This window comes from Marinomonas sp. 63XJN7_9_ISO-PGPR-S23-217 (assembly GCF_056173515.1).
This window is the reverse complement of the sequence record NZ_CM149678.1, coordinates 1,147,844-1,205,514: the sequence shown is the minus strand read 5'-3', so window position 1 is coordinate 1,205,514 and position 57,671 is coordinate 1,147,844. Positions and strand designations below refer to the sequence as shown.

Sequence of the window (57,671 nt, the reverse complement as noted above, 5' to 3'; positions counted from 1 at the left end):
CTTGAGTAATTAAAAGACTATCAAAATCAATATTTGGAATTTTATAACCATTTTTTTTAGCTACTTCTAATTCATCATAATACTCTTTCATTGATTCAAGGCGTAAATTCTTGCTCAACTTTTTTTTTACATTTTCAGGAAGCATTAATCTTCTCCGTCTGCGGATAATTTATTCTGCACAACCAATAGAAAAACACATTAGCGAATGAAGTCCGGAGCACGCCATAGAGAACATAACGAATTATGTTCGTATAAAAGCGATCCGAACTCTATCGCACCATTGACACCGGCTGACTTATGGGTGACCCTATTGATCTTAGGTTTTTAAATTCCATTGAATCGCATATGGAGCTTCTTTGTCGTCATACTCTTTTTTTCTAAAAAAATAAGATGCCATTTCCGATTCAATAACTCTGTGGATAAAAGCTCCATCAGAAATAATTCGATACCCAGCATGCTCCATTACGGCTTTACACCCTAAACCTTTTAATCCCTCTAAAATTTCTCTGTAAGATTTTTTATCTGGGCTAGGTAAAATTTCTGGCGGTGGCAAAACACTAACTCCATCATCGCTTTCAATTTCATTTAGGTACATCCTTTTAGCAGCACCTTCACTACATGCCCAAAGAAACGCAGTAATAAATGGTCCGCCAGGAGCCTCCTCTAATGACATGCTATTATATGGAACCGAGAAACAGTATTGGTTTTCAGTAATTTTATAAAAATCTTCCTCTATCTCAATCAAATCTAAACCTACATCGCTCACAGATGCCCACTTCGGAATTTTAATCAATTCACTCCATTCCATACTTCCTCCAGATAACTCTGATTACTGCGGCCATTTAAATATTTGCCCTGTTACTCTTCCAGACTGTAAAGCCTTCTCAGCAGCTGTTTTTGCTGATCCTGCTGGCATGTTCTTAACAGCATTAACAACTTCTGGCATCCATTTATTAAGTTTGCCTGCTGAAAGCGATGAAGGATAAGCCCCTCCTGGGCCTCTGTATTTAGCGTCCCAAACTACTAGGCTTTTTGTCTGAGGGTTATATGTGATGAAGTCAGCTCCAGGAGTAGTTACCTTACCTGGTGCCTTAATACCAACCTGGCCAGCATCAAGCGCACTTTGCCATCCATGAGCTTCACCTAGTGCGCCGTTTATATGATTAAGATTACTGCCGGATATTGTTTCTGCTGCTGTCGTCGTCTCCTTTGCAACACCACTCCCTTTCTCAATCGTACCACTAGACGCTTTTCCTTCCAACGCCGATTGAGCAGAACCTCCTTGCATATCAGGAAGTTTTGATGGTTCTTTCGGTTTGTCTAAGGCTGCCAAGTTTCCTGTTTCTGCACTTGCCTTGGCCTCAGTTTTCGCACCATTTTTTACAGCCGATTCACCTTTACTGACAGCATTCTTAATATAGCCAACGGCTTTTGCAGCAGAGACAACACTCACTACCAGAGCATTTCCTAAGGTTTCTGCATTATCTGTGGCTTTTGCTAGACGTCCCGCCTCATCGTTCGTTGGTTCACTATACGCTTTCTCTCTTGTTTTATCCTGCTCATGAGACAAAACTGGATTGGCGTCAACGACCTTTTCATGCCCGTCGTAACTACGGTAAGCCCCATAAGCCTTGGCGCTTTCTCTACCACAATCTGCGTTTAAACCTCCTGCACAGGCGCTCGCATAATCTTGATCACGTTTTTTATCGACCTTATTTAGCTGATCAAGCTGATTTTTAATTTGACCTATTTGAGCTTGTGTACAGTTCCCACTCTCATTACAGGCTTGTAATTGCTTTGTTAAGCTGATTTGTTGGGATTTTTCACAGTGTTTTCGTGAGACACCCATATTAAATACCTAGCTACGTCATACAAAACTATCTTCTTCACAGAAAGAATTTATATGGAATTCATCTTTTATCGTTTCGTTAAGGGATAACTAACTGCTAAAAAGGCTGGTTATTGGGTTTTTATGTTTTCGTGAGACACCCATATTAAATACCTAGCTACGTCATACAAAACTATCTTCTTCACAGAAAGAATTTATATGGAATTCATCTTTTATCGTTTCGTTAAGGGATAACTAACTGCTAAAAAGGCTGGTTATTGGGTTTTTAGGCGAGTAAATTTACTAATAAATGATTAGTATATAAAGAAAGACTATTAATGCTGGAATGAAGCTAAGCGAGTAGTCGGTTATGACTGGATCTTGGTTTTCTGTTTAGTTTATTTGAATCACAATAGTGCACAATAGATTGTTCGGCACCAACCACAGCACCGGTTCTTGCACCAAATTCTGTGGCGATACAAAGCCAATTTTCTGAGGATATATTGAGTCGTTGAAGAATCGGCAACAGAGAGGCATCTATTGAACCTCGCTTATCTTCTCGGATGATTCGCCCAGTCATGTCAACCAATTCGAGGTAATCTAATAATTCAAAAGGTAGGCCATCCGGCATGTTTTCTCTGGGGTTACCGACAAAAGGATAAAGCAATTTTGGTTGCTTTTGATGTTTAGCTGCGACCACACGCTTTTTAACGCTAGTAAACTCCGAAGCTTCAGGCGTTTCACTTATCTTTGCCCTTAACGGATTAAGATCAACATAAGTCATACAAGCAGCCAGTGCAGCCTCATCAAGCAGCGCCTGAGATTTAAAACGACCCTCCCAAAACCTACCAGTGCAGTTGTCTTCAAAATTTGCCTGTCGAGCAATTGGCTCATTAAGCTCTTTCATGAACCAGCTAATGTCCATAAGGCGGCTTCTATAAGCTTCAGCAGACGCTTCTACCAAAGCCATTGCATAGTCTGGCAATGATTCCCCTCTTACATATTGCTGTGTAAACAAGGTGCCTTTATGTAACTTATGCCACCTTTGCAGAACCTCTAATGTAGACCACTTCGCCGCTTTTTCTGCATTGATATGCAACACCACATGAAGGTGGTTACTCATTACCGCATAGGCACAAACATCGATAGCAAAGACACTGGCTAAGAATAACAAACGCTCTTCAACCCAGCCACGGCGGTGCTCAAAGCTTGCACCAGAAACCGGATCTTCTCCACACAAAAACGCCCTACGGACACAACGAGAAACACAGTGATAGAAAGGCGTATCTTGTAAACTAACTTGCAAACTTCTGGCTCTTGGCATGACGAAACCTCTCTTCCATAAGAAATATACTGGTTAAATATACAGTATATAGAAAAATCGTCAAGTTACGATGGGTGTCTCTTAGGAGGGTCCCATTAAATGCTTAAGATGCGTGTCCCATTAAATAAATGCTATGGGTACTTATATTTGCCGGATTGCCATCAACTGGGGGCCGCGCGCAAGAATTGATAGAAGAATTGATAGGACACACAACCTATGAGCCTTGAAAAAAACTGGCTTCTTAAGATGCGTGTCCCATTAAATTAGATGCGTGTCCCATTAAATTCCTTTAGATTTAACAGAAGAAAATCTCTGTCTAGAGGACTATTGTTTTATCGATTACTTGAGCAATCGGTAGCAACAAAACCCCTAACCTATAAGGACATTAAAACCAGATAAACACTAAATGTAGTGTCTGGTTGCTCTAAATGGATAGCCCTTTTAAATATACAGTATGAAGAAGAATCGTCAAGTTACGATAGGTGTCTCATTGGTGGTTACACACAAAATTAGTTACAGTCTCAGTTAATATCGCAATTATCGAGATAACCAGATTTCTTTAAATCAGTAACTTTAGCTGGCACTATGCAATTACCACCTTGCCAAGCCTTCCCATCCTCAAACTGAGACCAACCACACAAGTCACACGAAAGAATAATCTGCTGATGTGTTTCATCATAAAGAACCCGAAAATCGTCGTCACCACAATTAGGACATTCAATCTCTGACTTGTATGCCACCATATCCCACAAAAGATCTCTGATAATCATGGCAACAGCATCAATGGAAGAAGGTTTTAAACTAGTTATCCGATCTATTGTATGATTTACGCTATCCTCAGAGCATTCAACTGCGTAATCGGAAGGCTCGAAACTGATATAGGTTCTAAACCGATACAAATTCCAAAGTTCATCTCCTAAGCTGTTAATATTGTTAGCAAGCCATTCACAGATGAGCTTAAAAAAAGAGTATTTAGTTAGATCATTTCCGGTCTCATCGGACAAAAACTGACAAAAATTCAACCATACTTTCTCGTGATTCTTCATACTTAAGCTCCTATCTAACTGGGTAGGTAGTAATCAAATTGCCAGCTCTATCTGTAAGAACTCTCAGCTTGCTGGTAACGCCTCCCCCTTGTTTCAGTGAAGCATGTCCAATAGTCCTGCCAACATCGACAATCCTAGAAAACTGCCCACCTCCAATATCAGTAACTGGAGAATTTACAGCGGTTTTGCTTTGCAATATTCCTTTTAATTCGTTAGGAGTAATTGAAAACACAGAACGATTATTTGCCAATGCTCTATTGAAGTGACCTTCTAGAACATGATCAAATCCTGCGGACACGGGTTCACCAGCGCTGCGCAAAGGTGTGGTTTTAGTACGTCCTTTGGCTAAATTAATTCTTGATTGCACCCTGCCAAGTATTCCCTCTGTAACTCCACCCTTACCCGTAACCCTACCACTAGAAGCTTTTCCTTCCAACGCCGATTGAGCAGAACCTCCTTGCATATCAGAAACTTTTGATGGGTCTTTCGGTTTGTCTAAGGCTGCTAAGTTTCCTGTCTCTGCACCCGCCTTGGCCTCAGCTTTCGCACCATTTTTTACAGCCGATTCACCTTTACTGACAGCATTCTTAATATAGCCTATTGCTTTCGCAGCAGTGGTGACACTCCCTGCCAAAAAATTCCCTAAGGTTTCTGCATTATCTGTGGCTTTTGCTAGACGCCCAGCCTCATCGTTCGTTACTACACTATACGCTTTCTCCCTTGTTTTATCCTGCTCATGAGACAAAACTGGATTAGCATCAACGACCTTTTCATGCCCGTCGTAACTACGGTAAGCCCCATAAGCCTTGGCGCTTTCTCTACCACAATCTGCGTTTAAACCGCCTGCACAAGCGCTCGCATAATCTTGATCACGTTTTTTATCGACCTTATTTAGCTGATCAAGCTGATTTTTAATTTGACCTATTTGAGCTTGTGTACAGTTCCCACTCTCATTACAGGCTTGTAATTGCTTTGTTAAGCTGATTTGTTGGGATTTTTCCTGATAGCTTAAATAGTTATTCGCCACGGCATTCCCACCCGCTTGCCCTGAGGCGATGGCGTTGTTGGTGTTGCCTGTGGTGGCGCCAACACCAGTGGCAGCGGCACTGATAACAGTGGTAATGGTTTGTTTTTGGTTGGCGTCCAGTTTGTTTGGATCGCTTGTGCCATACAGCCATTTTGCAACGGCAGGTGCGGCGGCTTCGGATCCGGCAGCGGCGATGCCTGTCGTTACGGCGTTGTTGCCCCCTGCCGATGCTACGGCAGCGGCGACGATGCCGTGGGCAAGGTCGTGGGCGACTTCTTGTCCATTGGTCAGTTGGCCGTCTTTATTATTGGCGGCAAGACCTTTGAAGTATTGGCCAATTTGGTTAGCAACAACGGGGGACGCCGCAGCGGCCCATTGACCTGTTGCGCTGTCGGTGGGTGCAAGCAGTCCTGCGCCAATGGAGCTGACTAAGAGTTTGTAGTTATTGAGCGTGTTGCTTTGTTTTTCGTACTCAGCGGAGCTGATTTTGCCCTTTTTGAGTTTTTCTTTTAGCGCATCTTGTTTTGCGAGAAGCGCGCCATTGACCTGCTGTACGGTGTTATCAAAGGTTTGTGTGACTGAGCGCTGGTGGTTGATATTTTTTTCAACCTCAGCTTGATCGAAGTTGTTTTTTAACGCCCCACTGTTGGCTTGTGCGGTATCGGTACTGGTCATCGTGTGGATATCAGCAACGGTTTGACTCGCACTTTGTCCGGTGAGCTGTTGCTGTTGACCGGTGTTGTTTATGGCAATATTGGCTGTATTAATGCCGCTGTGCGTCACGCTATGTTGACTGTCGCCATCCGAGCCTCGACCAATGGATTTGGATACGCCGTGGGTTGTTTTGCCGTCTTTGTCTTTACCAGAACTGATGCCCACCTCTACACCGATGCTTGAACCGCTGTAGGTAGCGTGGTTAGCGATGTCTTTATGGGTCAAGGTTCCGGTACTGAAGGCGTTTTTCCCATTGGCTTCTGCGGTATCGGTTGAGGTCACCAGTCCGCCAACGAGCTGAGTATTACCTGCAACATGAATTTGATAGCCCTGATCTCCTGAGGTAATGCCACTTTGTTGGGTGACACTGGCGTAGTCCGATTGGGTTTTAGACTGGTTGTAATTGACTGAGGCAGAACGGCTACCAGACCCAGCCCCAACACTGATACCAGCCCCTTGGTTTTTGCTATGGCTTGTCGCGCTATCTTGCAGGCTGGTCACCTTGAGGTGGTTGGTATTGATGGCAACCTGATCTCCATAGAGGTTGCCCCCTTTCACGGTGAGTTGATCACTGTTGCTCACTAACTTGCCTGCATTGAGAGCACTGTTGGTGTAGTGAGTACGGTTGCTTTCACTATGGCCTTGACTGGCATTAATACCGGCCGAGCCAGAAGTGGCACTACCATAACTGATACTGGCGCTTGCCCCTTTTGTCTGACTGCTCGTGGTTTCTGTCTCGGTGTTTTTACCCGCCTTGATGTCCACATTTTTCGCATTGGCTTCCAAAGTGCCGTTCGCAGCAATAGTCGAGCCTTCTACCGTTAGGTTGTTATCACTTTGAAGGGCGGCATTATTTCCAACATGAATATGGGCTCCTTGCCAGGTACCTTGTGTTGCCTTACTGGTATTGGTGGTCACTTGCGTACTGCTTCCCGCTGACGCGGTAAAGCCGTAGGTTAATGAGCTCATCGCAGCAGTAGCGGCCGCACTGGTTAGAGCAATTGCGGCCAGTTTTTCATTCTTTTTCGCGGAAGCCAGCTTGTGCTCGTAAAAATCCAGGTCTTCTTTGACCATGGTGCCATTTGCCACTTTTTGCTTAGCGTCACGATAAGCTTGCTGGGCATCGCTCACAGCATCTTTGGACTTTTTCAGATTTTGCGCGGCCAAGGCTGTATCCACATAGGCATTGCGAATCCCAGCCGTGAAGGTTTTGGTCTTGGTGATGTCGTCATGCTGTGTAGTGGTCGTGGCTTCTCGTCCACCCACCAATAGGTTGTTGCTTTGAATCGCCGCATTGCCGTCCACATTTACGTTACTGGCAATCACCGCCGCTTGGTCTTTGGCGTTAATAGTCAGGTTGCCCGCTTTTAGGTTGGAGCCTGACCAGGTGGTTGCTGTGGTGGTGGTTTTGTTGGTTTTATCGGTGTCAGTGAGAGTGAGCAAGCTGAGCTCGTCTTTTTTCAACGACGGGCCTGCTGTCGAAAAGGTCATGTCGGTTTTAGCATGGCTAGTAACGCTCTGTTCTTTCGCGGCATCAATGCGTACATTGGCCGCGCTGAGCGTAGCATCACCCGCAGCGGATACGTTTGACCCAATGATGTTCAGATCGTGATCCGCTTTCAGGTGTAACGTGTTGGCGGCGAGGTTAGAGGCGTGTTGTGTTGTGATGTGGGTCGTATCTTCAGAGGCATGCCCTAAGGTAACGGAGGTACTGATGCCCATAGCTCCTACGGTGGCCACGAGCCCTTTGGCGATGTCTTTAAAGATGCCTCTAAAACCGGAAGAGGATTTGTCCCAGCTATTATTGTGAAGAGTTTGAGTGGTAATGTTCACATTCCCCACTTGGGCACCATCGGCTGTCACATAATGGCCTGAAGCGTCTTTGGTGACCGCCTGTGCACCCATGGATAGGGTATGCTTGGCGACGAGGTTGGCTCCCTGTAAGGTGATGTTACCACCACTGTTTAATGCCACACTACCTTGGCTGGTTAAGCCACTGGCCACCGCCGTTTGGCGATTAAAGCCTTGGTCTTTAGCTTTTTGTCTGAAGGTGCCTTTTTTCTGCTCTTGGTGATGGTAAGCGCTTTGATCCACGGCGGAGAGCAGATCGATATTACCTTTGGCTTGTAGGCCGATATTGCCTTTCGCGTTCGCGCTCGATCCGATTAGTTGTATATTGGCCCCTGACGCTATTTGGATAGCACCGTTTGAAGACAAGGCTGTACCATGGTTGGTCAGGCTTTCAGAGGTGGTGGTTTCGGTTTTTGTTTTGCTACCAAAGAAACCGGAGTGCTTGCTTTTCTCTTCTCTGAAATGCGAGTCATGGGTGGATGCTGTGGCTAAGGTCACATTATTGCCCGCCGCTAACGCGATGCCCGTGCCGCCACTTAAGCTGGAGCCTTTGGAGAAAATATCTTGCTGGGCAGTTAGATTCAGTCCGCCTCCGGCTTTTAATGTGGTTCCAGTTAAGGATTCAGTATGATCTTTGGTTTCGACAGAATGATGTCCACCACCGACATAGCTGTAATCATCGTTGGTATTTTTCACCGCCAGTAGATCAATGTTGTTGGCCGCTAAGGCCAGATCACCTTTGGCGTTAATCTGGGCCCCTTCACTGGTAATGGTATTGGCGGCACTGAGCTGAATGTTATTACCCGATAATTGGCTGACTTGTTGAGTAGTCGAAGAGTGAGAAGCCGTCAATTGAGGTTGAGACTGTTGACTGCTCTGATGATTCTGCACGGATAGCAAATTAATATTATTTGCAGCCAGCGCTAAATCCCCTTTGGCGTTAATCTGGGTTCCTTCACTGGTTAAGCCATTCCCAGCACTAAGTTGAATATTTTGACCCGATAATTTGGTGACTTGATGAGTGGTCGATGAATTCGTTGCAGTCAGTTGAGGTTTAGACTGATATCCGCTCTGACTGTCTTGCACCGATAGCAAGTTAATGGCATTAGCGGATAAGCCAAGATCCTCTCTGGCGTTAATCTGGGCACCTTCGCTGGTAATGGTATTGGCGGCACTGAGTTGAATGTTATTACCCGATAATTGGCTGACTTGATGGGTGGTCGAAGAATGAAAAGCCGTCAATTGAGGTTGAGACTGTTGACTGCTCTGATGATTCTGCACGGATAGCAAATTAATATTATTTGCAGTCAGCACTAAATCCTCTTTAGCGTTAATCTGGGCCCCTTCACTGGTTAAGCCATTTCCAGCACTAAGTTGAATATTTTGACCCGATAATTTGGTGACTTGATGAGTGGTCGTGGATTGATGTTGGTAAGAAGAAAGGACATCATTAAATACTGGATAAGAACTCGTTAAGGCTATCGAGTTAAGCGCAATATTATTTCCTGCGGTTAAGGCGAGCCCCCCAGTACTCTTGATATCACTGCCAGTTAACCGAATATCTTTACCTGCCGCAAGCGTGACATTCCCTCCTTGAATACTCGCAGTTTGCTCAGCTGTCGTTCCTTCTACATAATACCCCAAGTCCAGTTTATCGGCTTTGGTGAGCGTTTCGCTGGTGATATTGCCGCCAGCGGTCAAATTCAAGTCGCTTGAGACGTGAATACGGTTGGTGTTGTTGATGTCATTGCTGGCGGTTAAACGTGCACTTCCCTCAGATGATAACACGCCCGCATTATCAATGTTATTGCCTTTTAGAGAGAGGTCCACCTTGGCAAGCATGGACCCGGTATTATTGATATCACCATCCGAATCAATATGAATCGTTGACGCCGACACGACCGCACCATCTGGCAGTAGGTTAAATTCAGACGCCGCAGACAGATACACTTTGGGCACCAAGACCACTTGAGGACCATTATCCGTTTGGACGGTTTCATCCACCATCCAAACTATCGGTTTTTTCAATTGCGCAACTTGGTCAGCGGTCAGCTCAACACCCGACGTCAGACCGAGATTTTTATAGACCCCGACCGCATTATCCATCAAGGTTTTATAAGCAGATTCAATATCAGTATTATCGAGAGTCTGCTGTCCAGTAAAGGCGAGGATTTGGTCTCGCACCAATTTTTGTTCTAAATAACCGTCTCCTAAGCGGGTCACCTTCTTCCCAGTACGACCAACGGGATCAGCGCTCACTTTATTCAAAAAATAATCAGACGAGACAAAGTTTTTATAATTGGTTAACAAAGGATTGGTTTCGACTAAATACGCCGGATCCGGTGTATTATTGGCCTGAAACAAAGCGCTGGACTCCAGTTTGCTCACAATGTCTTTGCTAAAAATCTTGTCTCGACGTGACTTTATAACCGAAAGATCAATCATATGAGTGGCAACGGTAACGGCTTTACTGGAAGTTGCTTTACTATCGGCATTAGCTTGCTTGACACTCAGGTTTGGACGGTTTGAAGACGACAAACTTGAGTTAACCTGCTCTTTTACCTTAGCAATTGTCGACTGAGCAGAAGAATTCATACCTTTTACAGAGACAGAAGGGGACTCTACCGTTTCTTGATTCTGATCAGAAGGGGAAGATTCATGAGCCTTGGCTATGTCGCTCTGTTCCGATAAAGCAATGTCTGAAGCGCCTTGTTTCACCGTAACGGGCTGCTGTTTTGGCTCCCCAGCTTCGCTGGTCGGTACTTTTGCTTGATTAACCGCATTCTGATCAGCTGCCTCTTTGTTACTCATTAATAATACTGGATGATCAATCGTTGCGATGTTGGGCATGGTATTACCCGTAGGCGCTGTTTCTCCCTTTCCATCAGAGTCGGTACTATTTTGAACCTTGGTGGCTACTGTCTGGCCCGACAAAGCAACCTGAGAAGCCCCTTGGTTGATCGTGGGTAATAATGGATGGTTAGCATCGGACGACTCCTTCACCTTACCGATAGCAGGCAGAGTGGAGGTATCTACCCCACTAGAGGGGATCGAAATCACTTGTGGGATGGTGCTATCTCGGCCTTTTGTCATAGCCGTTCCAGGTGACTTAGAAATATCTTGAACTTTGTTCACTACGCCTTGCCCCGACAAAGCAACCTGAGAAGCCCCTTGGTTGATCGTGGGTAATAATGGATGGTTAGCATCGGACGATTCCTTCACCTTACCGATAGCAGGCAGAGTGGAGGTATCTACCCCACTAGAGGGGATCGAAATCACTTGTGGGACGGTGTTATCTCGGCCTTTTGTCATAGCCATTCCAGATGACTTAGAAATATCTTGAACGTTGTTCACTACGCCTTGCCCCGACAAAGCAACCTGAGAAGCCCCTTGGTTGATCGTGGGTAATGGGTGGTTAGCATCAGTTGTTACACTAGGCGATTCTTTTACCTTGCTCATGGATACAGAGGGATGATTCACATCAACTGGTAAAGCCGCCTGGGTATGATTGTCTACAGCTTGATTTGACAACTTAGATTGATCTTTTTGTACCTCAATATTTACAGAATTTTTCTCTACATTAATAGTCGCTTTTTGAGCAACCTTATTGTCGTTCTTTGACAAGGTGTTTACTTGTGTATTTTGTAGGCTTTCGTCCGCAACGGTGTTAGTCGATCCGATATTATGAAAAGAACCGCCTTTTGCTGATATAGCGCTACCTGCGGAAAAAACAGCAGAAGCCAAAGTCACTTGTTCTGTTGATGTATTAGAAAAGGGAGTGTTTTCAATAGAATCATATGCGTCTCTACACACTGTATTTCCAGTGCCGCCAGCTGTATGAGAAGAATGATGAGTACAGTGTTCAGGATAATGTGTAATAATTGTTGTTTTACCATTTTTACTCGTTGTTTTTGATGCCGTTAGAGATTGATTATTCACCCCCCCATTAGCATTGATATTTTTTACACTACTAATTAAAGAAAAAAGATTATCCACATGACCCGTTATATTAATATTGCCTTTAGAAATAATAGATCCTACAGATCCAATCGAAACCAAGTAGGGAACGGTTGTTTGTTCAGTATAGTCTGACGTTTTATAACTATTACCAGAGCGCCAAATAACATCTGAGTGATTAACAGGTGCTACGCTTTTAAAACCAATCTGATAACTACTTCTTTTATTGACAATATGATTAGCCTGAATGCTCAAATCACCATTGGTTTCAATCGTCGACGAGCTATTTGTTAACGTGCCATTTGCCTGTAAATAACCACTACCAAAGCTGTAAAAAGCCCCGCCATTGGTATTATTAACATCATGAGTTGAACGAACATCCAGGTTGGTTTTTGCCATGATTAAGGCATTGGAACCGTCATTAGAGACGCTATTGGCGTTTAATTGAACATTATTGCCAGAAATGCCCCCTTGGTTGCTTAAACTGCCGACGGTCAGACCCAGTGTGCCATTCTGTGCAATGATGGTACCAGTATTAGTGTTTGTTAAATTACCGTTGTTTTGGGATCCGGTAATATTATTGAGGGCTTCTATTTTAGAACCGTTATTAACAAGACCTCCTGTCCAATTCATTAACAGTGAATTATTTGTTCTTAACGTCGAGTTGGACTCGTTGGTGATATTATGTGCCGATAAGGAGAGGTTGTTGACGGCTTCAATATCCCCAGCCGTATTCGATATGTCTGCGGCTGAATGGATGGTGAGGTTGCCATTTGAGTGTATTGCCGCCCCATTGCTATTGGTAACCATTCCCTGTGTACTTGTTAAAGTGAGGTCTTTTGTTGAGAGTATGTGACTGGAAGCAGCATTGTTATTAATAACCGAGGCGGTAGCACTTAGGCCTTGACCGGATAATGTCCCTTGGTTATTAAGGGCGTTAGTATGAATCGTCAATGTGCCTTTTTCCGCCAAGACTCGACTCGCTGACGAGTTAACTAGGTTACGACTCGTTACTGTGGCATTTGAGGCCGACTCGATACTGCTACTGGTATTGGTGAGGTCTCCGCCAGCGGTTAAGCTCAATGCTGTATCTGCATGAATTAAGGCACCATCGGTATTATTAATCGCCCCTGTCGTGTTTACATTAAGCGCATCACTCGAATACAGTTTGCTGGCACGGGTTGTGTTATTCAGTAAGCCAGTCTGGATGGTCATACCATGACCTGCCAATAACCCTTGATTATTGATGGTATTGGCATCAATCGTTAACCCATTTCCTTGGGCCAGTACGGTACCGCTGTTGGTTAAAAATTGACTGTTTACCGTCGCCTGATCGGCCGACTCAATTGTGGCGCTCGTGTTCAGCACATTCCCTTTGGTACTGGTTAACGTTAGGGCCTTATCCGCATGGATCAGAGATCCCCCCGTGTTATTGATGTCCCCCGCTATGGTTAGATTCGCAAGATCTGTTGAAAAAATCTTACCGTTCGCCGTGCTATTGTTGAGTTGAGTCGCAGTGATGGCGATGCCGTTACCCGCCAAAGTGCCTTGGCTGTCTACGTTATTGGTATGGATGGTTAACGCGCTATTTTGCGCTAACAGCGTACCAGTGTTCGTCAAGTTTTGACTCTTAACATTTGTCGCGTTAACGGCTTCTAGTGTGGCACCACTATTGGTTAAGTCGCCTGTCGCATTCAGGGTCAGATCTTTATCCGCATGGATCAGTGCCCCATTGGTATTACTCACATCCCCCGCGATGGTGAAAGCCGCTTTATCGGTTGAGACAATTTTCCCCGCTGTCGTGCTGTTAGTAAGTGCGCTAGCATTTAAGATGATGCCATGGCCTGCTAAGGTACCTTGGTTATTCGCAGTGCTGGTCTCCATGGTTAAGGCGCCATTTTGCGCAAGAATGGTGCCTGAGTTCGTGACATTTTGACTATGAATAGCAGAGGCTCCCACGGCTTCAATAGTCGAAGTGGTATTGGTTAGATCCCCTTGAGTGTTTAACGTCAGATTGTTGGCAGCATGAATCAGCGCATTCTCGGCATTCTCTATGCCTTTTTCGATGGTTAAGGTTAGATCTCCGGTTGAGAAGAGTTGTGCCGTTTTGGTGTGATTATTAAGAGAATCCGCTGTGATAGCAATGCCGTTGCCCGCTAGAGTACCTTGACTATCCACATTGCTAGTATGGATGGTTAATGCACCCTTTTGCGCTAACACGGTACCAGTGTTGGTCAAATTTTGACTCTTCGTATCAAGCCCATTGACCGCTTCGATGGTGGAAGCTGTGTTGGTTAAATCGCCTGTGGCGTTCAGTGCCAAATCTTTATCCGCATGAATCAGTGCACCATCGGTATTGATCACGTCTCCTGCGATGGTTAAATTAGCCTCATCTGTTGAGAAGAGCTTGCCACTGGCGGTGCTGTTTTTGAGCTCATTAGCGGTTAAGGTAATACCATGACCCGCTAATACGCCTTGGTTGTCAACCTGATCTGTCGACACAGTCAAGGCATTATTTTGCGCAAGAATGGTGCCGGAGTTCGTGACATTTTGACTATGAATAGCAGAGGCTCCCACGGCTTCAATAGTCGAAGCGGTATTGGTTAGATCCCCTTGAGTGTTTAACGTCAGATTGTTGGCGGAATGAATCAAGGCATTAGTCGCGTTGGTAATGCCTTTTTCGATGGTTAAGGTTAGATCTCCGGTTGAGAAGAGTTGTGCCGTTTTGGTGTGATTATTAAGAGAATCCGCTGTGATAGCAATGCCGTTGCCCGCTAGAGTACCTTGACTATCCACATTGCTAGTATGGATGGTTAATGCACCCTTTTGCGCTAACACGGTACCAGTGTTGGTCAAATTTTGACTCTTCGTATCAAGCCCATTGACCGCTTCGATGGTGGAAGCTGTGTTGGTTACATCACCTGTGGTATTTAACGTCAGGTCTTTATCCGCATGGATCAGTGCACCATCGGTATTGGTTACGTTTCCTGCGATGGTTAAATTAGCCTCATCTGTTGAGAAGAGCTTGCCACTGGCGGTGCTGTTTTTGAGCTCATTAGCGGTTAAGGTAATACCATGACCCGCTAATACGCCTTGGTTGTCAACCTGATCTGTCGACACAGTCAAGGCTTTATTTTGCGCAAGAATGGTGCCGGAGTTCGTGACATTTTGACTATGAATAGCAGAGGCTCCCACGGCTTCAATAGTCGAAGCAGTATTGGTTAGATCCCCTTGAGTTTGTAACGTCAGATTGTTGGCGGCATGAATCAAGGCATTTGTCGCGTTGGTGATGCCTTTTTCGATGGTTAAGGTCAGATCCCCTGTTGAGAAGAGTTGTGCCGTTTTCGAGTGATTATTAAGAGAATCCGCTGTGATAGCGATGCCGTTACCCGCTAAAGTGCCTTGGCTGTCCACGTTATTGGTATGGATGGTTAAGGCACCATTTTGCGCTAGGACAGTACCGCTGTTGGTCAGATTTTGGCTCTTTTCATCTAGCCCATTCACCGCTTCGATGGTGGAAGCTGTGTTGGTTAAATCACCTGTGGCGTTCAGTGCCAGATCTTTATCCACATGGATTAATGCCCCATCGCTATTGCTTACATCCCCTGAGATGGTGACGTCCGCTTTATCGGTTGAGATAATTTGACCCGCTGCCGTGCTGTTATTGAGCGTGTTGGCATTTAAAGCAATACCGTTACCAGCTAAGGTCCCTTGGTTATCGACTTTGCTGGTCTGAATTGTCAATACACCACTTTTAGCGAGTAAGGTTCCGCTATTTGTTATATTCTGGCTGGTGATTTGATTGGTGCCAGCCGCTTCAATAGTCGAAGCAGTATTGGTTAGATCCCCTTGAGTGTTTAATATCAGATTGTTGGCGGCATGAATCAAGGCATTAGTCGCGTTGGTAATGCCTTTTTCGATGGTTAATGTCAGATCTCCTGTTGAGAAGAGTTGTGCCGTTTGGGTGTGATTATTAAGCAAATCCGCTGTGATAGCAATGCCGTTGCCCGCTAGAGTACCTTGACTATCCACATTGCTAGTATGGATGGTTAATACACCCTTTTGCGCTAACACGGTACCAGTGTTGGTCAAATTTTGACTCTTCGTATCAAGCCCATTGACCGCTTCGATGGTGGAAGCTGTGTTGGTTACATCACCTGTGGCGTTCAGTGCCAGATCTTTATCCGCATGAATCAGTGCACCATCGGTATTGGTTACGTTTCCTGCGATGGTTAAATTAGCCTCATCTGTTGAGAAGAGCTTGCCACTGGCGGTGCTGTTTTTGAGCTCATTAGCGGTTAAGGTAATACCATGACCCGCTAATACGCCTTGGTTGTCAACCTGATCTGTCGACACAGTCAAGGCTTTATTTTGCGCAAGAATGGTGCCTGTATTGGTCAGGTCCTGACTTTTTACCTCTAGTCCACTTACCGCTTCGATGGTGGAAGCGCTATTGGTTAAGTCTCCTGTGGCACTTAACGTCAGGTCTTTATCCGTATGGATCAGCGCCCCATCCGTATTCGTCACGTCTCCAGCAATGGTGAAGTCCGCTTTATCCGTTGAGAAAATCTTACCCGTGGTCGTACTGTTATTCAGCTCGTCTGCCTTGATCGTGATGCCATTACCCGCTAAGGTCCCTTGGCTGTCCACTTTGCGGGTATTCACGGTCAACATGCCGTTTTGCGAGAGAATGGAGCCTGAGTTAGTGACATTTTGACTATGAATAGCAGAAACGCCAGCGGCTTCTATAGTCGAAGCGGTATTGGCTAAATCACCTTTACTGTTTAACGTCAGATTATTGGCGGCATGAATCAAGGCATTTGTCGCGTTGGTAATGCCTTTTTCGATGGTTAAGGTCAGATCCCCTGTTGAGAAGAGTTGTGCCGTTTTCGAGTGATTATTAAGCGAATCCGCTGTGATAGCGATGCCGTTACCCGCCAAAGTGCCTTGACTATCCACGTTATTGGTATGGATGGTTAACGCGCCATTTTGCGCTAGGACAGTACCGCTGTTGGTCAGGTTTTGGCTCTTAACATTTGTTGCGTTAACGGCTTCTAGTGTGGCACCGCTATTAGTTAAGTCGCCTGTCGCATTCAGAGTAAGATCTTTATCCGCATGAATCAGTGCACCATCACTATTACTCACATCCCCTGCGATGGTGACGTCCGCTTTATCCGTTGAGATAATTTGACCCGCTGCCGTGCTGTTATTGAGCGTGTTGGCATTTAAAGCAATACCGTTACCAGCTAAGGTCCCTTGGTTATCGACTTTGCTGGTCTGAATTGTCAATACACCACTTTTAGCGAGTAAGGTTCCGCTATTTGTCATATTCTGGCTGGTGATTTGATTGGTGCCAGCAGCTTCAATAGTCGAAGCGGTATTGGTTAGATCCCCTTGAGTGTTTAACGTCAGATTGTTGGCAGCATGAATCAGCGCATTCTCGGCATTCTCTATGCCTTTTTCGATGGTTAAGGTTAGATCTCCGGTTGAGAAGAGTTGTGCCGTTTTGGTGTGATTATTAAGAGAATCCGCTGTGATAGCAATGCCGTTGCCCGCTAGAGTACCTTGACTATCCACATTGCTAGTATGGATGGTTAATGCACCCTTTTGCGCTAACACGGTACCAGTGTTGGTCAAATTTTGACTCTTCGTATCAAGCCCATTGACCGCTTCGATGGTGGAAGCTGTGTTGGTTACATCACCTGTGGCGTTCAGTGCCAAATCTTTATCCGCATGAATCAGTGCACCATCGGTATTGATCACGTCTCCTGCGATGGTTAAATTAGCCTCATCTGTTGAGAAGAGCTTGCCACTGGCGGTGCTGTTTTTGAGCTCATTAGCATTTAAATCAATACCGTTACCCGCTAAGGTGCCTTGGTTATCCGCAGTGCTGGTCTCAATGGTTAAGGCGCCATTTTGCGCAAGAATGGTGCCGGAGTTCGTGACATTTTGACTATGAATAGCAGAGGCTCCCACGGCTTCAATAGTCGAAGCAGTATTGGTTAGATCCCCTTGAGTTTGTAACGTCAGATTGTTGGCGGCATGAATCAAGGCATTTGTCGCGTTGGTGATGCCTTTTTCGATGGTTAAGGTCAGATCCCCTGTTGAGAAGAGTTGTGCCGTTTTCGAGTGATTATTAAGAGAATCCGCTGTGATAGCGATGCCGTTACCCGCTAAAGTGCCTTGGCTGTCCACGTTATTGGTATGGATGGTTAAGGCACCATTTTGCGCTAGGACAGTACCGCTGTTGGTCAGATTTTGGCTCTTTTCATCTAGCCCATTCACCGCTTCGATGGTGGAAGCTGTGTTGGTTAAATCACCTGTGGCGTTCAGTGCCAGATCTTTATCCACATGGATTAAGCCCCATCGCTATTGCTTACATCCCCTGAGATGGTGACGTCCGCTTTATCGGTTGAGATAATTTGACCCGCAGAGGTGCTGTTATTGAGTGCATTGGCATTTAAATCAATACCATGACCCGCTAATACGCCTTGGTTATCGACTTTGCTGGTCTGAATTGTCAATGCACCACTGTTAGCGAGTAAGGTTCCGCTATTTGTTATATTCTGGCTGGAGATTTGATTGGTACCAGCCGCTTCAATAGTCGAAGCTGTATTGGTTAGATCCCCTTGAGTGTTTAATATCAGATTGTTGGCGGCATGAATCAAGGCATTAGTCGCGTTGGTAATGCCTTTTTCGATGGTTAACGTCAGATCTCCTGTTGAGAAGAGTTGTGCCGTTTTGGTGTGATTATTAAGCAAATCCGCTGTGATCGTAATACCTTTTCCTGCCAACACGCCTTGACTATCCACTTGGCTGGTCTTCACAGTTAAAGCACCATTTTGTGCTAACACCGTGCCGCTGTTCGTCAGGTTTTGGCTCTTTTCATCTATCCCATTGACTGCTTCGATGGTGGAAGCTGTGTTGGTTACATCACCTGTGGCGTTCAGTGCCAAATCTTTATCCGCATGAATCAGTGCACCATCGGTATTGGTTACGTTTCCTGCTATGGTTAAATTAGCCTCATCTGTTGAGAAGAGCTTGCCACTGGCGGTGCTGTTTTTGAGCTCATTAGCGGTTAAGGTAATACCATGACCCGCTAATACGCCTTGGTTGTCAACCTGACCTGTCGACACAGTCAAGGCTTTATTTTGCGCGAGAATGGAGCCGGAATTCGTGACATTTTGACTATGAATAGCAGAAGCGCCAGCGGCTTCTATAGTCGAAGCGGTATTGGTTAAATCACCTTTACTGTTTAACGTCAGATTATTGGCGGTATGAATCAGCGCATTCTCGGCATTCTCGATGCCTTTTTCGATGGTTAACGTCAGATCTCCGGTTGAGAAAAGTTGTGCCGTTTTGGTGTGATTATTAAGCGAATCCGCTGTGATCGTAATACCTTTTCCTGCCAGCACGCCTTGACTATCCACTTGGCTGGTCTTCACAGTTAAAGCACCATTTTGTGCTAACACCGTGCCGCTGTTCGTCAGGTTTTGGCTCTTTTCATCTATCCCATTGACTGCTTCGATGGTGGACGCTGTGTTGGTTAAATCGCCTGTGGCATGCAGTATCAGATCTTTATCCGCATGGATTAATGCCCCATCGCTATTGCTCACATCCCCCTCGACGGTGACGTCCGCTTTATCCGTTGAGATAATTTGACCCGCAGAGGTGCTGTTATTGAGTGCATTAGCATTTAAATCAATACCGTTACCCGCTAAGGTGCCTTGGTTATCCGCAGTGCTGGTCTCAATGGTTAAGGCGCCATTTTGCGCAAGAATGGTGCCGGAGTTCGTGACATTTTGACTATGAATAGCAGAGGCTCCCACGGCTTCAATAGTCGAAGCAGTATTGGTTAGATCCCCTTGAGTTTGTAACGTCAGATTGTTGGCGGCATGAATCAAGGCATTTGTCGCGTTGGTGATGCCTTTTTCGATGGTTAAGGTCAGATCCCCTGTTGAGAAGAGTTGTGCCGTTTTCGAGTGATTATTAAGAGAATCCGCTGTGATAGCGATGCCGTTACCCGCTAAAGTGCCTTGGCTGTCCACGTTATTGGTATGGATGGTTAAGGCACCATTTTGCGCTAGGACAGTACCGCTGTTGGTCAGATTTTGGCTCTTTTCATCTAGCCCATTCACCGCTTCGATGGTGGAAGCTGTGTTGGTTAAATCACCTGTGGCGTTCAGTGCCAGATCTTTATCCACATGGATTAATGCCCCATCGCTATTGCTTACATCCCCTGAGATGGTGACGTCCGCTTTATCGGTTGAGATAATTTGACCCGCTGCCGTGCTGTTATTGAGCGTGTTGGCATTTAAAGCAATACCGTTACCAGCTAAGGTCCCTTGGTTATCGACTTTGCTGGTCTGAATTGTCAATACACCACTTTTAGCGAGTAAGGTTCCGCTATTTGTCATATTCTGGCTGGTGATTTGATTGGTGCCAGCAGCTTCAATAGTCGAAGCGGTATTGATTAGATCCCCTTGAGTGTTTAACGTCAGATTGTTGGCAGCATGAATCAGCGCATTCTCGGCATTCTCTATGCCTTTTTCGATGGTTAAGGTTAGATCTCCGGTTGAGAAGAGTTGTGCCGTTTTGGTGTGATTATTAAGAGAATCCGCTGTGATCGTAATACCTTTTCCTGCCAGCACGCCTTGACTATCCACTTGGCTGGTCTTCACAGTTAAAGCACCATTTTGTGCTAACACCGTGCCGCTGTTCGTCAGGTTTTGGCTCTTTTCATCTATCCCATTGACTGCTTCGATGGTGGAAGCTGTGTTGGTTACATCACCTGTGGTATTTAACGTCAGGTCTTTATCCGCATGGATCAGAGCCCCCCCCGTATTATTTACATCACCCACCATGGTCAAAGTCACGTTGTTAGATGAGATAATCTTACCGTTCGTAGTCCGGTTACTCAGTCCATTCGAACCTAGAAGAATACCATTACCCGTCAATAATCCCTGGTTGTCGATAAGACCACTATTAATTGTTAAGGATCCCTTTTTAGCTGTCAGGGAGCCAGTATTAGTGACACTGCTCTGACTTTTTACCGTTAGGTTATTGGCAGCATGAATCAATGCCCCATCGGTATTGGTCACGTCTCCAGCAATGGTGAAGTCCGCTTTATCCGTTGAGATAATTTGACCGTTCGCTGTACTGTTTTTCAGCTCGTTGGCATTTAAGGTAATACCGCTGCCCGCTAAAGTACCTTGGCTATCCAGATTATTAGTATGGATGGTTAAGGCGCCATTTTGTGCTAACACCGTGCCGCTGTTCGTCAGGTTTTGGCTCTTAACATTCGTTGCATTAACGGCTTCTAGTGTCGAAGCGCTATTGGTTAAATCACCTGTGGCGTTCAATGTCAGATCTTTATCCGCATGAATCAGTGCCCCATTGGTATTGCTTACATCGCCAGCGATGGTGACGTCCGCTTTATCCGTTGAGACAATTTGACCCGCTGTCGTGCTGTTATTCAGCTCGTCTGCCTTGATCGTGATGCCATTACCCGCTAAGGTCCCTTGGCTGTCCACTTTGCGGGTGTTCACGGTCAACATGCCGTTTTGCGCGAGAATGGAGCCTGAGTTAGTGACATTTTGACTATGAATAGCAGAAGCGCCAGCGGCTTCTATAGTCGAAGCGGTATTGGCTAAATCACCTTTACTGTTTAACGTCAGATTATTGGCGGCATGAATCAAGGCATTTGTCGCGTTGGTAATGCCTTTTTCGATGGTTAAGGTCAGATCCCCTGTTGAGAAGAGTTGTGCCGTTTTCGAGTGATTATTAAGGGAATCTGCTATGATAGCGATGCCGTTACCCGCCAAAGTGCCTTGACTATCCACGTTATTGGTATGGATGGTTAACGCGCCATTTTGCGCTAGGACAGTACCGCTGTTGGTCAGATTTTGACTCTTTATATCAATCCCATTCACCGCTTCGATGGTGGAAGCGGTGTTGGTTAAATCTCCTGTGACATCAAAAGCCAGGTCTTTATCCGCATGGATTAATGCCCCATCGGTATTACTTACATCTCCCGCGATGGTGACGTCCGCTTTATCCGTTGAGATAATTTGACCCGCAGAGGTGCTGTTATTGAGTGCATTAGCATTTAAATCAATACCGTTACCCGCTAAAGTACCTTGGTTATCCACGCTACTGGTTTGAATGCTTAACGTGCCATTTTGCGCAAGGACAGTACCCGTATTCGTTAGGTTTTGGCTCTTTTCATCTAGCTCATTGACCGCTTCGATGGTGGACGTTGTGTTGATTAAATCACCTGTGGCATGCAATGTCAGGTCTTTATCCGCATGGATTAGCGCCCCATCGGTATTGCTTACATCGCCAGCGATGGTGACGTCCGCATTATCCGTTGAGACAATTTGACCCGCAGCGGTGCTGTTATTGAGTGCATTGGCATTTAAATCAATACCGTTACCCGCTAAGGTGCCTTGGTTATCCGCAGTGCTGGTCTCAATGGTTAAGGCGCCATTTTGCGCAAGAATGGAGCCTGAGTTAGTGACATTTTGACTATGAATAACAGAAGTTCCCACGGCTTCAATGGTCGAAGTCGTATTCGTTAAGTCTTCTTTGCTTTTTAAAGCGAGGTTAGCTGCTGCATGAATCAGTGCGCTCTTAGCATTCTCTATACCTTTTTCGATGGTTAAGGTCAGATCCCCTGTTGAGAAGATCTGTGCCGTTTTGGTGTGATTATTAAGCGAATCCGCAGTGATAGCGATGCCGTTACCCGCTAAAGTACCTTGGTTATCCACGCTACTGGTTTGAATGCTTAACGTGCCATTTTGCGCAAGGACAGTACCCGTATTCGTTAGGTTTTGGCTCTTTTCATCTAGCCCATTGACCGCTTCGATGGTGGAAGCAGTGTTGGTTAAATCGCCTGTGGCATGCAGTGTCAGATCTTTATCCGCATGGATTAGCGCCCCATCGGTATTGCTTACATCACCAGCGATGGTGACATCCGCATTATCCGTTGAGACAATTTGACCGTTCGCTGTGCTGTTATTGAGCGTGTTGGCATTTAAATCAATACCGTTACCCGCTAAGGTCCCTTGGTTATCGACTTTGTTGGTCTGAATCGTCAATGCACCACTTTTAGCGAGTAAGGTTCCGCTATTTGTCATATTCTGGCTGGTGATTTGATTAGTGCCAGCAGCTTCAATAGTCGCCGCAGTGTTGGTTAGATCCCCTTGAGTGTTTAATATCAGATTGTTGGCGGCATGAATCAAGGCATTAGTCGCGTTGGTAATGCCTTTTTCGATGGTTAACGTCAGATCCCCTGTTGAGAAGAGTTGTGCCGTTTTCGAATGATTATTAAGGGAATCTGCGGTAATAGAGATACCTTTTCCTGCCAGCACGCCTTGATTATCTACTTGGCTGCTCTTCACAGTCAAAGCACCATTTTGTGCTAACACCGTGCCGCTGTTCGTCAGGTTTTGGCTCTTTTCATCTAGCCCATTGACCGCTTCGATGGTGGAATCGGTATTGGTTACATCACCTGTGGTATTTAACGTCAGGTCTTTATCCGCATGGATCAGAGCCCTCCCCGTATTATTTACATCACCCGCCATGGTCAAAGTCACGTTGTTGGATGAGATAATCTTACCGTTCGTAGTGCGGTTACTCAGTCCATTCGAACCTAGAAAAATACCATTACCCGTCAATAATCCTTGGTTGTCGATAAGACCACTATTAATCGTTAAGGATCCCTTTTTAGCTGTCAGGGAGCCAGTATTAGTGACACTGCTCTGACTTTTTACCGTTAGGTTATTGGCAGCATGAATCAATGCCCCATCGTTGTTGGTCACGTCTCCAGCAATTGTGAAGTCCGCTTTATCCGTTGAGATAATTTGACCGTTCGCTGTACTGTTTTTCAGCTCGTTGGCATTTAAGGTAATACCGCTGCCCGCTAAAGTACCTTGGCTATCCAGATTATTAGTATGGATGGTTAAGGCGCCATTTTGTGCTAACACCGTGCCGCTGTTCGTCAGGTTTTGGCTCTTAACATTCGTTGCATTAACGGCTTCTAGTGTCGAAGCGCTATTGGTTAAATCACCTGTGGCGTTCAATGTCAGATCTTTATCCGCATGAATCAGTGCCCCATTGGTATTGCTTACATCGCCAGCGAGGGTGACGTCCGCATTATCCGTTGAGATAATTTGACCCGCTGCCGTGCTGTTATTGAGCGTGTTGGCATTTAAAGCAATACCGTTACCCGCTAAGGTGCCTTGGTTATCGACTTTGTTGGTCTGAATCGTCAATGCGCCACTTTTAGCGAGTAAGGTTCCGCTATTTGTCATATTCTGGCTGGTGATTTGATTGGTGCCAGCCGCTTCAATAGTCGCCGCAGTGTTGGCTAGATCCCCTTGAGTGTTTAATATCAGATTGTTGGCGGCATGAATCAAGGCATTTGTCGCGTTGGTAATGCCTTTTTCGATGGTTAAGGTCAGACCCCCTGTAGAGAAGAGTTGTGCATTTTTCGAGTGATTATTAAGAGAATCCGCTGTGATAGCGATGCCGTTACCCGCCAAAGTGCCTTGGCTGTCCACGTTATTGGTATGGATGGCTAAGGCACCATTTTGCGCTAGGACAGTACCGCTGTTGGTCAGGTTTTGGCTCTTAACATTTGTTGCGTTAACGGCTTCTAGTGTGGCACCGCTATTAGTTAAGTCGCCTGTCGCATTCAGAGTAAGATCTTTATCCGCATGGATCAGTGCCCCATTGGTATTACTCACATCCCCCGCGATGGTGAAAGCCGCTTTATCCGTTGAGATAATTTGACCCGCAGAGGTGCTGTTATTGAGTGCATTAGCATTTAAATCAATACCGTTACCTGCTAAGGTCCCTTGGTTATCCGCAGTGCTGGTCTCAATGGTTAAGGCGCCATTTTGCGCAAGAATGGTGCCGGAGTTCGTGACATTTTGACTACGAATAGCAGAGGCTCCCACGGCTTCAATAGTCGAAGCAGTATTGGTTAGATCCCCTTGAGTGTTTAACGTCAGATTGTTGGCGGCATGAATCAGGGCATTTGTCGCATTGATAATGCCTTTTTCGATGGTTAACGTCAGATCTCCGGTTGAGAAGAGTTGTGCCGTTTTAGTGTGATTATTAAGCAAATCCGCTGTGATCGTAATACCTTTTCCTGCCAGCACGCCTTGACTATCCACTTGGCTGGTCTTCACAGTTAAAGCACCATTTTGTGCTAACACCGTGCCGCTGTTCGTCAGGTTTTGGCTCTTTTCATCTAGCCCATTGACCGCTTCGATGATAGAAGCTGTGTTGGTTACATCACCTGTGGCGTTCAGTGCTAGATCTTTATCTGCATGAATCAGTGCACCATCCGTATTGATCACATCACCTTCAACGGTGACGTCTGCATTATCCGTTGAGATAATTTGACCCGCTGTCGTGCTGTTCTTGAGCGAATTAGCATTTAGGGTAATACCGTGACCGACTAAGGTCCCTTGGTTATCGATGGTGTCGGTATTAATGGTTAATCCACCATTTTGAGCGAGCAAGGCCCCAGTATTGGTAACATTTAGGCTAGTGATTTGATTAGTGCCAGCAGCCTCAATGGTAGAAGCGGTATTGGTTAACTCTCCTGCGGCATTCAGTGTCAGGTCTTTATCCGTATGGATGAGCGCTCCACCAATATTGGTCACTGCGCCCGAGATGGTTACATCCGCCTTGTCCGTTGAGAAAACCTTGCCGTTCGCCGTGCTATTGTTTAGCTCGTCCACATTGATCGTGATGCCGTTCCCCGACAAAGCTCCTTGGTTATCCACGTTACTGGTTTGAATGGTTAACGCGCCATTTTGCGCTAGAACAGTACCACTGTTGGTCAGGTTCTGACTTTGAACATCAAGCCCATTTATCGCTTCGATGGTGGAATCTATGTTGGTTAAATCTCCTGTGACGTCTAGAGTAAGATCTTTATCCGCATGGATTAATGCCCCATCGGTATTGCTTACATCCCCAGCAATGGTGACATCCGCTTTATCGGTTGAGACAATTTGCCCCGCTGCCGTGCTGTTATTCAGCATGTTAGCGTTTAGAGTAATACCGTGACCTGATAAGGTACCTTGGTTATCTAGGGTATTGGTATTAATGGTTAAGTCACCATTTTGAGAGAGTAGGGCTCCTGTATTGGTGACATTCTGGCTATGGATTTGATTGGTGCCAGCAGCTTTGATAGTCGCCGTAGTGTTGGTTAGATCTCCTTGACTTTTTAACGTCAGGTTATTGGCGGCATGAATCAGTGAGTGATACAGGTTACTCACGGTACCAGTAATCGTGAGAGCCAAGTCACCTGTTGAGATAATTTTACCGTTCTCAGAATGATTATTCAGTTGATCAGCATGGATGGTGATACCGTTACCCGCCAGCACACCTTGGTTATCCACTTGGCCAGTATTGACCGTCATGTTGCCATTTTGAGCTAAGACAGCCCCCGTGTTCGTCAGGTTTTGGCTCTTAACAACCGTTGCGTTAACAGCTTCCACTGTAGAAGCACTATTGGTTAAGTCGCCTGTCGCATTCAGCGTCAGGTCTTTATCCGCATGAATCAATGCCCCATTGGTATTGGTCACGCTCCCCTCAATGGTTAAGTCAGCATTGTCCGCCGAGACGATTTGGCCTTGCTTTGTTGTATTATTGAGCTGATTAGCGTTAAGGGTCATCCCCTTTCCGGTTAGCAAACCTCGGTTATCCACTGAGGTCGTATTCGCCGTTAATTTGCCATGTTGTGCAAGGATCTCTCCAGAGTTAGTGAGCGTGTGAGTTGTTAAGTCTGCACTTCCGATGGCTTCGATGGTAGCATTAGCATTCGTTATATTCCCTTTACCCTCTAACGTCAGATCGGTTGTGGCATGGATGATCGCTCCTTTGCTATTAACAATATCTTTATCTGTCGTTAGTAGCAGAGCGTTTTTCGAAACAATACGCCCTTTATCCGTTATATTGCTAAGGTCGTTAGCCGTTATTTTAATATCGTTTCCGGTTAATGCCCCTTGGTTGGTTAACATGGCTGAACCGATTATGAGTGCATCATTTTTTGCTTGAAGCGTCCCAGAGTTGGTGAGGTTTTGAGCGTTAAGATCAACTAATTCTTTTGCCTCTATTGTCGAAGCGGTATTCGTGATGTTTCCAGTAGTATTCAGGGTCAGATCTTTATCTGCATGGATGAGCGCCCCAATCATATTGGTCACATCGCCCGAGATAGTGAAGGTCGCTTGATCGGTTGAAGTGATTTTTCCGTTCGCCGTGCTATTGTTTAGTTGAGTCGCAGTGATAGCGATGCCGTTGCCCGCCATAGTGCCTTGGCTATCCACATTATTAGTATGAATGATTAAGGAACCATTTTGTGCTAACACCTTACCATTGTTGGCTAGGTTCTGACTTTTAACATCCGCCGCGTTAACAGCTTCTAGTGTGGAGGCTGTATTGGTTAAGTCACCTGCCGCATTCAGGATAAGATCTTTATCCGCATGAATCAGTGCACCATCGGTATTGGTCACATCCCCTGCGATGGTGACGTCCGCTTTATCCGTTGAGATAATTTGACCGTTCGCCGTACTGTTATTGAGCATGTTGGCATTTAAAGCAATACTGTTACCCGCTAAGGTCCCTTGGTTATCGACTTTGTTGGTCTGAATCGTCAATGCGCCATTTTGGGCAAGTATGGTGCCAGAGTTAGTGACATTTTGACTCTTAACATTCACAGCGTTAACGGCTTCTAGAGTGGAAGCGGTATTGGTTAAATCGCCTGCGATATTCAACGTTAGATCTTTATCCGCATGAATCAGCGCACCATCCGTATTGATTACATCGCCAGTTAGGCTAAGATCCGCTTTATCCGTTGAAAAGATCTGACCATTCGCTGTGCTGTTACGGAGTGTGTTGGCATTTAAGGTGATGCCATGGCCAGCTAAGGTACCTTGATTATCGGCTTCGTTAGTATTGAGTGTTAGGAAGCCATTTTTTGCTAACACGGTGCCACTATTGGCTAGGTTTTGACTCGTAATATCCGCAGCGTTAACGGCTTCTAGAGTGGAAGCGGTATTGGTTAAATCGCCTGCGATATTCAACGTTAGATCTTTATCCGCATGAATCAGCGCACCATCCGTATTGATTACATCGCCAGTTAGGCTAAGATCCGCTTTATCCGTTGAAAAGATCTGACCATTCGCTGTGCTGTTATGAAGCGTGTTGGCGGTCAGCGTTATCCCGTTTCCTACGACCAAGGCTTGGTTGTCTACTTGGTTTTCGTGGAGCGTTAGGGTTCCCTTTTGCGCATGAAGGGTACCGGTGTTGACTAGGTGCTGACCGTTAATAAGAGCATCGTTCACGGACTCTATGTCGGCACTATTGGTTAATACTTGGCTATGGATCGTCAGTTCGTTATCGGAGTGAAGGAGAGCCTTGTCGGTGTTTTGGGTCTGCCCAGTGACATTCAGGGTTAGGTTATCGATACCGTATAGGGCGCCGTTTTTTGTGCTGTTTTGCACGGTGTCGGCTTGAATATTGAGGCGGTTCGCAGCGATCGAACTCTGGTTGATCACATTCGCCGCTTGTACACCCACTTGACCGTTTTGGGACAAGATCTTAGCCCCATCTAGGTTATTAAGGTCACCTTGTGTTTGAATTCCAAGGGTATTGGTCGCTTGAATCGTGGCGTTGTTAGTGCGGTTATTTAAGATATTGGCTTGCAAAGTGATGGCATCACCTAACACACTACCAGTGTTGGTGAGGGTTTGAGCCGACGAGACGGTCAGTGTTTTTGCACTGAGTTTGTTTTGGTTAACCAAGTCACCCTTCGTATTGAGCACCATAGATTGAGTAGCGGACACTTCGCCCTGCAAATTCACTCCTAACCCTTTGTCTGTGCCAATCAATAAAATACGATTGGCGTACATGCCCCCAATGGCTGCCACATCAAGCGCAAAGGTTGGCGTCTTTGAAGTTTTGGTACTACTAGGTAGCGCGGAGGGAGTATTATCTTGGTAGTTAACGTGATTGGCACCAGTGACAATAGCCAGTTTTTTGGCCCATAACTTGCTGTTTAGGCTGACGCTCCGAGCAAGCAGATCCACTTCATCCATGTTGCTGGCATTCAGTCCATCTCCCGTAATGTCTATATGACCTTCGGCGACGTCAAATCCCTTTAATTTACCAGTTGAATCAAAAACAGATTTACCCGTTGTCAAGGTGCCACGGGTGGTATTAATAAAGCCACAGCCATTACACGAAATGCCGTTTTGGTTGGCAATGATTAATTCGGCGGATTTCCCCGCGATTTCCATAAAACCATTGAGATCACTTTTGTTATGACCCAAGACTTCATTGAGAATAATGTTGGCGTTTTTTCCATTGAGGTGACTGTTACCATCCACATAGCCTGCCAATTGGGTCGACACAATTTTAGTGGAGTTATTAAAGATCACCCCTTTTTTCTCAACGTTTAGCTCATTATATTCGTTACGCGAGACCCCAGCCGCAGAAGGCGCATTGATGTTCACAATGGGGACGCCATTGGCGGCGGTATCAAAGGAAGGAGCATGAGTCGTATTCGCAGCCGAGAGTCCTTGTGCCAATAGCACCCCAGGCATGGAGAGGTACGACGATATCATGATGAGAGCAATAGGCTTTCGATAACGACGGCAAGGCGAGAGTAAGGAGACGGACAAGGCGGTCGAGCGACGTGATGTCTGGCCTTTAGAAAGCCCCCTATCTTTTCGAGTCAGCCTCCATAGTGAAGCCAAAATAAACAATAAGCGTGTTATGTTGTTTAACATTTTTCCATCCATGTCGCCTAATAGGCTCATCTATCTACCAAAAATAAAAGCACCTAAACTAAAAATTCATCGACAGTGAGCCATTCACTTTATAATCGTTTGATGTGGCGTAAGGGCCGTGCGCTAAGAAAGGATTCGATATAAACGCATCGTAAGACAGATGGCCCACCTGCCCCTTCATCCCAATGCTGAGCCCCATCAGGGTTTTACTGGAAACATCGTCACTTCCTCTGCCGGATACCTGACCCACATCCAGTCCTAAGTAACCCGCGGAGGAAGAGCCTAATAAGGTGACGGGAAGTAATAATTCATTTCTTGAACGCCAACCATTTTCGGCGCTTAAGGATTCACTAGAAGAAAAACCGCGTACGGTATAGCGGCCACCGTTATTAAACCAATCCATGGAATACAGTGGCGTTGCCGCGTATTGCCACCAAAACTGGCTCGTATAATGGAGGCGTTTCTGGGCAAGCATAACGGGAACCGTCAGTGAAGCACTGAGGCTATAAAAACGATAGTCAGGTTGAGCACTCCCCGATGCTGCCCTAGGATCTACCCCGTCAGAGTGAAACCAAGTGACCCCTTGATGAACACCGAGAGTTAGATCCAGCACTGCTGCGTGAATATACTGTCGGTAAGTACTTCCGAGGGCGAGCTCCGTCAGGTTATGCCGTTGGATTTTAATCTCGGTATCATCAATAAAGCTTTTTCGTTGGCGCCTATTGACGCTACCAAACCACCCCACTTTAATGACATTGTTTCTAAATAGGACCTGATCCAAACGGAGCGAATCATTCTGCCCATTACCGCTTAAAATAAAATTTCTTACGCTACCGATGGCTTGTTGCTGATAATCAAACTGACTATGGCTTAATGAGACCGTGTCAAACCCCAATGGAATATTCCAAGACACACTTTGACTGTTTGACTCACCGAAAGAACCCTTTCTGGCGTACGAGGCGGAGTAGTTAAAAACATCTTCAACACCTAGAAAGTTATCGACTGTCACGCCTGCGGAAAGAGGGTATTTGCCCGTTGTATCACTGCCACTGTCATCAACAGAAAGATTCACCGTCCAAGGCTTGGATTGAACCACTTTTGCCACAATGACACTTGCCCCTTCGTAGCTTCCCGGTTCAATTTTGAACGTCACATTTTGCGATTGAAGACGGTTAATTTGCTCTAAGCCTTGCTCCATATCCCGCAGGTTCAAGACGCTACCAATCTTAAGAGGTAAAGCATTTTGCCAATAAAAACGGTACCCCTCAGGAAAGACAATGTTCTCTATCACCCCCTTCGTCACTTTTATATGGAGAACGCCAGTGGCAATATTTTGTTCGGGAAGAGTCGCCCTTGAGGTCACATAACCGTCATGCAACAGTTTTTGATTAATCAGACGAACGAATGACTTGATGCCCTTTTGCCCTAGACAACGTCCAATAAGCTTATGGGCTTTAGACATTGCCCATTGTGCGTAAAATCCCTCCACTTGCACTTTTTTGATGTGAAAACAGACGTGCTCTTTAGGCAAATTTCCTATAGACGGCGCATTAGGTAACTGGATAGGAGGAGAAGTGGATTGAGATTTTTGTTCAAGAGTCTTGAGCGCTTGTTGGTCGCGCAGCTTCCAATCGGTTGAATTCGTCGAGGAGGGCAGTTCTATACCTCTAACCACACCAGAGGCGAACATACCCAAGCAGCATAAAACTAGAGAAGTAAAACAGCCTTTGCGGCTCTCGCTACACCAACGATCCATCAGCTTATGAACGTCCATTTACAGAAAACAACAATGAAAAGATTTTGTTTAAAATATACACTTTATTACAAAAAATGCAAACAAAAATAAAACTATGTAAATATATGTCAACATTCTAAAAAACATCATTTTAAAATTATTTTTTTATTTATTTTTCAATGATATACATTTATTTAGCACTTAAAGAACTCTACTTTTTATCTTTAATTAAAGAGAAAAATCATATTTTTTACTCGATCAAAAGCCATTCAGTTCATGTTAAGCAACAAACTATGAGGCCTCATCGACTATAAATATGAACAAACCTATATAATCTTTACATAAATCATGTAAATAGAATGAGATTCAGAATAGTTAACTCATGTTGTATGGACACAATCTTTGATGATCGGTTTTATTACTAACCAAGTGGAGAAACTGTGGTTGCTGATTCTTTCAGAACAAAAGAGCAAATATTTGGGCATAAAATACTTACAAACTCATGCAATACATGAAGAGCACAAAACTCACACCAATTAATTGGTTCGTGGATTACACTCCCCTTTTTAGTGATGCAGCCCTGTATGGGCGCAGGTATTGCCGCATCAAAAACACCAAGACCAACGATGACTCGTATACATAGCCTTGCCATTCATACGGTGTTTGGTCTTGGTCTTTATGGTTCAGGTTGGTTCTCTCATTTATTGCAGAATTAATGAGAAACAACATAGGTAAAGAGCCCCGTTTATCTTGCTAAGCAGGGCTCTCATAATAAATATCAAACTCCTCTTCATGTGTTTTTATAAAGCCATTATTGATATAAAAATCATTGGAGCGGCTGCCTTTAAGCGCACCTAACCGAACAGGCAACCCTTTTTTATGAGCCATTGAAACAATCTTTTGAAGCGCCAATTTACCAAGTGCTCTACCTTGATGTTCTGGCTTGATATACAGATGATCCAAGTAATGATGGTCTGCTTTGACGCGTACTACAAAGAAGCCCAATAACGTCTCATCATCCACTATTTTGAAGGTATCACTCGGCGTGAAGGTCTCTAGAAAACGGCTTCTCACTCGCTTTTCATCAAAACGACCTAATGCTTCGAGGCTTGGCCGCATCGCTAAAGCCCGAACTTCAGCTAATTCATAACCATCTTCTTGAACCGCTTGTGTGTATTCCATATAACGTCCTTCAATGTATTAACAGACTTGCCACTTACCTCGTAAGCCAATGAGGTTACCAAAAGGATCCGCTACCTGGCACATGCCAAAGCCACTCTCTATTGCCATTGGACCACGGTATAAACTCGCCCCTATGGATTCAAAATGCCTCAAGGATGTTTCAAGGGAGTCAACAGACCAATACAGAACGGTTCCCGACTTTCCCGCTCCAACCTTTTCATCGGCCTGAACAATTTCTAGCGAAAACCCATTAATGTCCAAAACGGTAAAATCGAAATCAGCCAAGTATCTGGGTAACGCTGATGGAAACGCCTTTTGATACCAAGCTAACCCTAATGAGTCGTCCCTGAATAATTTTCAACCTATTGAAATGCAATGTATTTTGTATAATGCTAAGGACTAAAATCTCGCCAATAATGGCGCTTTAGCCCTAAAAAGTTGCAGAATCAGTGAGTTTTTATGAAGCCTCGTCAAACAAAGCAAGATCCGCAGAAGGATTTATTCCGGCCTCAGCTAATCGATATTATTAACCCCAACCATGCACTCGTTCGGTTGGCTAAAGTGCTGGATTGGGATCGGTTGGATACCGAATTGGGGACGCATTTCGCGACGGTTGGCGCAGCGGCTCTGCCGACTCGCTTGATGGTAGGGCTACTGTATTTACAGCATTTGTATAATTTGTCTGATGAAATGGTCTTAGAGCAATGGCTTGAATCGCCTTACTACCAATACTTTTGCGGCGAAACCTTTTTTCAACATGACTTCCCGTGCCATCCAACCAGTCTTGTTAAATGGCGAAAACGGTTAGGAGAAGAAGGATGTGAATGGCTGCTTACTCAGACAATACAAGCGGGGCTAAAGCTAAAAGTGATCAAGTCTGCGAGTCTAAAGCGTGTGATTGTTGATACCACGGTACAAGAAAAAAACATCACCTTCCCAACCGATGCCAAACTCTACAACAAGGCACGACAGCAACTCACTCAAGTGGCAAAAGACCTCGCTATCACACTAAGACAAACCTATGACAAAGCCTGCCATGAGTTAATGCCAAAGATTGGACGCTATGGGCATGCCAAACAATACAAACGAATGAGAAAGGCGATTAAGCAAGTCAAAGGCTTCTTAGGGCGGGTATTGCGGGACATTGATCGGCAAGTAAAGCGACAAGGATTAACACTTACCCAAAAGCAAGAAGACATTCTCAACCAAGCTTATCGATTACTAAAACAAACGCGTCAGAGTAAAAACAAACTCTACAGCCTGCATGAACCCAATGTGGACTGTATCTCCAAAGGCAAAGCGCATAAACGCTATGAGTTTGGTGTGAAAGCCAGCATAGCTGTGACGGCTAAAGAATCCTTTATTGTGGGCGCAAGAAGCTATCCTAGTAATCCGTATGATGGGCATACCTTGAAAGACCAACTTCAACAAGTGGAAACCCTGACAGGAAAAAAACCGGAAACCTGTTTTGTTGACCGAGGATATAAAGGATCGGGCGTGGAAGACATTAAAGTCTTGGTTACAGGTCAAAAACGCGGTGTACCCAAGAAAGAGAAACGCTGGATGGGAAGACGAAACAGTGTAGAACCTATCATCGGTCATTTAAAATCCGATGGTAAACTCAGACGGTGCTTCTTAAAAGGCATACTAGGCGATGCGATGAACGTGATCTTAAGTGCCTGTGGCCAGAACCTACGTAAGCTACTGAAGTGGCTTTATTGCTCCCCATATTTTGGGGCATTTTTAAGGCGATTATGGTTGAAAATAATTTTTCCAACGGAAAATTCTAAAAATAGCATGGCGCTTCTTGCTTGAAGCGCCATTATTCAGGGGCGACTAATGATACATCGGGTACATGAACTAATATTGCCGTAGGTGTCATATTCTCTCCGAGACTTTTACACATCTGCTGTGTAAAAGTTTCTCTCCCTAATAAACGAATAAAAAATCAGCTATACATTACGACTCATGGAGCTGTTAAAGGAATACATGCGAACTTCATCCCGAGGAAACCACCCAAGCATTTCATAAAAGCCTTGAGCATTTAAATTGTCGTTGTGAACAAATAGATGGGTTTTATGAATGCCAATCAATGCCAACGCTTTAATCGATTTATCCACGAGCGCTTGGCCAATCTTTTTACCACGCAATGGTAATGAGACAGCGAGATGCTGCAAGTAGCCACGTCGCCCATCGGTCCCCACTAATACGGCACCGACAACCTCATCCTCATTCAGCGCTACAAAACTCAGCCCTGCATTGCGATTAAGATAACGCTCAATACTCTCGCGCGAATCCGCCTCTCGTAACGACATACTTTCCGTCTGACGCCACAGTTCAATAACAGCGTCGTAATCTGTTATTGTCATTTCACGAATAACAACCATCTTCTTCTCCTGCAGGGACAACCCCAACCTATCGTCAATTACGCTATATTAATCAGTCCAACTGACTCGAAGAAATAAAAGCAAACAATAGTAATAAGCACATACAGACAAACTGATAAGATAATAATACCAAGCACTTTCCAAGTAGATTGAAGGTCAAATTCTGAGGATTGCTCTATTTGCATTTTTGTTAAAAAGTAGTCCTTGGAAAGCAATAAAACGGGAATAACATAGAAAAATGCTAAACTCACACTTGGTACACCATCAGGTATATAAGGACTTAGAAAAATAAAGACAAACATAGCGGCAATTCCAATCCACAAAGACCGCTTTGCAAAATCCTGTCTCCCGATTGCATTAAATCCCGTTACTAAAAAGTAGATTGCAGCAACAGGCCCTCCAAAAAAGCTTCCCCACATCATTTGCTTAGCAGTATAGATTTTTTTCATTTCAACTTCCTATTAGAGAATTTCCCTATAAAATGATGTCCCACATCATGCAAATACATTCCAATAAGTCTCATCACTCGACCGCTCAGTCAAAGCAAGCCGAGTGAAACGCAATGCTACCCTTGAGTGTTATCCAATGCTAATTGCTTAGCAGCTTTAAAGTCGAGTTTGCCGCTTCCTAAAATAGGTAACGCATCAACTTGAATAATCTCACTGGGCATCATTAAAGCAGGCATTTTCGCCTCGACCAAAGATTGGCGGATATCCTCAGAGTTCGCGTCATCACCCACCAGTAAGATTACCCTTTCGCCTTTTTTCTCATCCGGCACATTCACTGCCACCATGGATAAATCAGTCGACTGTAGAATTGTCCGAATCTGCTGTTCCACCGCACCTAAGCTAACCATCTCTCCGCCTAACTTGGCAAAACGCGAATAGCGATCCACCACGGTTAAATAGCCGTCTTCATCTAAGTGTCCTTTATCACCTGTTTTATACCAGCGTAATCCATCCATTTCGACAATCACATCAGCGGTTTTTTCTGGATCCTCTAAGTAGCCTTTCATAATTTGCGCACCACCAATCAGAATCAGTCCATCTTCCCCAACAGGCAGCGTTTCCAATGAATTGGGATCAACAATACGGAAGGTTGTGCCTGGTAATGCCATACCGACCGTCCCAGTACGAGCCGCTTCCTGCACTTGAGCTGTATCACGATTAATGTAGCCTGGCAGATTCACACTGGCTACCGGAGTGGTTTCCGTCGTGCCATAGCCTTCTAAGATCGTTTTACCAAACCGCTGGGTGAAAGCATCTCTTACTTGTGGGTCTAATTTCTCTGCACCACTTACGACAGCTCGCAAACTACTGAACATAAGAGGATGAATACGACGATTACGGGTGTACAGCCGTAAAAAGGTTGACGTAGCACACATCAAAGTCGCTTCATGTTTCGTCACTGCTTTGGCAATGTTTAAACCATCGGTAGGATCAGGGTGGCAAATCGCGGGAACGCCTTCAAGCAATGGTAATAACCCCGTGACAGTTAGACCAAAAGCATGAAACAGTGGCAATGTGGCCATGATGCGGTCATTGTCGCGCACATTTAACACATCAGACACTTGACGAATATTCGCCATAATATTCCTATGGCTTAATACTACCCCTTTAGGCGTACCTTCACTGCCCGATGAAAACAAAATCGCGGCGGCATCATCTAGCTCACAATGGGAACACCATAACCACTGCAACCAACTAGTGGGCAATAGTGCCGCCATAACAGCGGTACTCACCGCCTCGACTTTATTAAGTCCCTTATGGAAATCTTCTAGATAAATAACGTCTTTACCCGCCAATAATGCCTGACAATCAATGCCACGCTTTCCTAACTGCTGAATAAAACGATGGGCGGTGACAAAACTCTGAATATCCGCCTGTTTTACGGCATGAAGCTGTGCTTCAGGTGTGGACGTATAGTTAATGTTTACTATCGTCTTACCTGCCATTAATGCTGCCATATTAGCCGCTACGCCAGGAGAAGACGTTGGTACAAGTAGGCCAAGATTTTTCCCCGGTAATTTTTTAATACGACGTTGCAATAATGCGGTCATGGTCAGTAGTTTTTGGTGGCCCAATGGTTCACCTTTACTGTCAACAATGGCCCAATCTGTTGGTTTTGCTTTCGCAGTACGAATCCATGAATGGGCTAAGGGCTCAAGCGTATCGGTATAATCGTTCCAGCTCGTCACTGACATCTCAAATACCTTTTGCTTCACCATCTCCGCTGTGGAATGAATATCCATAGGCGTGCCAAACGCGATGGTCACATCTCGTTTCAGACCACTTTTTCTCAACTGAGACAGTTTTTGCGATGAGCGAGAAAAGACGCTACCCCACATACCCCGTAGATAAAAAGGCACAATGACACCTTTTGCGTCTGCGCAAGCGCGCTCAAAACCGTGTTTAAATTCGCCAAGTTGCCCCAAATGGCTGATCGCCCCTTCGGGAAACAAACACACCACTTCACCTTGGTTAAGTAACTCAGTCACTTGTTCTAAAGCCTGACGACTTTGCCCACCGGAAATAGGAATCACCTTATAGCGATCAAAAAACCACTTCAAATACCAACGCTGGTAAATACCTCTATCCATCACAAAATGCACATGACGTGGGCAGGCCATTTGCACCATCGCCCAGTCCAACCAACTGATGTGATTACCCAATAACAAAACGCCCTGACCTGACTGCTTTAAATGCTCTAAACCAAGCACATTTAGGCGATATTTACGGGCGAGAATAATGGCCATAACACCACGAAGTAAGGCTTCTGGAAGGATATGTATGGCTGCTAACGTCCCAGCTAAAACAATAAACCCCAATCCCCATAGCAGATAGCTTACATCTAGATCGGTAAGCGCAAAGATAATAGTGAGACCTAAAAAGGCCAACATTCCAATGTTTTGAATATAATTGCTGCCCGCCAAGGTACGACCTAGCTGATCATTCCTAGCGTGGAACTGAATCAACGCATTTAATGGCACACTAAACATGGCCCCAAACAGACCGATGATAAAAAAAGCACAGGCCAAGATAAGAAAAGAGTGTGCCATTGGGATGATAAAGGCACCAAGGGTCACCCCCGCGATCCCAACCGGAATAAGAGATAAATTGATTTGATTGCGTGACATGCTGTTGGCCCACATAGAGCCCAATAAAACCCCTATGCCGGACACAGCAATAGTTGCTTGAATAACAAAGGCGTTAGTCATTCCCAAATGCTCTTTGCTATAAGCGGGAAAAACGGCTAGTAGCACCTGACTTATAGACCAAAACAATGTCAAACCAAGAATTGATTGCCAAATAGCCTTATGCTTACCCAACAAAGAAATATTCTGTTTTAAGGTGCGACCACGAGCATAGTTAGACCAATTGAACGCTTCTGATGAGGTCACCGCATTCCCTTCTGGTAAGCGCAATGTCAAATAAAACTCAAAGCAGGAGCCGATAACCAGCAGCCAGCCTAATGGCGCAATGGCACTGAACACACTATCAGGAGAGTACATACTCTGCGTCGGCAGCAAGAGTTCAAATAAAGCAGAAAAGACCACGATGCCACTTAAGATAGCAATCATGGTGACCCCTTGAATCCAGCCATTGCCTTCGCTTAAACGGTTTACTCCCGCCATTTCACGAATATAGCCATATTTAGCAGGGGAATAAATGGCACTTTGTAGCCCCAAAATAAAGGTAAAGGCAAATGCCTCTATAAAGCGCCCATGGTAATAGCACCACGTTATCATGAGAGTGATAACAATCGCGATGGCTGCGGACATTTGCATCACGCGCTTTTTCTTATAACGATCAGATAAAAAACCAGCGGGAGTCACTAATAAGATATAGGGTAATAGCACGAGGGCATTAACCAACGCCGTCAATAAAACTTGATAACTGCCATCGTAACTTTTAAATAAGGTATTCTGAATAATAATTTTGTGGCCTAAATCAACAAAGCTATTGAGAAAAGCCACACTAATAAAAGCAGCAAAACCGCGGACCTCATACAAACTGTTCATTGGTGCTCTCCTGTGTCCAATGTGTTAAATAATGAGTCAATAAGTTATCAACCAATGCATCCGTTTGATCCCCTTCAAGAAACAGCTTACCTCGGGAACTCAGCGCGGCAATACCATGAACCCCACACCACAAGGTTCGTACCGCAAGCTGTAGTGACTCTTCACTGACATTGGGTGCTAATTGACGCAACGGCGCCTGAACAAAGTCAAACAATTCGTTAACTGCATGAATTAACCAATCAGGGCAAATAATACTTTCTGGAGTATGATGTTCAAACATCAACGCCCAACGATTAGGCCACTCAGCGGAAAAGTTAAGGTAGGTTTTTGCAATAATACGCAAGGTTTCTTGAGGTAGGTGGTTTACTTTTTCTTGTTCAATTTGAGTCGACAGCAGGGCATTCAACATGGCCATGGTTCGGCCGTTGATGTGCCAGCATAAATCGTCCAAATTGGTAAAAACCAAATACAATGCACCAGCGGAATAGCCAATTTTCTGGGCAATTTTTCGTGCTGACAGTGCATGAATACCGCCTTCATCTATCAGCAGTTCGCCAGCAATTAATGCCAACTCCTTTAACTCTTCTCGACTATGATCGTTACGGCGAGCCATTTTTTCTCCCTGTTAAACTATATTAAACACTGTTCAATAAATATAATGAACACCGTTTAATAAGTCAATAGAGTTCACTCAAAAACCAAACCCTAGCCCATAGACATTCCCCATTACCCTATAACAAACCTTTAACATTGATTACTATTGATTATCATTATCGATATTATCTTGATTATATGAACAATGGAGACTGTTTACGTGCACAAGCCAGCATTAAGTAAGTTAATCACAAATCAACTGCTTGCTGACGCTTTACGACCCAGCGCAACAAAGCTTGCTAGCGGCGCGCTTTTCTCATCATTATCAGGCATAACAATGCTGGCAGCGTTATGGAGCTTGATTCAGTTACTGAGCGATTTGCCCTCTAGAAGGGAGTGATAACACATTCCCTTCCCTTATTAGACGAAAAACTGGCAAATAGAGAGGATTACGTGATTGTTGCAAGCGATAGATCACACCTTGATCTCAGGCCGCACAACGGTGAGATCAGGCCACAACTGCAACCAACGCTTACTGTTAATACGCCGATCAAAATCAATCGGCTTAAGACGATCAGGGTTCATGGTGATGTGCTTTCTAAACAACACATCGACTCCAAAAGGAGCCACCAGCTCTACCTGACCAGAAGACGATAACCGAGCCCCTATGGCTGTTTCTAGCTCGACCCAATAGCTCATGGCGTGACTGGTTGATCGATAGGGTGCATCACTATTACGGTGATGCATACGAGCTTGATTCTTAACAGACCATGGTAAAGTAGAATGAGAAGTCAGCTCATCTTCAATACGCTCGTCTGCTTCGACACTGGTGTTTACTGGGTCAAAATAGATTAAGTCCAGATCATTCAATGGGGTTGTCTCTTCATAACCATGGAGCTTATCCCAGATTAAATTTCTCACAAAACCAGCCCCGATACACCAATCATTCAGTCCAACTTGCTGGGCGATTTGTAAAGCTTCCATACGCATTTTATCTTGCTCAAGCCAAGCAATTACTCGCTGTTCATCATTCACGACGACTTCCCCTCTGGAGAATATGATAAGCACAACCGAGGGAGTAAGATAGAGAAGCAAACCATAAGAAAGTCCACGCCTTATTTTGAATAAATCATTTAGAGAGATTATCTTTTTATTGCAAAAACATCAATAATTATAGATTTATAATTTATTCTTACATTATACGACGCATTAAAAATCATTTAATAATGCATCGCACAATAAAGAAATGCAATTTAAAATTTATCCTACAATTGGTTTAAGTTTAGAAAGTGAGCCTTTTTTCAATAAATCTGACTGAGCTAAGACATTATCTAGCCCATAATAATGACCTGCATTTTTCACTGCTAACATAATTAATACAATACAGTAAATAATATGTGAATCAATGATAAAGTTGTGGTGATCTACGACATATGGAAAATCCATGTTTGCCATCCAATACATGAATAGAACCAAAGCGCCAAAAGGCGCACTGATACGGACAAACAAACCAAAAAGCAAAGACAAACCAATCGCTAAATGGCCATAAGCCACCATAAACGACACAATAGGTGCAATGACAGGCCCTGTGAAGTAAGAAAAGAAACCATGAAAAGTCTTCGTACTGTTTAAAAAACCAACGATACTAAAATTGGGGTCAAATACTTGATGAGAACAAGCATATAAAAACGTCCAAGCCATCCCTAAGCGTAAAGCAAGCAAAAAACGTTTATCGATTACATTAGACATATCAACACTCCTTTTTAAAATTTAGTGATGACAGTATATTTATATTGAAATTATAAAATATTGACATAAGTCAATTTTTTACATGGAATAAAAAGTATCTTTTATGACAATTTAAATTGAATAAATCAACCAAAATCACCTAATTTAATTTCAATAAAAAGAACATCATCTTATTAGATGACAAAGCCTTAATTGTAATAATTATATAAAAATTCACGTATAAAAACTGATCAATATATTCTATTAACCAAATCATCTAAAAAAACATTCTGCTACATTCACTTTTTCATCATTCGAGACTAAGCTGTATTGGGGGAGGTCCTAGATGTATTCGGCAGGGGGACATGATGAAGCGAATATTTTTGTGTGTTGCTATTGTTGCTTTATACAGCAATATTGCTGGTGCTGAAGAATATTCATGGTCTCTTCCAAGCTGGCTACCGCCACCTGACGTACCGGCAGACAACCCGATGAGCGAAGAGAAAGTGATCCTGGGACACAGACTTTTTTTCGATGCCAATCTCTCCGGATTGGGCTATATGTCCTGCTCATCTTGCCATCATGCAGAACGCTCCTTCTCTGAAAAGCGGCGAGTTTCAGTCGGGATTCTTGGGGACTTTCACACTCGTAATGCCCAAGCCATCGTTAACTCAGCCTATATGACGACACTAACTTGGGCTGATCCGAACCAAACCACATTAGAACAACAAGCTAGAGTGCCTCTTTTTGGTCATAATCCTGTCGAAATGGCCGCCGCCCAGCATACAGAACGCATTCTATTATTCTTGCGTAACGATCCTATCTATCCACGGTTATTTAACAATGCTTTTCCACAGCAAGAAATCAGCTTCGACTTAATCACCAAAGCCATTGCCTCTTTTGAACGCACCTTAATTAGCTTTAATTCACCATACGACCAATACACTTATTTGCACAAGGAGGATGCGCTGAACGAGGCAGAAAAGAAAGGCATGTCGCTCTTTTTTAGTGAGCGAATTGGCTGTGCGAATTGTCATTCTGGCGTGCATTTTTCTGATGCGACAAAACACCCCGCCTTCCACAATACTGGTCTGTATAATCTCGATGGACGAGGAGCTTATCCAGAAGGCAACCAAGGATTATATGAAGTCACCCATAACCCTCAAGACAAAGGCCGTTTTAGAACACCAACATTACGAAATATTGCCCTTACTTCGCCTTATATGCATGACGGCTCTATCGCAACACTAGAAGACGTGATCGAACATTATGCCGCAGGTGGGCAAGCAGCGATCAAAGGTTCACCTTCTCCCTTACGTTCAGAAAAGATTCATCCCTTTAGCCTGACACAAGATGAAAAGCGCTTTTTAATTGCTTTCTTAAACAGCTTAACCGATCAAACTTATGTCGAATCGCCCTCACACCAAACACCGTTTCGTTAATATGACTAACCTTCTAATAGAAAGTATTCTATTTCCTTATTAAACGTGACCCAAAGCCCCATCAGCCCTTCAGAATACCCGTTCATTTAACGCTGAAAGGCTGACGAGTTATTATTAGCAGCCGTATTGTTCGCCGATATAAGCTTCGAATTGCTCGTATAAGTGCTGGTCTGACTCTTGGTTTGAAGCCAATTCACGCTCACCATCGACCACACGAATACTGGCATTCAAGGATGCTGGAGCATGCAATTCACGCTGTGCAAGACGAGCCATTTTCTCTTGCTGAGCTTGCCAAGCTTGCTCAACCGTTAAATTACATTCGTCCGCCAAATATTTCGCGTTAAACCCTTCGCCAGTGAGTGCTTTAATCGTCTCATTATGAGTTTGGCTATTACCGCATTGCCAATAATGCTTGGCTAACAGCGGGCCAATTTGTGGGTTATCGCTCAGATAACCAAACTCGGATAAAAAGTAAGCACGAGTTTGGTAGACCGCCATATGCGCTAATAAATAACCATGATATGCACAGGCGGACTCATCCGAGAGCAAATGGGGAATACACAATAGTGGTCGAGGGCTGCAAGCAAGCCCTAAAACTCTCTGTTCACAATCGCGAGCCAATTGGATAATACGCTCTGGAATTAACTCCTCGTCATCAAGCTGATAAAGCGCCCTTTCAAAATAGGGTACCACTAAAATACTACGCTCTTCATAGGCTTTAAAAGGTTGGCTACTGGTCACCATGGCTTTGATTACATCATCAGGAATAACATGGCCTTGTGCGTCTTTCGCATACGTTTTTAACCAGTCGGCATCGTTCAGTAGGCTATCGCAAAACATCGATTGGGTTTCCGCATAAGCCATTGAGGTTGGTGCAAACTCTTGCGAGAAACAAGGCGCATTCATTTTGACGTTAGCAAAATGTGCTGCGTGACCTCCTTCGTGAAATAAGGTATTGATGCCATCGAAGCCGCTACCCATTTGATCTGGTTTGGCATTACTGGTGAAGTTGACTTTACTTGCTACCCATTTGCCTTGATCGTAGAAAGCCGGAATCGGCGCGTGACAGAATCCATTAGGGTATTTGCCTTTACGATCTAATAAATCCAAGGTTAACTCAGCACCGGAGTAATCAATATTAAGACGCCCAAAAGACTCTACCCAACGGCGCAGTGATTGAGAGAACGGCACATACGGATCCAACTCACGCATAGCGTCGCCTGCATAAGCGTAAGAAAAGTTATGACCTAATAGTGCAGACTCTCCCTTCTCTTCAGCCAACGTTCGTAAACTCTGTAAATGGCGATCACGCGTGCGCCGCTCAAAATCGTCTAGAATGACAAACAATTCATCACTGGACATATGCTCGCCCTTGCGGACAGAGTAATCAAAAAAGTTGTCAAACCCTAAAGAGCGAGCAAACTCATTGCGCAGTTTTACCAATTCAATAAAGCCATTTTCCAAGACCCATTGCTCTACATCCAATAAGGCTTGATGAGCACTTTGACGTACCGCTTCATTGTTATTGGTATGAATCACCGAGCGAACCGACACTAACGAGGCTTCTACCGTCTGCCCCTTTTCGTCTTGATAGGTCATCACGTGCTGCTGCTTTTTCTCAAACAGTTGCGCTTCAAGTTTAATCAGCCGATCTTTTAGCGCTTGCGCGTCTGGAGAAGAAATCCCATGCGACTCAAACATCGCCAGCCACCCCTGTAATCCAGCCATGGTCTGTGCTTTTTCGTCACTGTCAGCGATGGCTTCTGCCGCAAGAAGTTGAGCCTTTACCTCATCAATACGCTTGGCATCGCTTAAAAAATTTGTCCACTTTGTTTGGGCCTGTGAGGCTCCCTCGTTATCATCGCTAATGCCCATATAAGTGTCCCAGAAGAAATCTTCTTTCACACGATGAATACTAAGATAATCTTGATTAAGCTGATTTAGATAGTCAGTTGATGTCATGGTAGTCCTTAATAAAATGTATGCATCGGTAGCTGCCGTCATGCCTCTTTTCGATTCTAGATCAAATAAACAAAACGGTACATGCACGTGACAGCCAACAGTTACCGGATATTCATTTTGACATAAAAACCAGCCTGTCGACCTTTCTAAACCACTTCTGTACCGCATTATCTTTCGGTTGATGATAAAAGACTCCACATTTTGTCATGAAATCGTCATTACTTAGCAAGTAGCATACACTTTTATTCCTTAATATCCTGATGAAGTAGTATGCCAATGAAGGGTCGACTCCAGCGCTCCAACTGTCTTCTTGTGATAATGCAAAAGATGCTTGGTATTCGAAGCGTAAAATCCAATAGAAAAGTGAATCTGATCGAGAAACAGATCTACACACTAAGTTCTCTACTCCTAATCGCTGCACCAGTTTCAGCTGAAAGTTTTGTTGTTCCTGGTGCCTCAGGCCAACAAACCGTCTCAAGTCAGGATACAGGGACTATTAATACAGGAGCAACATTAACGGGTGGCAAGCCAGTTATTGAGTGGAATGGCAATGCAACTGGCAAAGGTATTGTTATTACCAATAAAGGCACCATCGATGGCGACAAAGGACGAGCCATTGATACCTCTAACAATGCATCTGGCGCTTTTCAACTCGATAATACGGGTACCATAACGTCCAGCAAGTCAGACGCTATTCGGATTAACAATCCATTTGAAAACGGCTCTTTTACCATTAATAATTCAGGTGTCATTGTCTCTGGTGGTGGTCAAGCCCTCGACTTTGACTCGGCCACCTCAAATACCGCAAAGATTACCATCAACAATAATGGTGGGACCATTCAATCGTCTTCTTCTGATGCAATTCGCTTAGGGGCTGGTACCATTGACATCACCAATTCAGGGACAATAAAAAGCACATCGTCAGGTGATAGAGCCATCAGTTTTGATACAGACAGTAATTTCGATACCTTAAAATCACTTACTCTCACCAACCAAGCGGGTGGAGTCATTGAAGGCTCTGACGATGCATTAAAAATCAAATCGACAGCCAATAGCACTGGCTCAGCAATAGTGAACATTGACAACGCTGGCACCATCACCTCAAGCAAAAAAGGTCAGGCTCTTGATCTGGCAGACATCACGTCAACAAATGCCCAAGTTACCATTACCAACCGAGCAGGTGCGACCATTTCAGCGGCAAATAATAATGCCATCAAGGGAGGTAAAAACACCACCATCAATAATAGCGGCACCATTTCTTCCTCTTATGCGGATGGCGACGCCAGCAGCCAGAATAATTCCGCTATCAGAATCGATGGCGGTGATACAGGCGCCTTCAATGCCACCATTACCAACCAATCCAGTGGCGTTATTTCAGGCGCCTATCACGGTATCAAGGCATCGGGATTAGAAGACAACTTAACCGTGATCAATCAGGCTGGTGGAACCATAATCGGTAAAAACGGCTCAGGGGTGAACTCCAATGGTACAGGTACTGTGACCAATTACGGTGAAATCACAGGATCATTTGATAACGCGGCCACATTTGGCGACGGCGATGGTATCGACTTCGACAAGGCTGGCACCATCAATAACTATGGCACCATAAAAGGCTTGGGCTCTAAAGGTGTCAAGGATGGGGAAACCAAAACAAGTACCAGCGAAGCCATTGCCATCGGTGGCGGCACTATTATCAACGGTACAGCGGACAACACCAGCGCCCTAATTTCCGGTGCTAATAATGGTATTCTCGACGACAATAGCGCTAATGGCGATGCCTTCGAAGCTCTTTCTGTTACCAACTATGGTACGATTACAGGCCTCGATGGATTTGGTATTAAGATGGTCAACTCAGCCGGAACATTCGCTAATACCATCATCAACTATGGTTCTATCACAGGCACAAACTTTGCCGTTGCAATGGGAAATGGTGATGATACATTCGTCTACCAAGATGGCAGTTCCGTCACTGGCAATGTAGACGCTGAGGGCGGCACTGATACATTCAAGCTAGGGGAGAAATCAGGCACTTTTGACCTTTCCTTACTCGGTAATACTGCGACCTATCAAAACTTCGAATTATTAACCTTTGCTAGCGACTCCACTTGGACACTGTCAGGGCAAAGTGATTTTTCCGGCAACACTAACATCACAGATTCAGCCACCGTCACTTTAAATAATGCTTCTTTAGCATCCTCTTCTGTTTCACTCACCAACGGCACGTTAACAGGAACGGGGACCGTGGGTTCAACTGTGATCAATAATGGCGGCATCCTAGCTCCGGGCAGTTCGGCCACGCCAGGTACTCTAAACATAAAAGGCACAGCCGATTTCAAATCGGGTTCGACTTACCTAATTTATGTCACACCGCCTAACAATGTCAGCCAACTCACCGCAACAGATAAGATAATCATTGATAGCGGCGCAAAAGTAACTATCAAGGCTCAAAATGCCACTTATGAGAAGAATAAAAGCTACGAAATTATGCGTTCCAATGTGGGCATTACGGGTAAATTTTCAAACAAAATAGACACCGACGCCGCCTTCCTCAAACCCGTACTCGACTATCAAAACAAGCAAATAAACCTAACCTTAGTCTACGATGATGGTTCCAGTTTTGTATCCTATGCCAATACGCCCAACCAAAAAAGTACAGCCAGTGCAGTACAATCGCTGGGGCAAAACAACTCAGTGTTTGATGCCTTTATCGCGTTGAAAAAAGCCGATGTTGCGACAGCCTATAATGCGGTATCTGGCGAAGCCCAAGCCTCAACAAGCTCTGCTATTGCTCAACAAAGCAGTAGCTTGCGTACCGTCGTTAATACGCGCATTGCAGCACGCACCTCGTCTGATCGCTCATCATCCCTCGCTGAGCGCCGACTCAGAGCACTTAGCCATATACAACTAGCCTACGCCGAGCAGGTTGACTACGCAGCGCAAGTCACTTCTGGACAAGAAAAATTTCACCCAAAACCAATCAACGTTTTTGCGTTAGCCAATAACCTTGAGAAAGCGCCACTTTCTTCATCCTTTTGGGTACAAACCTATGGTGGTTGGAATCACACCAATGGTCAAACCAACGCCGCAGACATCAAAAGCCGAGTAGGAGGAGTGGTAATAGGCACAGACGGTCTGATCGGCAAACAAACTCGTCTTGGGGTGTTCACAGGTTACAGTCAAAGTACCTATGATGTTGATGCACGATCCTCTTCAGGAAAAATACACACTTATGATGTGGGAACCTATGCCAGCACAGGCTGGGGGGCCTGGTCAGTAAACGGCACGCTCGCCTATTCTTTACACCATGTGAACAGCACACGCCACGTTATTTTTTCGGGCTTTGACGAGAATATTAAAGGAGATTACCACTCTGGTTCCTTTCAAACTTTTGGCGAAACTCGTTACCGTTTTACCTTCAGTGATGTGAAAATTGAGCCCTTTTTAAGTGCAGCCTATGTACACACTGGATCGGCCAACTTTACTGAAACAGGAGGCTTATCAGCCTTGAAAGTATATGACCCACAGGACGATAATTATTACACGACATTGGGTTCTCGCCTATTTAATACCACAAGCTTTAATGAACACAATTTAACATCCTACTTAACACTTGGCTGGCAACACGCTTATGGTAATTTATCCTCTTCTTCTACCATGAGATTTGCCAATTCAACGGCAGGCTCTAGCTTCCAAGTCTATGGTCCTGCTGCCGACCGTAATACAGCGCTTCTCAACGTAGGCTTCGATTACGGCCTATCAAAAAGATCCTCTATCACTCTAGACTACGGCGGTAAATTCTCTTCTCACTCTACGAATACCGTTATTTCAGGGAAATTTTCCATGGCGTTTTAAAACCTAGTCCTTTCAAACAGTGAGTCTATTAGAGGCCTTTGCATGAAATCACGAACAAAGGCCTCTATTCCTCTTTGTATATAGCCAATCTAATGCATGAGTCTACAAAGATATTACACAACTTACCGACATAGGAAACAGACAAAACAATATTCCGAATCCCCTTTGAATTCGTCACATCTGCCTTGTCGAACACAGTCGACTCAACATAATAAACTGGACTATTAGCGCTACCATAAGGATTACTTTTCGATAAATGGCGGATTAACCATGAATGATGAATCTTTAGTTGCTTTAGACAGACAACACCTTATCCATCCTGTGATCAATTATCATGCCCATGAAAAACGTGGCGTCACCATACTTGAATCAGGCAAAGGCGCGTATTTAACGGATAGCCAAGGCAATGTACTGCTTGATGCGTTTTCGGGTCTTTGGTGCGTCAATACGGGCTATGGACAAGACAGCGTTGTACAGGCTGGCGAAGCACAAATGCGCAAATTGCCTTATGCAACAGGATACTTTCATTTTGGTTCCGAGCCTGCTATCAAGCTCGCTGCCAAATTGGTAGAAATCACCCCCGTCTCCTTGCAGCATGTTTACTTCACCATGGGAGGATCCGATGCCGTTGATTCTGCGATTCGTTTTATCGTTAACTACTACAACTCCACTGGCCAACCCAAGAAAAAACACTTTATCAGTATCGAACGCGGATACCATGGTTCATCGTCACAGGGCTCAGGCTTAACGGCTTTGCCTGCGTTTCATCGTCACTTCGATGTGCCCCTGCCTAATCAACACCGTATTCCTTGCCCTTATGCTTACCGCAGTTCACAAGATACAAGCCCTGAAGGTATTATTGCTGAATCTGTTGCGGCACTAAAAAGCAAGGTGGAAGAACTAGGCGTCGACAATGTGGCGGCCTTTTTCTGTGAACCAGTGATCGGCTCTGGCGGCGTCATTGTACCACCGAAAGGCTGGCTAAAAGCCCTACAAAACTGCTGCAACGAACTCGGTATTTTGTTCGTGGTAGACGAAGTCATTACCGGTTTTGGCCGTACCGGCACCATGTTTGCCTGTGATGCAGAAGATGTCACCCCCGATTTAATGACCATGGCAAAAGGCCTCACCGCAGGTTATGCGCCCATGGGAGCGGTGATGATGAGCGATGCGGTTTATCAGGGCATTGCTGATGGCTGTGGTCCAGATGCGCCCGTTGGTCACGGTTATACCTATTCGGCTCACCCTGTCAGCGCCGCCATTGCGCTGGAAGTGATTCGACTTTATGAAGAGGGTTTATTAGCGAATGGACAAGCCGTCGCTCACTATTTTGAGGCAGGATTAGTGACCATGCTTGATCATCCACTGGTAGGCGATGCCCGTAGCCGAGGTTTACTCGGAGCGCTCGAACTGGTTGCGAATAAAAACAGCAAAGCACGTTTTGATCCAGCACTGAAATTATCTGAACGTATTGCCACAGCAGCCTACAAAAACGGCTTAATTTTTCGTGCCTTCACTGATAACGTTCTTGGCTTTGCACCAGCGCTGTGTTATACAAAAGGGGATTTTGATATTTTATTTGAGCGCCTAAAACGCACACTTGATGAGGTGTTAGAGCAACCTGACGTACGTCTTGCTTTAGGCTGAAAAAATCGCGGTGCATCAGTAGATGACGCACCGCGAACAACTTGCTAGTATCTCAAGAGTATAAATACCTAAAATGACTGGAGATTTTAATGAATTGTGCGCCGAAATTGGATCGTATTGATATTCGAATATTGAGCCATTTACAGCGCAACGGTCGAATTTCCAACGTCAATCTAGCCGACGCCGTCGGTTTATCTCCAAGCCCTTGCCTAACCCGAGTCAAACGCTTAGAAAAAGCAGGCTACATCATGGATTATGGCGCTCATATTCAGCTAGAAAAACTGGGGACAGTACAACGTGTTTTCACTCAAGTGACGCTAACGGACCACAGACCGGATCATTTTGCGCAATTTGAAGCCTATATTCGCAAAGTCGACGAAGTGCAAGAATGTCACTTAGTCAGTGGTGGATTTGACTATCAGCTCACCTTCCTTACTCGCAATGTTGTGCACTATCAAACCGTCATGGAAGATCTGCTCGATAAGAATATTTTTATCGACAAATACTTCAGCTATATTGTTATCAAATCCCCTATTGTTAAAAAGTATTACCCTATTGATAAGCTGTTTAGCCCAACGGAATAATCACCACGGCATAAGCTTCTGAATCTTCATTTAAAAACACGTATTCCTGCGATTTGCAGGGTGTATTAGGCACATTTCCCTGCATTCACTCATCTACAATAGAAATTCGTATTTACCATAATATCTATGAGGTAGCAGGCACATGATTTTGACTCTAAAACGTCCCGATCTCATTCGTACAGAGAACTTTATCAACGGGCAATGGCAACCAAGTAACCTGAACGAATCTTACTCAGTTAATAATCCTGCTACAGGCCAAAACTTTGCACAAGTCGCCAATAGCACGGCTCAAGACGCCACTCTAGCAACCAAAGCCGCCTACGAGGCGTTTGAAGATTGGCGCAATCAAACCACCAAAGTACGCTCACAATTTTTACTCCGCTGGCATCAATTGATTCTCGATAACGCGGAAGATTTAGCTAGATTGATGTCTCTTGAACAAGGTAAACCACTCGCCGAGGCCCGTGGCGAAGTCGCCTATGGGGCTTCCTATGTTGATTGGTTCGCGAGTGAAGCACTACGCACTTATGGCGATATTATTCCCGAAACAGTTCCCGGCAAAAAACGCTTGGTCGTCAAAGAAGCCGTTGGCGTTGTGGCAGCAATCACTCCTTGGAACTTTCCTCTGGCGATGATTGCTCGTAAAATCGCCCCAGCCCTTGCCGCGGGCTGTACCGTCGTGGCCAAACCTGCCGAAGACACACCATTAACCGCCCTTGCCCTAGTGGCACTGGCTGACGAAGCGGGCTTACCTGCTGGTGTCTTGAATATCGTTACCTCATCTCGTGATCGAGTATCGGATGTAGTAGGCGCTTGGCTGGAAGACGCTCGCGTGCGAAAAATCACTTTCACTGGTTCCACCGCAGTGGGCAAATTGCTCGCACGGGAAGCCGCCGCCACCCTCAAACACCTTTCTTTAGAGTTAGGTGGCAATGCGCCCTTTATTGTTTTCGAAGACGCTGATATTGATGCCGCTGTAGAGGGTCTTATGGTGTCGAAATTCCGTAATGGCGGGCAAACCTGTGTCTGCCCAAATAGAGTGTATGTTCACAATCGCGTATACGATGCTTTCGCCGACAAATTGGTGAACCGTGTTGCCGCCCTGCACGTTGGCCCAAGCGATAGAGAAGAGAGCCAAATCGGCCCGATGATAAACGAGAGAGCCGTAGAGAAAATTGAACGTCATGTGCAAAATGCCTTACAGCATGGTGCGACCATTCTAACGGGTGGTAAACGCGTTCAAAATGACATCGCTTGCGGGCCTCACTATTACGCGCCAACCGTATTAGCTGATGCGAATCATGATATGGAGCTAGCCCACGAGGAAACCTTTGGTCCTGTTGCGCCGTTGTTTCGTTTTGAAAGCGAGGAAGAGGTTATTCAGGCGGCCAACAATACTCCGTTTGGTTTGGCGGGTTATTTTTATTCGAACGATATTAAACGTGTCTGGCGTGTGGCGAACAAGATGCAAACGGGCATCGTCGGCATCAACGAAGGCGCTATCACTTCAGAAACCGCGCCATTTGGCGGGGTAAAAGAATCGGGTTATGGCCGTGAAGGGTCACGCTATGGCCTAGACGACTACATGGAAATGAAATATCTCTGCCAAGGCAACTTAAGTTAACTATAGAGGCGTTTTAAATGAGCAATCATGATACCCACTCGGTCTCTGACACCTTGTCAGAGTACCCCATTGAAATCGATTTCCCTGACATCACCCCTTATGCGGATGGTAATAGTGTCGTTCCCTATCTTTATACCTTCGATAGTGGAAAAGCTGGGCCACATGTCATGATCAATGCCATTGTCCATGGCAATGAAGTGTGTGGCGCCATTGTGGTAAAAGAACTCATCGATCTGGGTATAACGCCTCGTCAAGGCCGACTCACCTTGTCATTTGCCAACGCGGCGGCGTACCTCAACTTCGACCCAAACCAACCTGATGCATCACGGTTTGTTGATCAAGACCTTAATCGTGTCTGGACCAAAGAGATACTGGACGATCTCAGCCGTGACTCCTCTGAGTTACGCCGTGCACGCGAATTACGTCCCATCATAGACGAAGTCGATTTTTTGCTGGATTTGCATTCAATGCATGAAAAATGCCCACCACTTTGTGTGTGCGGGCCATTAGATAAAGGGCTAGCTCTGGCCCGTGAACAGCGCTCACCCGCTTGGGTGATTCGCGATGAAGGCCACCCAGAAGGCTGCCGCCTGCGAGACTATGCTGATTTCGGAGATCCGGACAGCGAAAAGAATGCCCTCTTGGTTGAATGTGGCCAACATTGGGAAGCCTCAGCGGTGACGGTCGCTCGCGATGTGACGGCACGTTTTCTGCTCTTGCATCATGTAATTCAAGAAGACGATTTACCCGCCAGCTGGTACCAACCCGTTGAACCCACCATGAATATTGTTAAGGTCACAGAACCTGTCGTGGCTTCCAGTATGGATTTTCGCTTTGCCGCTCCTTACACCGGGTTAGAAACCTTTGCCGAAAAAGGCAGCGTGATCGCCTGGCGCGATGGCAAAGAAATCCGCACACCTTACGATAATTGTGTACTGGTCATGCCATCACTAAGACAGTTACGCCCTGGTGTTACCGTTGTTCGCTTTGGCGAACTGTGCGTTTAGATAAGTGGTAAAAAATACATACTGAGACCGTTGCACGAGGTTACACAAGCAAAGGTCTCATACTAATACACGGCAAGGAGAACCAAATGCCCGCTCCCTTAATATGCATTCCATCAACACCAGAATTGCCTGAAAGTGCCGACGCCGTTGTCATCGGTGGCGGTATCGTGGGCGTCTGCGCTGCCTATTTTATGGCTCGACAAGGTATGAAAGTCGCCTTAATTGAAAAAGGCCGAATTGGTGCAGAACAATCCAGTCGTAACTGGGGCTGGTGTCGCCAGCAAAACCGTGATGCACGGGAGCTTCCATTGGCCACCAAGAGCCTCGACCTTTGGGAGGAAATAACGGCGGACATCGGGGAAGATTTAGGCTTTAAACGTTGCGGCCTTCTCTATTTATCTGACAATCAAGCTGAGATAGACGGCTGGAGCAAATGGCGCGACTTTGCCAAAGGCGAAGGTGTCATCACCCACATGCTCAGTGCGAGTGAAGCCACAGAACGTGGAGAATCCACCTACAAGCAATGGCTGGGCGGTGTTTTTTCACCTTCTGACGGTATTGCCGATCCATCCAAAGCCGCACCATTGATTGCCAAAGGCATATTGAAACACGGTGGCAGCATTCATCAATTCTGCGCAGCTCGTGGGATCGAAACACAGGCAGGTAAAGTCTCTGGTGTTATCACAGAAAAAGGAGTGATCAAAACGTCCCAAGTGGTCATGGCAGGAGGGGCCTGGGCGTCATCTTTTTGCCATCAATTGGGCATTCGCTTCCCGCAATCGGCAGTGCGCTCCTCCGCTCTTTCTCTCATGCCGGGCGCCAAAGGCATCCCCAGCGCGTTACATACTTCAGAGATATCGATCACAGGACGTAGTAATGGCGGTTATACCTTAGCGATTTCTGGCTTCGCCAATGTGGATATCACCCCCCAACAATTACGTTTCGCATCCCATTTCATTCCGATGTTTGCAAAACGCTGGAAAGCGCTCTCACCTGGTGATTTACAAGCTTGGCAAGCCGGCCACGAGACCCGCAAAAAATGGGCACTGGATAAACCCACACCAATGGAAAAAAACCGCATATTAGATCCTACGCCCTCAAGAAAGATGATCGAACTCACCCTCGCTCGCGCACGTAAAATGCTACCGGAATTGACAAATATTCCCGTGCAAAATGCCTGGGCAGGCTACATAGACAGTACTCCAGATGGGGTGCCAGTGATCGATCAGGCGAGTAACTTATCTGGCTTTTTGATTGCGGCCGGCTTTTCAGGACATGGTTTTGGCATTGGGCCTGGCGCTGGGCTGTTAATTGCACAAATGATCGCTGGCAAAAACACCTTTGTAGAAAACAAGCAATATCAACTTAGTCGATTTAATAAAAGCACATGGGGCAAAGTCTCTGAGTTTTAGCCTCAATTATTCACTTAATACGTCCTACAATAAAGCCTCTTGGGTTTCCCCTCAAGAGGCTTTATTGTATGCAGATAGTGGATTGATCGCAGCGGGCGAAATATTAGGCTGATCAATAACTCGGTTCGTATAAGCATCAAGGTTTATAAAATTGCTCACGATACTGGCTAGGGGTCACACCACATAGACGTTTAAAGTGTTTCGCCAAATGGCTTTGATCAAAAAAGCCAACAGCACTGGCAATGTCTGTTGGCCGTTCCCCTTGCTTCATTAAAGACTGGGCATTTTTAATGCGTACCAAGCAAACGTATTGATAGGGAGACACGCCTACTTGCTGGCGAAACTGCTTGGCTAAACTATAGCGAGTTAAACCAACCAAGGCACCTAACGTATCAAGATTAATCGACTCCCTGTAGTGCTCCTCAATATACAGCTTAACCCGCGTAATCGCCTGAGATATGGCATGACTTACTTGCCATACTGAAGACGGAGACACCACTGTCGATACCGATACCTTATTTACCCTTACGCTTCCTTCGCCCATAACCACTCTCCGGACTCTTTAAAACCATTTTTCATCACACGCTTTGTAACTGTGAGATAGGTTGCTCCTCTACTTCAAGCGCTTGAGATTTTTGGTTTGAAAATGAATGATGGCAAAATATTTGATTGCCTTTTTCAAGTTTTTTTCGAGCAGGAATAACCTGATTGCATTGTCCATCAATACGTACAGAACAGCGATCCAAAAAGGGGCATAACACTACATCCGCTTTTATTGGCGCTATCTTGGGTAAGGTTTCGTGATTGGCTCCCGTCGATTCCAGCCAGCCCTGCTTCATTTCGGGGACAGAGTCGATCAGCAACTGGGTATAAGGGTGGAATGGTGGCCGTTGGAATGATTCCCCTGCCCCTTGCTCCACTTTGAAACCAGAATATAAAACCACTACCTCGTCACAAATAGCTTGCACCATACTAATGTCATGACTGATAAATAAATAAGACACGTTAAGCTTTTTCCTTAAGTCCGCCATTAACTCAAGAATAGCCGCCCCAACCACCGTATCCAATGCTGATGTCACTTCATCACATAGTATGATGTCCGGTTCTGCCGCTAAGGCCCGCGCTAAATTGATCCGCTGTTTTTGACCACCAGACAGTTCTGTTGGACGACGTTTCGCAATGCTGTCTGGTAAGTGCACAAGAGACAACAGTTCGGCGACGCGATCACGTCGTTTCTGCCCTTTCATACCGTGATAAAAGCTCAATGGACGAGCCAGAATATCTTCAACCGTATGCAGAGGGTTTAACGCAGTATCGGCATTTTGAAATACATACTGGACACGACGCAATTGTTCTCGGGTGCGACCTGATGCAGACGCATTGAGCGCTTCACCATCTAAGTAAATATTACCGAGACTGGGCTCGACAAGACCCACAATACTTCTTGCCAAGGTTGTTTTACCCGAACCGGATTCCCCTATTACCCCGACAGTTGAACCGCGACGAATCTTCAGATCGATGTCTTGCAGTACTCGCTTACCTTTTTCAAAACATACTTCGAGATTACGTACTTCTAACAATGGCGTACTTGTCTCTAAATCCATTATGTTTTGCGAGACAGTATCCTGACGAGATTCAGGTTTCATTGCCGATAACAGACTTTTCGTGTACTCGTGCTTTGGCTCAATTAACAGATCTTTCGTCAGACTATTTTCTTGAATTTCACCGTTTTTCAGCACTACAATACGGTCTGCCATTTGTGCTACAACCGCTAAGTCGTGGGAGACATAAACCGCTGTGGTATTACGCTCACGCACCACTTTCTTGAATGCCCTCAACACCTCGATTTGCGTGGTAACATCCAATGCGGTGGTTGGCTCATCCAGAATCACCAAAATAGGATCGGTAATCAGCGCCATTGCCGCCATTAAACGCTGTAACTGCCCCCCAGACACTTGGTGCGGATAACGCTCACCAATATGTTCAGGGTCAGGTAAAGCCAATTCACGAAATAAACCAATGGCTTTTTTCTCAGCCTCTCTACGACTACAAGTTTTATGAATCATGGCACTTTCAATGACCTGATTCATAATGGTGATGGCAGGATTAAAAGCAGCTGCAGCGCTTTGTGCAATATAAGACACCGTTCGACCGCGTACTTTTGCTAACTTTGAAGGAGACAGCGTCAACAGATCGGTCCCATCAACCTGCACTGAACCACCGACAATATGGCAGCCACTACGAGCGTATCCCATTAACGATAAGGCAATGGTCGTCTTACCAGAACCAGACTCACCAATTAGCGCCAGCACTTCGCCTTTATGCAAACTGAAATCGGCACCATGCACGATAGGAACATCCACGCCAGCTCCCGTTCGCACGGCCACTTGTAAACCACATACTTTTACTAACTCAGTCATAACGACTCCCCTCAATGTTGTACCGATTTACTGCCAATACTGTCGATGAGCAAATTAACGCCAATCGTCAACGTGGCAATGGCAATCGCTGGCATAATGACCGCTGGAGCCCCACTACTTAGACCACCTATATTTTCTCGCACCAATGACCCCCAATCCGCTTCAGGTGGCTGAATACCCAGACCTAAGAAACTCATAGCACTCAACAACAAAACAATGAAAACAAAGCGCAATCCAAAATCGGTCAGCACAGGGCGAAACATATTCGGCAACACTTCTTTAAAGATGATATAGGGCATGGACTCTCCACGAAGGCGCGCCACTTGTACATAATCCAGCGTCATCACATTTACCGCTAGAGAACGCGCAATACGAAAGCTGCCTGGCATATAAGCAATGGCGGCGGTTAAAATTAGAATCGGTACAGAAGAACCAAACGATGCCACCATAATCAAAGCAAACATTTTACTGGGTATGGAAATCAGCGCATCTTGGGTTCGGCTAATCGTCATATCGACCC

Annotated in this window: 29 protein-coding genes and 1 pseudogene (2 of these 30 running past the window's edge); 10 read left to right on the top strand and 20 right to left on the bottom strand. The window is 45.2% G+C overall.

Annotated elements, in window-relative coordinates:
* From AC0VYI_RS05545 to AC0VYI_RS05530, 4 genes are all read right to left on the bottom strand, one after another.
* Positions 1-145: the start of a hypothetical protein gene (locus AC0VYI_RS05545; RefSeq protein WP_475447860.1), read on the bottom strand. 317 nt of this gene lie to the left of the window's left edge; only the first 145 of its 462 coding nucleotides appear in the window; it begins with the start codon at positions 143-145; its stop codon lies off the left edge, out of view.
* 171 nt (positions 146-316) lie between these two features.
* Positions 317-808, bottom strand: coding sequence for a hypothetical protein (locus tag AC0VYI_RS05540; protein WP_475447858.1), 492 nt, complete (start codon positions 806-808; stop codon positions 317-319).
* 21 nt (positions 809-829) lie between these two features.
* The gene (locus AC0VYI_RS05535; protein WP_475447857.1) at positions 830-1,849 is read right to left on the bottom strand and encodes a DUF6862 domain-containing protein; all 1,020 of its coding nucleotides are present in this window, start codon (positions 1,847-1,849) and stop codon (positions 830-832) included.
* Between the two features lie 331 nt (positions 1,850-2,180).
* Positions 2,181-3,152 (bottom strand): transposase, encoded by a 972-nt coding sequence (locus tag AC0VYI_RS05530; protein ID WP_475447856.1) that lies wholly within the window; start codon positions 3,150-3,152, stop codon positions 2,181-2,183.
* Between the two features lie 288 nt (positions 3,153-3,440).
* Between AC0VYI_RS05530 and AC0VYI_RS05525 the strand changes: the two are divergent.
* Positions 3,441-3,551 (top strand): annotated as a pseudogene (locus AC0VYI_RS05525) (IS1595 family transposase); the annotation flags it as partial.
* 122 nt (positions 3,552-3,673) lie between these two features.
* Here the strand turns inward: AC0VYI_RS05525 and AC0VYI_RS05520 are convergent.
* Genes AC0VYI_RS05520 through AC0VYI_RS05505 form a run of 4 tightly spaced genes read right to left on the bottom strand, consistent with a single transcriptional unit; the run spans position 3,674 to position 31,310 of the window.
* Positions 3,674-4,198, bottom strand: coding sequence for a hypothetical protein (locus AC0VYI_RS05520; RefSeq protein WP_475447854.1), 525 nt, complete (start codon positions 4,196-4,198; stop codon positions 3,674-3,676).
* Between the two features lie 10 nt (positions 4,199-4,208).
* Entirely contained in the window at positions 4,209-18,098 is a 13,890-nt protein-coding gene (locus AC0VYI_RS05515; RefSeq protein WP_475447852.1) for a hemagglutinin repeat-containing protein, read from the bottom strand.
* Positions 18,099-18,103: 5 nt separating this feature from the next.
* On the bottom strand, positions 18,104-29,554 hold the full coding sequence (locus AC0VYI_RS05510; RefSeq protein ID WP_475447850.1) for a two-partner secretion domain-containing protein: 11,451 nt from the start codon (positions 29,552-29,554) through the stop codon (positions 18,104-18,106).
* 58 nt (positions 29,555-29,612) lie between these two features.
* Positions 29,613-31,310, bottom strand: a complete 1,698-nt coding sequence (locus AC0VYI_RS05505) for a ShlB/FhaC/HecB family hemolysin secretion/activation protein (RefSeq protein WP_475447848.1) — start codon at positions 31,308-31,310, stop codon at positions 29,613-29,615.
* A gap of 518 nt (positions 31,311-31,828) precedes the next feature.
* On the opposite strand from AC0VYI_RS05505, the gene AC0VYI_RS05500 reads away from it, so the two are divergent.
* Positions 31,829-32,005 carry a DUF2938 family protein gene (locus AC0VYI_RS05500; protein WP_475449794.1) on the top strand — a complete coding sequence of 59 codons (177 nt, stop codon included), beginning with the start codon at positions 31,829-31,831 and terminating at the stop codon, positions 32,003-32,005.
* 37 nt (positions 32,006-32,042) lie between these two features.
* Here AC0VYI_RS05500 and AC0VYI_RS05495 read toward each other — a convergent pair whose 3' ends face one another.
* Positions 32,043-32,471: a GNAT family N-acetyltransferase gene (locus AC0VYI_RS05495; protein ID WP_475447846.1), complete on the bottom strand. Its 429-nt coding sequence runs from the start codon at positions 32,469-32,471 to the stop codon at positions 32,043-32,045.
* Between the two features lie 18 nt (positions 32,472-32,489).
* Positions 32,490-32,756, bottom strand: a complete 267-nt coding sequence (locus AC0VYI_RS05490) for a VOC family protein (protein ID WP_475447845.1) — start codon at positions 32,754-32,756, stop codon at positions 32,490-32,492.
* Between the two features lie 174 nt (positions 32,757-32,930).
* Between AC0VYI_RS05490 and AC0VYI_RS05485 the strand changes: the two genes are divergently transcribed.
* Complete coding sequence (locus tag AC0VYI_RS05485; protein ID WP_475447843.1) at positions 32,931-34,286, top strand: IS5 family transposase; 1,356 nt, start codon at positions 32,931-32,933, stop codon at positions 34,284-34,286.
* 137 nt (positions 34,287-34,423) lie between these two features.
* Here the strand turns inward: AC0VYI_RS05485 and AC0VYI_RS05480 are convergent, their stop codons facing one another.
* The 6 genes from AC0VYI_RS05480 to AC0VYI_RS05455 all read right to left on the bottom strand — a co-directional run bounded on the left by AC0VYI_RS05480 (position 34,424) and on the right by AC0VYI_RS05455 (position 41,222).
* Positions 34,424-34,858 (bottom strand): GNAT family N-acetyltransferase, encoded by a 435-nt coding sequence (locus AC0VYI_RS05480; protein WP_475447841.1) that lies wholly within the window; start codon positions 34,856-34,858, stop codon positions 34,424-34,426.
* A gap of 38 nt (positions 34,859-34,896) precedes the next feature.
* Complete coding sequence (locus AC0VYI_RS05475) at positions 34,897-35,307, bottom strand: hypothetical protein (RefSeq protein ID WP_199476881.1); 411 nt, start codon at positions 35,305-35,307, stop codon at positions 34,897-34,899.
* A gap of 116 nt (positions 35,308-35,423) precedes the next feature.
* Positions 35,424-38,879 carry an acyl-[ACP]--phospholipid O-acyltransferase gene (locus AC0VYI_RS05470; RefSeq protein ID WP_475447839.1) on the bottom strand — a complete coding sequence of 1,152 codons (3,456 nt, stop codon included), beginning with the start codon at positions 38,877-38,879 and terminating at the stop codon, positions 35,424-35,426.
* Positions 38,863-39,492 (bottom strand): TetR/AcrR family transcriptional regulator, encoded by a 630-nt coding sequence (locus AC0VYI_RS05465; RefSeq protein WP_475447837.1) that lies wholly within the window; start codon positions 39,490-39,492, stop codon positions 38,863-38,865. Before AC0VYI_RS05465 ends, AC0VYI_RS05470 begins: the two co-directional genes overlap by 17 nt.
* A gap of 455 nt (positions 39,493-39,947) precedes the next feature.
* A complete protein-coding gene (locus tag AC0VYI_RS05460; protein ID WP_475447835.1) occupies positions 39,948-40,508 on the bottom strand; it encodes a nucleotidyltransferase family protein in 561 nt (186 codons plus the stop codon).
* Positions 40,509-40,733: 225 nt separating this feature from the next.
* Positions 40,734-41,222 (bottom strand): DoxX family protein, encoded by a 489-nt coding sequence (locus AC0VYI_RS05455; protein WP_199476876.1) that lies wholly within the window; start codon positions 41,220-41,222, stop codon positions 40,734-40,736.
* 344 nt (positions 41,223-41,566) lie between these two features.
* Here AC0VYI_RS05455 and AC0VYI_RS05450 point away from each other — a divergent pair, with 344 nt between their 5' ends.
* Positions 41,567-42,643 (top strand): MbnH family di-heme enzyme, encoded by a 1,077-nt coding sequence (locus AC0VYI_RS05450; RefSeq protein ID WP_475447833.1) that lies wholly within the window; start codon positions 41,567-41,569, stop codon positions 42,641-42,643.
* Positions 42,644-42,757: 114 nt separating this feature from the next.
* Here the strand turns inward: AC0VYI_RS05450 and AC0VYI_RS05445 are convergent, their stop codons facing one another.
* Positions 42,758-44,605, bottom strand: a complete 1,848-nt coding sequence (locus tag AC0VYI_RS05445) for a M3 family metallopeptidase (protein WP_475447831.1) — start codon at positions 44,603-44,605, stop codon at positions 42,758-42,760.
* A 276-nt stretch (positions 44,606-44,881) separates the two neighbouring features.
* Between AC0VYI_RS05445 and AC0VYI_RS05440 the strand changes: the two genes are divergently transcribed.
* From AC0VYI_RS05440 to AC0VYI_RS05415, 6 genes are all read left to right on the top strand, one after another.
* The gene (locus AC0VYI_RS05440; protein ID WP_475447829.1) at positions 44,882-48,457 is read left to right on the top strand and encodes an autotransporter family protein; all 3,576 of its coding nucleotides are present in this window, start codon (positions 44,882-44,884) and stop codon (positions 48,455-48,457) included.
* 270 nt (positions 48,458-48,727) lie between these two features.
* Positions 48,728-50,104: an aminotransferase class III-fold pyridoxal phosphate-dependent enzyme gene (locus AC0VYI_RS05435; protein ID WP_475447827.1), complete on the top strand. Its 1,377-nt coding sequence runs from the start codon at positions 48,728-48,730 to the stop codon at positions 50,102-50,104.
* A gap of 89 nt (positions 50,105-50,193) precedes the next feature.
* The gene (locus tag AC0VYI_RS05430) at positions 50,194-50,688 is read left to right on the top strand and encodes an Lrp/AsnC family transcriptional regulator (protein WP_175365306.1); all 495 of its coding nucleotides are present in this window, start codon (positions 50,194-50,196) and stop codon (positions 50,686-50,688) included.
* A 142-nt stretch (positions 50,689-50,830) separates the two neighbouring features.
* Positions 50,831-52,312 (top strand): NAD-dependent succinate-semialdehyde dehydrogenase, encoded by a 1,482-nt coding sequence (locus AC0VYI_RS05425; RefSeq protein WP_475447825.1) that lies wholly within the window; start codon positions 50,831-50,833, stop codon positions 52,310-52,312.
* Positions 52,313-52,329: 17 nt separating this feature from the next.
* On the top strand, positions 52,330-53,319 hold the full coding sequence (locus AC0VYI_RS05420) for a M14 family metallopeptidase (protein ID WP_475447824.1): 990 nt from the start codon (positions 52,330-52,332) through the stop codon (positions 53,317-53,319).
* Between the two features lie 86 nt (positions 53,320-53,405).
* Positions 53,406-54,731: an NAD(P)/FAD-dependent oxidoreductase gene (locus AC0VYI_RS05415; protein WP_199478619.1), complete on the top strand. Its 1,326-nt coding sequence runs from the start codon at positions 53,406-53,408 to the stop codon at positions 54,729-54,731.
* A gap of 136 nt (positions 54,732-54,867) precedes the next feature.
* Here the strand turns inward: AC0VYI_RS05415 and AC0VYI_RS05410 are convergent, their stop codons facing one another.
* The 3 genes in view from AC0VYI_RS05410 to AC0VYI_RS05400 are tightly spaced (at most 34 nt apart) and all read right to left on the bottom strand, a layout consistent with a single transcriptional unit that may run on beyond the window.
* Positions 54,868-55,275, bottom strand: coding sequence for a helix-turn-helix domain-containing protein (locus AC0VYI_RS05410; protein ID WP_475447821.1), 408 nt, complete (start codon positions 55,273-55,275; stop codon positions 54,868-54,870).
* A gap of 34 nt (positions 55,276-55,309) precedes the next feature.
* The gene (locus AC0VYI_RS05405) at positions 55,310-57,151 is read right to left on the bottom strand and encodes an ABC transporter ATP-binding protein (protein ID WP_475447819.1); all 1,842 of its coding nucleotides are present in this window, start codon (positions 57,149-57,151) and stop codon (positions 55,310-55,312) included.
* Positions 57,152-57,162: 11 nt separating this feature from the next.
* Positions 57,163-57,671 carry the 3' portion of an ABC transporter permease gene (locus AC0VYI_RS05400; RefSeq protein WP_199478616.1) on the bottom strand. It continues 361 nt past the right edge of the window, so only the last 509 of its 870 coding nucleotides appear in the window; its start codon lies off the right edge, out of view; its stop codon occupies positions 57,163-57,165.

What these genes read in the sequence shown, in the direction of transcription:
- AC0VYI_RS05535 (WP_475447857.1), bottom strand. Translation starts at nt 1,849, where the DNA reads ATGGGTGTCTCACGAAAACACTGTGAAAAATCCCAACAAATCAGCTTA.
- AC0VYI_RS05455 (WP_199476876.1), bottom strand. Translation starts at nt 41,222, where the DNA reads ATGTCTAATGTAATCGATAAACGTTTTTTGCTTGCTTTACGCTTAGGG.
- AC0VYI_RS05470 (WP_475447839.1), bottom strand. Translation starts at nt 38,879, where the DNA reads ATGAACAGTTTGTATGAGGTCCGCGGTTTTGCTGCTTTTATTAGTGTG.
- AC0VYI_RS05450 (WP_475447833.1), top strand. Translation starts at nt 41,567, where the DNA reads ATGATGAAGCGAATATTTTTGTGTGTTGCTATTGTTGCTTTATACAGC.
- AC0VYI_RS05445 (WP_475447831.1), bottom strand. Translation starts at nt 44,605, where the DNA reads ATGACATCAACTGACTATCTAAATCAGCTTAATCAAGATTATCTTAGT.
- AC0VYI_RS05435 (WP_475447827.1), top strand. Translation starts at nt 48,728, where the DNA reads ATGAATGATGAATCTTTAGTTGCTTTAGACAGACAACACCTTATCCAT.
- AC0VYI_RS05415 (WP_199478619.1), top strand. Translation starts at nt 53,406, where the DNA reads ATGCCCGCTCCCTTAATATGCATTCCATCAACACCAGAATTGCCTGAA.
- AC0VYI_RS05530 (WP_475447856.1), bottom strand. Translation starts at nt 3,152, where the DNA reads ATGCCAAGAGCCAGAAGTTTGCAAGTTAGTTTACAAGATACGCCTTTC.
- AC0VYI_RS05540 (WP_475447858.1), bottom strand. Translation starts at nt 808, where the DNA reads ATGGAATGGAGTGAATTGATTAAAATTCCGAAGTGGGCATCTGTGAGC.
- AC0VYI_RS05440 (WP_475447829.1), top strand. Translation starts at nt 44,882, where the DNA reads ATGAAGGGTCGACTCCAGCGCTCCAACTGTCTTCTTGTGATAATGCAA.
- AC0VYI_RS05410 (WP_475447821.1), bottom strand. Translation starts at nt 55,275, where the DNA reads ATGGGCGAAGGAAGCGTAAGGGTAAATAAGGTATCGGTATCGACAGTG.
- AC0VYI_RS05475 (WP_199476881.1), bottom strand. Translation starts at nt 35,307, where the DNA reads ATGAAAAAAATCTATACTGCTAAGCAAATGATGTGGGGAAGCTTTTTT.
- AC0VYI_RS05420 (WP_475447824.1), top strand. Translation starts at nt 52,330, where the DNA reads ATGAGCAATCATGATACCCACTCGGTCTCTGACACCTTGTCAGAGTAC.
- AC0VYI_RS05430 (WP_175365306.1), top strand. Translation starts at nt 50,194, where the DNA reads ATGAATTGTGCGCCGAAATTGGATCGTATTGATATTCGAATATTGAGC.
- AC0VYI_RS05505 (WP_475447848.1), bottom strand. Translation starts at nt 31,310, where the DNA reads ATGGATCGTTGGTGTAGCGAGAGCCGCAAAGGCTGTTTTACTTCTCTA.
- AC0VYI_RS05425 (WP_475447825.1), top strand. Translation starts at nt 50,831, where the DNA reads ATGATTTTGACTCTAAAACGTCCCGATCTCATTCGTACAGAGAACTTT.
- AC0VYI_RS05495 (WP_475447846.1), bottom strand. Translation starts at nt 32,471, where the DNA reads ATGGAATACACACAAGCGGTTCAAGAAGATGGTTATGAATTAGCTGAA.
- AC0VYI_RS05485 (WP_475447843.1), top strand. Translation starts at nt 32,931, where the DNA reads ATGAAGCCTCGTCAAACAAAGCAAGATCCGCAGAAGGATTTATTCCGG.
- AC0VYI_RS05405 (WP_475447819.1), bottom strand. Translation starts at nt 57,151, where the DNA reads ATGACTGAGTTAGTAAAAGTATGTGGTTTACAAGTGGCCGTGCGAACG.
- AC0VYI_RS05480 (WP_475447841.1), bottom strand. Translation starts at nt 34,858, where the DNA reads ATGGTTGTTATTCGTGAAATGACAATAACAGATTACGACGCTGTTATT.
- AC0VYI_RS05510 (WP_475447850.1), bottom strand. Translation starts at nt 29,554, where the DNA reads ATGTTAAACAACATAACACGCTTATTGTTTATTTTGGCTTCACTATGG.
- AC0VYI_RS05465 (WP_475447837.1), bottom strand. Translation starts at nt 39,492, where the DNA reads ATGGCTCGCCGTAACGATCATAGTCGAGAAGAGTTAAAGGAGTTGGCA.
- AC0VYI_RS05520 (WP_475447854.1), bottom strand. Translation starts at nt 4,198, where the DNA reads ATGAAGAATCACGAGAAAGTATGGTTGAATTTTTGTCAGTTTTTGTCC.